A 57671-nucleotide genomic window follows, 5' to 3' on the forward strand; every position below is an offset into this window, starting at 1 on the left:
ATTCCCGGCCTCAGTAAGCTGCCAAAGTTGGATAGGCCGCCCTACGCCTTTGGCCTGCGCCACGGCGACAACCAGCCCGTCTTTGGCTAATTTTACAAATTGTTGTCGTGCTGCTTCCCCCGTGGTGCCGAGGATCTTGCCCGCATCTGTGGCTTGCAAGGGGCCACGAGTCTTCAGCAACATCAACAGACGCTCAGCAACAGACTGTGGTTGACTGGTAGAATGGTCGATATTCATATCTTCCCCGCTATCATGGGTGCGCTTTCTATTTTAACGAATGATTGCCAGTATAACATTTTACAAGCTTATGCTTGACTTATTATCAGTGCCCAGCCTAAATTATTCCAAGAATTTACTTGTTTAACTTTATCGTAACAACACTTTGTCGTAACAACAACAGCAACTCAACAACCAGATTTCTGGCAGGATGGAAAACGTGATAATGAATGATGCAAGCCGTTGGAGTGATTTGTTCTCCGGCAAGAACGCGGCTTTTGCCATAGCCCTGTCAGGCGGCGTAGTGTTACACGCGATCAATATTTATATCGCCACCACTATTTTACCGTCCGTGGTTCTGGAGATTAATGGCCTGAGTCTCTATGCCTGGAATACAACTCTGTTCGTCACCGCTTCAATCCTCGGCTCAGCGCTTTCAGCCCGATTGCTCAGTGGCTACGGCCCGCGCAGTGCATATCTGTTCGCTTCATTGACCTTTATGTTAGGCAGTGCTTTGTGTGCTATGGCACCCAATATGCCACTGATGCTGGTTGGCCGAACCGTGCAGGGTTTGGGCGGGGGTTTTCTGTTCGCACTCTCTTACGCCATGATTAATCTGGTATTTCCACAATCATTGTGGCCGCGAGCCATGGCGCTGATTTCAGGGATGTGGGGCGTCGCAACCCTGATTGGCCCCGCCATTGGCGGGATATTCGCGGAAATGAACGCCTGGCGCTTTGCTTTCTGGACGTTGCTGCCCGTGACCCTGATTTATGCCATTTTCACCTGGCGCATCCTGCCGAAAGGGAGATCCAGCACCGCCGTCACCTCGACATTACCAGTAACCCAGCTGGTGCTATTAACCGCAATTGTCCTGACGATTTCCGCCAGCAGTATTGCTAGCAGCGGCCTGACGAATCTGCTGGGAATCGGATTGGCGGTTTTACTGTTAGTGCTGTTATTGCGCATTGAATCCCGCGCCACTTCGCGCTTACTGCCAAAAGGTGCATTGCGCCTAAATTCCCCCTTGGCGGCGCTCTATATCACCATTTCTTTACTGGCGATCGGCATTACCTGCGAGATTTTTGTCCCTTATTTCTTACAAACCTTGCACGGCCAATCACCGCTGATTTCTGGCTATATCGCCGCCACGATGGCAGCGGGCTGGACAATTTCTGAAGTCATGAGTGCTGGCTGGAAGAAATCAGGTGTTCGTTGGGCGATTATCAGCGGCCCAGTTATTGTGCTGGTAGGGATAATTGCGCTCGCCATTCTGATGCCGGTCAGCTCATTGGGCGGGTGGGCGCAGATGGGCCCTATCGCCATCGCGCTGACATTAGTGGGCTTTGGTATTGGTTTTGGCTGGCCGCACCTGCTGACCCGCATTCTGCAAGTGGCTGCTGAAGAAGATAAAGATATTGCCGGGGCCTCGATTACCACGGTACAGATGTTTGCCACCGCAGTGGGGGCGGCAATAGCCGGAATGGTAGCCAACCTTTCGGGGCTTAATTTCCCCGGCGGGGTCGCGGGTGCCGAAAACACCGCCCATTGGTTATTTACGCTGTATGCCATTGCCCCTGCACTGGCGATTATCACCGCGCTACGCTGCGCCGCCATTCGCTTGCCCGGCTTTGCTGTTAAAAGCACCGCCAGTCACGAAGCATAATAAATGATGAGAGCCAACCTGCTCAAACAGGTTGGTTTTTTCATTGCTCGTAACATTATAAGGGCGATTAGCGCTTGATCCCGCACCACTCTTTGCTGTTATTCTGGCTTTAAATCTTAATATTAATCCTATTGACCCAAAGTCATTGGAGGTTGCGATGAAGCCGTCTATTGTGCTGTACAAAAGTATTCCCGCTGATCTACATCAGCGTTTAGAGCAACATTTTACCGTAAACAGTTTTGAGGGTTTATCTTCAGATAATCAGCCTGAGCTATTGGCTGCGCTGCAACAGGCGGAAGGACTTATCGGTTCCGGCGGTAAAATTGATCAGACTTTCTTGCAATTAGCACCTCGGCTGCGCGCTGCTTCAACCATTTCTGTCGGTTATGACAATTTTGATGTCGATGCGCTGAACCAGCGCGGAATTGTATTAATGCACACGCCGACCGTTTTGACTGAAACAGTGGCCGACACCATGATGACGCTGGTGCTTTCCACTGCTCGTCGGGTTGTCGAGTTGGCTGAGCGCGTGAAAGCCGGTGAGTGGCAAGACAGCATTGGTGATGATTGGTTTGGCGTCGATGTTCATCATAAAACTATTGGCATTCTCGGCATGGGCCGGATTGGCATGGCGCTAGCCCAACGGGCACATTTTGGTTTCAGCATGCCGGTGCTGTACACCACCCGTCGCCCACATGAAGAAGCGGAAAAGCGCTTTGGTGCTCGCCGCTGCTCACTCGATACATTGCTGGCTGAGGTCGATTTCCTCTGCATTACCCTGCCGATGACCGAGCAGACTTATCATATGATTGGCCGTGAACAACTGGCTAAAATGAAATCCAGCGCCATTTTGATCAATGCAGGCCGTGGGCCAGTCGTGGATGAAAAAGCACTGATTGCGGCCCTACAAGATGGCACTATTCATGGCGCGGGCTTGGATGTATTTGAACAAGAACCTCTGCCGGTGGATTCGCCATTACTCACATTACGCAATGTGGTGGCCGTGCCGCATATTGGTTCCGCCACCCACGAAACTCGCTACAACATGGCCGCCTGCGCGGTGGATAACCTGATTGCCGCACTGACCGGCACTGTCACAGAAAACTGCGTCAATCCGCAGGTATTGCAGAAAATATAAGCGACTCGATTGGTCTGCTTGCAGGCCAAATCCCCCTCCTCCATCGCCCTCCTCCCTACAATAATCCCTAGAGGATGAGGCTATTTCTTCGCCGTCTGGCACTCTGATATTCATAAAGATTTATACGTTTCTCAGACCCAAGGAAGACGCGCGATGAAATATCTTACTTTCCCTCTGCTTCTGGTTTTGTCACCGGCAGTGATGGCGAACTGGTCACTGCCCCATTTCCCGGCTTTTACTGAACAAGACAGTGGCGTTTTCCTGAGTAGCAGCGCCCTAACAAAAGGGGAATACACCCTTAAATTTCATCAAGATAAACAGTGCTGGCAGCCCACCGGCCCAGTAAAATTGAATCAGACATTTTCGCTGCAGCCTTGCCAAAATCAGGCCGATATCCACTGGAAGCTGTTCCGCGATGGCCAATATCAGGTGCGGATTGATACCCGCAGCGGCACCCCCACACTCACTTTGAGCATCAAAGAGCCGGTGGCGGAAACCGTCAAAGTCGTAACACACAGTTGTCAGCGCTGGGACGGCAAACCGGTGACAATTGATGTCAGCAAAACCTTCGCTGAGGGGGAAATGGTGCGGGATTTCTACTCCGGGCAAACGACGAAAGTCTCCCTCGGTAAAATCACGCTGCAACCCACTCCCGAGAGCGGGGGCTTATTGTTATTGGAATCAGCCCAAACCCAGCAAGCCGCGCCATTTAGTTGGCAAAATGCCACCGTCTATTTTGCCCTGACTGACCGCTTTAAAAACGGCAACCCCGACAATGACCATAGCTATGGCCGCCATGGCGATGGCATGGAGGAAATCGGCACTTTCCACGGCGGAGATTTGGCCGGATTAACAGAAAAACTTGATTATCTTCAACAGATTGGAGTCAACGCACTGTGGATAACCTCCCCGCTAGAGCAAATCCACGGCTGGGTCGGCGGCGGTACCAAAGGTGATTTCCCACATTATGCTTATCATGGTTATTACGGCCTGGATTGGTCACGTTTAGATGCCAATATGGGTACCGAACAAGATTTGCATAAACTGGTTGAGCAAGCCCATAAACGCGGCATTCGTATTCTATTTGATGTGGTAATGAACCATATGGGATATGCCACTCTGGCAGATATGCAAAGCTACCAATTCGGCTCGCTGTATCTGCAAGGCGATTCGTTAGAAAAAACACTGGGCAAAAACTGGACTGACTGGACTCCTGGCAAAGGGCAAAACTGGCATAGTTTTAACGATTATATTAATTTCAGTGATAAATCCGCCTGGGATAACTGGTGGGGCAAGAAGTGGATCCGCACTGATATTGGCGATTATGACTCCCCCGGTTATGACGATCTGACCATGTCGCTGGCTTTTCTGCCGGACATCAAAACAGAATCCACTCAAGCGAGTGGCTTGCCGGTGTTTTACCGCCATAAACCGGATACTGCCGCGCGGGAAATTGCTGGTGCCACTCCACGTGATTATCTAACTCATTGGTTGAGCCAATGGGTTCGCGATTATGGTATCGACGGTTTTCGTGTAGACACCGCCAAGCATGTCGAGAAACCCGCCTGGCAACAACTAAAGCTGCAAAGCGCGGCGGCTCTGGCCGAGTGGAAAGCGGCTCACCCTGACCAAGCACTGGATGACTTGCCATTCTGGATGACGGGAGAAGCTTGGGGCCACGGGGTGATGAAAAGTGATTATTACCAAAATGGCTTCGATGCCATGATTAACTTTGATTTTCAGGATCAAGCTAAACAAGCGCTGGCGTGCTTCTCATCGATTGACGGCACCTATCAGCAAATGGCTGATAAACTGCAAGGTTTCAATGTGTTGAGTTATATTTCATCCCATGATACCCGGCTATTTTTTAAAGATGACGCGCAACAGTCATTGGTGAAACAGCAACGCGCGGGCGACCTGCTGCTACTGGCTCCAGGGGCGGTGCAAATTTTCTATGGTGATGAAAGCGGGCGAGAATTTGGCCCAACCGGCTCAGACCCATTGCAGGGAACCCGATCAGATATGAACTGGGATGAACTGACGGGTGAAAAAGGTGCGCTGTTGGCGCATTGGCAAAAAGTCAGTCAGTTCCGCGCTCGCCATCCGGCCATTGGTGCTGGTGTGCAGCAATCGCAACAAACTGCTGATTACTATGCTTTTAGCCGCCAACATCAAGGTGATAAAGTCTTGGTCGTTTGGGTTGGCGACAAAAAAGAGTAATTAAGTATATTATTTCGAAATAACACTTCCTACCGATATTTTCGCGCGGTAGGAAGAAACCTTTCCGCATTGCGTCCGTTTTTATCTGCGAGTATGGTAGTTGTTCACTTACGGATAACAATAAATTTTCATTTATGAAGTTTTCACTTTTCGGCGACAAATTCACCCGCTACGCGGGCATTACCAGATTGATGGACGACCTCAACGACGGCCTGAGAACCCCAGGTTCTATCATGCTTGGCGGCGGTAATCCGGCACATATTCCTGAAATGGATGCTTACTTTCAGCAACTTTGTCAGGACATGCTGGAAAGCGGGAAGCTGACCGAGGCGTTGTGCAATTACGATGGGCCACAAGGCAAAGATTTACTGCTGAAAGCATTGGCAACAATGCTGCAAGATGAGCTGGGTTGGCAAATTGAGCCACAGAACATTGCACTGACAAATGGCAGTCAAAGCGCGTTTTTCTACTTATTTAATCTCTTCGCTGGCCGCTATGCCGATGGCACCCGTCGGCGGGTATTATTCCCACTGGCACCAGAGTATCTCGGATATGCCGACGCGGGCCTCGACGAAGATTTATTCGTCTCCGCCAAGCCCAATATTGAGCTACTGCCCGAAGGGCAATTCAAATATCACGTCGATTTTGAGCATCTCAATATTACTGATGATATTGGCCTGATATGCGTCTCGCGGCCCACCAACCCGACCGGGAATGTGATTACTGACGATGAGTTAATCGGCCTTGATGTTATTGCTCAGCAACGTGGTATTCCGTTATTGATTGATAACGCTTATGGCGTGCCATTCCCCGGCATTATCTTTACCGATGCGACCCCACTGTGGAACCCGAATATCATTCTGTGCATGAGCTTGTCGAAGCTGGGCCTGCCGGGTTCGCGCTGCGGGATTGTGATTGCCGATGAGAAAGTCATTTCGGCGCTCACCAATATGAATGGCATTATCAGTCTGTCACCGGGCAGCATGGGGCCAGCTATTGCTGCCGAAATGATTGCGCGCGGGGATTTGCTGCGTTTATCCAAAGAGGTCATCCGGCCATTCTATTTTGAGCGGGTACAGCAAACTATTGCTATCCTGCGCAAATACTTACCGCCGGAGCGCTGCTTGATCCACAAACCGGAAGGGGCGATATTCCTCTGGCTGTGGTTTAAAGATTTGCCGATCAGCACTGAACTGCTGTATCAGCGCCTGAAAAAGCGCGGTGTGTTGATGGTGCCGGGCCACTATTTCTTCCCCGGTCTGGAATATGATTGGCCGCATACCCATCAATGCATGCGGATGAATTATGTTCCAGCACCGGAAGATATCGAAAAGGGTGTGGCAATTCTGGCCGAAGAGGTTGAGCGGGCGTTTCAGGAAGCAAAGTGATTGGCTGAGAATAAATAGCTAAGGGCCGCTTATTCGGCGGCCCTCAGTTTTATTTTAAAACCATCTCAAAGTTATTATCTAACCCAACGTCACTATCTAACCCAAGGTCATTAGCGTCACATAGTTGTCCAAAACAATACGGCCAATATCTGCGGCGACATGATTCGTAAGAACATCGCCAGCGGGTAAACTGTTGCATAAGACAGTGCCGCTGCACCACTGGTCGGATGCAGACCATTGGCAAAAGCCAGCGCCGGTGGATCGGTCATTGAACCGGCTAACATGCCGCACAATGTCAGGTAGTTCATCTTAGCCAACATACGCGCTAAAATCCCCACTGTTAGCAATGGAATTCCGGTAATCATCGCCCCGTAGCCAATCCACGCCAGCCCATCACCATTCACCAAAGTATTGATAAAATCACCGCCTGACTTCAGCCCGACCACTGACAAGAACAATACAATTCCCAGTTCACGCAGTGCCAGGTTGGCACTCGGCGGCATAAACCAATACAGTTTTCCGATGCTGCCAATACGCCCCAGAATAAGTGCGACAACCAGCGGGCCACCCGCCAAACCCAGACGTAAAGCCGCAGGGAACCCCGGAATAAAGAGCGGAATTGACCCTAACAACACCCCCAGACCGACACCGATAAATACCGGAAGCATCTGAACTTGCTGTAGTTTCTGTTGCGCATTACCGACAACAGCAGATACCGCCTCAATAGATTCCGGGCGGCCGACCAGATTAAGAATGTCACCAAATTGCAGGCTGGCACTATTACTGGCAACCAGTTCAATGCCCGCACGGTTTAAGCGGGTAATGGCCACGTCATACTTCTGCTTCAGATTAAGGTCGCGGATTTTTTTACCCAGCACCGCCTCATTGGTCACCACCACTCGGGCAGTTTGCAATGCCGTACCGGCGGTAGATAAGGTGACATCCACCTCTTCCCCGACCACCAGCCGTACTTTCTCCAAAGCTTCGCGCTGCCCGACCAAATGTAGATAATCGCCCAGTTCAATCACTGTGGCCGACAACGGCACCATCAGTAAGTCACCGCGTTTCAAGCGGGAACAGACCACTTCATCACTGTTGAGCAGCGGCACATCTTGTACGGATAGCCCATGCAGATTAGGGTTACGAACCGCCACATTCATAGTTTGCAGCAACTCGCGGTTCTGCCCGTGGCTACTATCAAACTCTTTCGCTTCGCGATCGATATTGATTTTAAAGAATAAACGAATCAGCCACATCACCAGCAAAATACCGCAAATGCCGAATGGATAGGCCATGGCATAACCCATCCCCATTTGGCTGACCAATTGCGGTGGCGAGCCTAAATCAGTGAGGATTTGCTGCGCCGCCCCGAGAGCCGGGGTGTTGGTGACTGCACCTGAAAATATGCCCAAAATGATAGGCAGCGGCACAGCAAACAACTTATGGATAATTGCGGTCACTAACCCGCCGACAATCACCATCAGAATAGCAAAGCTGTTAAGCCGCAACCCCGAGACCCGCAGTGAGGAGAAGAACCCCGGCCCCACCTGAATGCCGATGGTATAAACAAACAGAATCAGGCCAAATTCCTGAATGAAGTGCAGCATGTCCCCATTGAGAACTAATTGATAAGTTTGTGCAAAATGGCCCACGATAATGCCGCCAAATAACACCCCGCCGATACCTAACCCCACACCATAGATTTTCCAATTACCGATCCATAACCCCAATACGGCGACCAGCGCCAACATACTGACGGTAAGGGCGATAGCACTCATAAATCACTTCCTTGCCTAAGTTTAAAAACTGGCGGCCATGTGGAATCTCATTTGGGTCAGTCATGGCCTTAAATTCCTACAATTAGTAAGGATTCTGTCAGAAGGGGAAATGATTGACTGTGGGATACACCACAAAATGCACCGGAGAGTGGGGAAACTCTCCGGTGAAAAAACAAACACGGAAACTTATACCCAAATTAATTGGCGTTGCAGCGAGGCAGCAAGTGAACGAGTCCCGATGAGCTTACTCCAGTAAGTGATTCGGGTGAGGAAATGCCGCGAACAAAGCTGCGGCGTCAAGTAAGAAGGGTATATCGGTACCCCAGTGTGGGGTACCGAACATCATAACTACTGCTGTTCAGATTGCTCAGTTGCCGCCGGATTATCTAATACCTGGTGCTCTTGTGGAGCAGCACTGCCAATGCTAATACGCTGTGGTTGCAGCGCTTCTGGCACTTGGCGCAACAGATCAATATGCAGCAGACCGTTTTCGAATTGAGCATTATCAACATTCAGATGCTCTGCCAGCGTAAAGGTCAATGAGAACTCTTTATGAACCAAGCCTTGATGCAGGTATTCAACCTGTTTTTCAGCTGGTGCAGGCTTACCGCGAACAGTCAAACGCGGGCCTTCAACTTCAATATCCAGCTCACTCTGTTTAAAACCGGCTAATGCCAGTGAGATGCGATAATGGTTATCGTCAGTTTTCTCAATATTGTATGGCGGGAATCCCTGAGAATCCTGACCGCCCTGCATTGAGTTGGCTAATTTATCAAAACCAATCCACTGACGAAGCAAAGGTGACAAATCATAATTACGCATAGATATAACTCCTTCTGAGAAGCGAGATAAGATAATAAACAGTCACGAATTAGCGATATAAAAAACCTGAACGCAAGATACTGGCGTTATATTATTTCTCGCTATCAATCCGTGACTGGTCAGCCCCCGATTACGGCAGGCTAAACTCCGTTAAATAATGTAAATAACTTACACTGTTAAGTAGATTACTTAATTTCAATACGGCGTGGTTTTAAACTTTCCGGTACCAAACGCTCAAGGTCGATATACAGCAAGCCATTCACTAAATTGGCACCTTTAATTTTAATATGCTCCGCCAACTGGAATTTACGCTCGAAGTTACGCTCAGCGATACCCTGATACAAATAGGTGCGCTGCGCTGGCTCATTGGCATGAGAACCACGTATAATCAACAGGTTATCTTGTGTAACAATCTCCAATTCCTGCTCAGCAAAACCTGCCACCGCGATCGCGATGCGGTAGTTATTTTCGTCGACTAACTCGACGTTATAAGGAGGATAACCGCCATTACTTTGGTTCTGGCCGGATTCTAAAAGATTGAACAACCGGTCGAAACCGATAGCTGAACGATACAGTGGTGCAAGCTCGGAATTACGCATAAAAACTGCCTCCTAAATATATTAGCAAGGGTGTTATCATATTTTGTATTAAGCCTTCCACTATGGACAGGCTTATGGCCCGAATACCCTGTCGGCGTATTCTCTCTGGCCTGATAATAAAGTGGGACCGGTATTTTTCTTTTCAAGAGCAAAACAAAAAATTTTTTCGTGGAAAATATCCCAATAAGACGTTTATGACTCTAATTATTCGATAAATGCGCTGTTATAACTTACACTTAGCTCAAGTTACCCACAAGATTGAATTTTTGACCATAGGAACTGTCTGTAAGGTAGTGTAAAAATCATGTCAAAACCTGACACTGTTTGCTGGCTTATCGCGGTAACTTGTTACTCCCCGGTAGAATGAGAGCTGAATAAAATAATGAAAAATACAGTTATCCCTTTTGTTATCGGCTGTTCGCTGCTGTTGTCCGGCGGTTGTTCCAGTATTATGACGCACACCAGCAGCAGCCAGGGCTATTACTCCGGCACGGCTGCCAATGTGGCGATGCTCAAAGATGATAATACCGGTTGGGCGCTGCGCCCCTTATTGGCAGTGGACCTGCCTTTCTCTGCGGTGATGGACACCCTGCTCCTGCCATATGATTATTTACGTTCTGACAACGAAGATAAAATGGCCAACTCCCCACGCGAGCGTATCCGTCAGTCAGAAGCGCAGAATCCGCCAACCGTGCCTCCTGCTGCTACCCCGCTACCATGATCTAGCCAACATCCACGGTAACTATATTCAGGGTAACTATATCCACAGTAAATAGTTGCGCCAACCCGTCGATTTCCCGCATAAACGCGACTTTGGTGCCATCAGGTGAAAACACCACGGCATCCGCCAGTGGTGCAATTGCGCTCCGGGTGGTCAATCGCTGTAACCGACCGGTGGCACTATCACACTGCATCACACTGTTATCACACACAAATGCCAAACTGTGCCCTTGTGGATGCCAACTAAACGCCGACTGAATCCCCTGCTCCGTGAAGGTCAGTTGCCGTGGTTCGCCACCATTCGGTGAAACCAACCACAACTGCACCACACCCTGATCATCTTTCATTAAACAAGCAATGGCACTGCCGTCAGGTGAAGTGCGCAGCCAATGCCGTGGACTGGTCGCCAACCCAGGAAAACGCTTGTCGGCCGTGAAGGTTATCCGCCGCTGGCTGACACCTGCTGGTGGCGCGGGCAAGGTAGTTGGCGTTCCCTCAAGTGGCGCAGTTCCGGCGCGGGCGTAATCCCTGTCATGCGGCGGTAAATCAACAATAAAGACTTCCGGGATTTTTTCTCCCTGCGCCGAAAGTGTGTCGCCAATAAATGCCAATGCCCAACGCTGGCGAGTGCCATCCGCTTTCAGATAGCCCTGAACGCCCACCCAGCCCTCTTCATAAGCGCGGTTTATTTGGTCACTGCCCGCCAGGGGCTTGGGAGTGGTTCGAGTCACTAACACACAGAAATGGCTGCCATCATATTCACGCGGATGTTGCTTGGGCGGATTAACCCCCTGCAAAGGCAGGGCAACGCCGACATTGCGGCAATCCAGCGCGGGATCCCATTCATGCAGCACATGGTCGTTATAAGTAAAACTCAGACGGCTGCCGTCAGGACTGAAAACATGCACATGGCTGCCACCGCGCAATGCGCCGGGAGTATATGGCGCGGTGATGTCCATCGCATCCAATGTTACCGCCAGTTCTCTGTCCGGCTCAGTGACAATCACCCCTCGCCGGTGATGGAAATCATAATGCCAGTGATTATCTGGGTGCTCCGGGCCATGGATAAAGACATAGCGGGCGGGTTTATCAGGGCTTACCGTCACCACCCCGACATGCGCACCATGCTGAGCACGATAAATGACTTCAATATCACCGGTTATACAATTTACCCGCTCAATGGTTAAACCACTAAACGTACTGCCGTTAGGCCGCACATCATATGCCAGCCATTGGCTATCCGGCGTCCAAACATTGATATTAGTGAGTTGATGACCTCTGGGATCAAAAGTGAGTTGCTGTTCCTGCAAGGCCATGCTGGCTCCGGACGCGATTACGCTGATAATGATTCATTATGCTGAATTATATCATCCTCATATCTTATTACTGTAAGCCCAGTCAGCAATAAACTGTCGCGATTTAGAAGAAATAGTCTAATATAGATTTTTTATTCTAAACAAAAGTTCTCTATGCTTAGCCGATACCAGCCCATTGCCGATGCGATAGCCACACTTTTCTCTCCTTATGCGGAAGTTGCCCTCCACGACTTAGCCAGCCAAACACTGGTTTATATCGCGAATAACTATTCACAGCGGGAATTGGGGGAAGACTCCAACCTCAGCGACCTGCAATTTGATCAACACTCGCAGGTGATTGGCCCTTACCAAAAGCGCAACTGGGATGGCCGCCAACTGCGCTCCATCAGCACTGTGCTGCGGGATGACCATGGGCAACCTATCGGGCTGCTGTGCATCAATCTGGACATTACTGTCTTTGAAAGTGCCAAAGCGGCACTGGATATATTCCTGTCGGGCCATCAAATGCAACCGCAGCCTGATGTGCTGTTCCAGGATGACTGGCAGGAGCGCATCAATACTTACATACACCACTGGCTGCAACAGCAAAAACTCACTCTGGCGACATTGAACAATGTTAACCGCCGAAAGTTGATTGAGGCACTTTACCAACAGGGAGCATTTAACGGCAAAAATGCTGCTGGCTATGTCGCAAAAATCCTTAACATCGCCCGTGCCACTGTTTATAACCAACTAAAAAATATAAAAAATACATAAACTTAAAGGAATTAACATGAACACATTATTTGATGCTATTAAAGAGGCCCATCAGGTATTACGCCCTCAAGTGAGAGTGACGCCGCTGGAATATAGCCCATTGCTGTCCCAGCACAGTGGTTGTGAAATCTATCTCAAATGTGAGCATCTACAGCACACCGGTTCCTTTAAATTTCGCGGAGCCAGTAACAAATTGCGTTTATTAACTGACGAACAGCGCCAACAAGGTGTTATCACCGCGTCGACCGGTAATCACGGGCAAGCCATGGCACTGGCCGGGAAACTGGCGGGGGTTAAGGCCACTATTTATGCACCGGAGCAGGCGGCGGCCATCAAATTAGAGGCTATCCGCGCACTGGGTGGAGAGGTTGAACTGATTCCAGGGGATGCATTAAATGCCGAGCTGGCGGCTGATAGCGCCGCACAACAGCAAGGCAAAATCTATATCTCACCTTATAACGATGAACAAATTATCGCCGGACAAGGGACTTGCGGCATGGAGATGGTTGAACAGCAGCCGAATCTTGATGCTGTCTTTGTGGCGGTCGGTGGCGGTGGGCTGATTTCCGGCATTGCAACCGTACTAAAGAAACTCTCTGATAAAACTCAAATTATTGGGTGCTGGCCCGCCAATGCCACCAGTATGTATACCAGTTTGGAAAATGGCCAAATTCAGGAAGTGGCGGAGCAAGAAACCCTGTCTGATGGCACGGCCGGAGGGGTTGAACCGGGGGCGATAACTTTCGCCCTTTGCCAGCAATTAATTGATCAGAAAGTGCTGGTGAGTGAGCAAGAAATCAAAGATGCGATGCGCTTGATCGCCCGCACTGACCGCTGGATGATTGAAGGCGCTGCTGGGGTGGCGTTAGCGGCAGCGCTGAAACTGGCACCGCATTGGCAAGGCAAGAAAGTTGCGGTGGTATTGTGCGGGAAGAATATCGTGCTAGAAAAATACCTGGGAGCGGTCAGCGAATGATTATTCTGAGTAAGCAGCAGATTCTCGACAAGTTCAATGCTGATGCCATCACGTTACTGCTCAAACAAGGCTTTATTGCTTTTAGTCAAAAACAGGTGCAAATGCCCCCAGTGCAGCACTTGCTGTTTGAACAGACCAATGGCGATTGCTGTATTAAAAGTGGCTATTTGCAGGGCGATAGACAATTCGTCGTGAAAGTTTCGGGCGGTTTTTATGATAATCCCGCTAAAGAGCTAGCGAGTAACCAAGGGTTGATGATGGCGTTTTCTGCCCAAACCGGCGAGCCGCAAGCCCTATTACTGGATGAGGGCTGGTTGACCGCGCTGCGCACAGCATTGGCTGGGCGAATTGTTGCCGAGCTATGTGCACCAAAACATATCAGTGCCATAGGTATCGTCGGCACCGGCATGCAAGCACGACTGCATCTGACGTACCTGAAAAGTGTCATTCCATGCCGCCAGCTATGGGTCTGGGGCCGCAGTGAGACAGCATTAGAGGAATACCGTCAATATGCTCAGGCGGAGGGTTTTGAAGTCAATATCACCTTGGATGCCGCGGTGTTAGGCCGTCATTGCCAGTTTATTGTGACCACCACACCCAGCCGAGAAGCTATTTTACAAGCTGTAGATATTCAGCCAGGAACTCACATTACAGCAGTCGGTGCTGATGGTGCAGGTAAGCACGAACTGGCCCCTGAACTGGTCGCCAAAGCCGATAAAATCTTGGTGGATTCATGGGAGCAATGCACTGAATTTGGTGAAATCTCATCAGCATTTCAACAGCGACTATTAGCGCATCACACCTTAACCGAGATGGGTACAGTTTTAGCTCAGGGCGTACCTTTCAGAGACAATGAACAGCAGATTACCTTAGCGGATTTAACCGGATTAGGGATTCAGGATGTGCAAATAGTGAAAGGGATTCTGGGGCGATAAAAGAGAGGGTAGGCTTTTATATTCTCTCTGTTGACTCTAAAAGCACATTTGAGCTGCCGAGTGAAGAATGCAGCCAGGGAAATCCGGCAGGACGCCGGATTTAGGCGTGCTTGAGCAAAAGATTGCAAATCACGCCGTCCCGCCAGTGTAGTGATGAGCCGAGTGGCACCCACGAAGTGGGCAAACGATACGTGCAAAAGCGCAGGGGTTCCAAGAGGGTTACGCGCTTGTAACCCCTTTGGCGGCTGAGGCATCGGAAGTAAGCTGAGCGCCGATCTCATATCAACCGAACCAAGCACCTAATTTGTAATAGAGCAGACCCAATCAAAACTCAGAGCACATATTTCTCAATGGCCAGCGCGACACCATCTTCAATATTAGTGCCTGTCACAAACTGCGCTATCTCTTTCAGTTCGGGAATAGCATTTCCCATTGCAACACCCACGCCGGCATAATTCACCATCGCAATATCATTACCTTGATCACCCAGTGCCATTACATTTTCCTGCGCAATGCCTAAATGATCAGCCAGCATTTTCACCCCCGTCCCCTTATCGACTCGTTTACTCAGAATCTCCAGGTAAAAAGGCGCACTTTTCATAATAGTGAAACGCTCAAAAGCTTCAGCGGGCATCATTTTCAATGCACGGTCCAGTTTTTCTGGCTCATCAATCATCATCACTTTCGGGAAGCGTAACTTGGGATCCATTTCCTCTACCGCCCGATATTTCAATGGGATACCGGTTATGAAAACTTCATGTAGGGTATATTTGCTGATGTCTTTGTTGGCGGTATATAAAGTCTCAAAATCAAAAGCCTGGAAACTGACCCCCATTTCGCGCGACAAAGCTTCGAAATAGAGATAATCCTCGAAATTAAGGGTTTCCTGTAAAATACACTCACCCGTGGCCGCTTTTTGTACTAATGCGCCGTTATTGCTGATGCAATAATCGCCACTATTTTCCATATTCAGTTCGCGTAAATAACGTCGGATTCCGATATAAGGCCGCCCCGTCGCCAGTACCACACAGACCCCTTTTGCCCGAGCGGCATCAATAACCTGCTTTACTCGTGGAGTGATTTCATGTTGTGTGTTCAACAACGTGCCGTCCATATCGATAGCAATTAATTCAATAGCCATAGGCCCTCACATTTTCTTGGCGAATACTCCATGCTAACGCGATTCAGCGCTGAAATGCTAGTAAGTCCGCGTCCGTATACAGCACAAATACTAGCAAGATAAGAATTCGCAAGATTACGATTATCAAGTAAAAAAAAGCCCAGAAACAGTTTCCTGTTCTGGGCATTTCTATCTGACCTATAAATTATCAGGTCAATAACTTATCTGATTAGATATCGATATTCGCTGCGCGCAACGCATTCTCTTCGATAAAGGCACGGCGAGGTTCAACCGCATCCCCCATCAGCGTGGTGAATAACTGATCGGCAGCAATGGCATCTTTCACCATAACCTGCAGCATACGGCGGCTGGTTGGGTCCATGGTAGTTTCCCACAACTGCTCTGGGTTCATTTCACCCAAACCTTTATAGCGCTGGATGGCCAAACCACGACGAGACTCTTTCACTAACCAGTCCAGTGCATCTTCAAAGCTTGAAACCGGCACACGGCGCTCGCCACGTTCAACAAAAGCACCTTCCTCGACTAAGCCACGGAGTTTATCGCCCAACAGGCAGATTTTGCGATACTCACCACCGTGGATGAAATCAAAGTCCAGATCATAATCGGTATCAACCCCGTGGGTACGAATACGCAGCACCGGCTCGAACAGTTGACGCTCACGGTTTTCGCGCACCACTGAACTGTAGCTGCTGCCGTGCTGTTCTTTCTCGTTCAGCAACACCACCAGCGAATCAATCCATTGCGTCACAACCTCTTTATCGGTCAAATCCTCTTCTTGCAAGGTTGGCTGATAAATCAGGTTATTCAGCAAAGCACGCGGATAACGACGTTCCATACGGCCAATAGTCTTCTGGACGCTGTAGTGCTCGGCAACCAGTTTCTCAAGATGTTCGCCCACCAGCGGTGGGGCATCAGCATTGATATGCAAAGCCGCGCCATCCAGTGCCAGAGTCATCTGGTACTGCTCCATCGCGTCATCATCTTTGATGTATTGCTCTTGCTTACCTTTCTTCACTTTATACAGTGGCGGCTGAGCGATAAACACATGACCACGCTCAATAATTTCCGGCATCTGACGATAGAAGAAGGTCAACAACAACGTACGGATGTGCGAACCATCCACGTCGGCATCGGTCATGATAATGATATTGTGATAGCGCAATTTGTCCGGATTATATTCATCCCGGCCAATACCACAACCCAGCGCGGTAATCAGCGTTGCCACTTCTTGTGAAGAAAGCATTTTGTCAAAGCGCGCTTTCTCGACGTTCAGGATTTTACCTTTTAGCGGCAAAATGGCCTGATTTTTACGGTTACGGCCCTGTTTAGCTGAGCCGCCCGCAGAGTCCCCTTCCACTAAGTAGAGTTCGGACAATGCCGGGTCGCGTTCCTGACAGTCAGCCAGTTTGCCTGGCAAACCAGCCAAGTCCAACGCCCCTTTACGACGCGTCATTTCACGCGCTTTACGTGCCGCTTCACGAGCACGGGCAGCATCAATAATCTTGCCCACGACAATTTTGGCGTCAGTTGGGTTTTCCAGCAAATACTCAACCAGCTTCTCGTTCATCAGCGTTTCGACCGCCGTTTTCACCTCAGAGGAGACCAGTTTATCTTTGGTCTGTGAGGAGAATTTAGGGTCTGGTACTTTCACGGAAACCACGGCAATCAAGCCTTCACGGGCATCATCACCGGTGGCACTGATTTTCGCTTTTTTACTGTAGCCTTCTTTATCCATGTAGCTGTTCAGGGTACGGGTCATCGCCGTACGGAACCCCACTAAGTGAGTCCCCCCATCGCGCTGTGGAATGTTGTTGGTGAAGCAGTAAATGTTTTCCTGGAAACCGTCGTTCCACTGCAATGCCACTTCCACACCGATATCGTCTTTCACGGTAGAGAAATAGAACACTTTCGGATGGATCGGGTTTTTGTTTTTGCTTAAATATTCAACAAACGCCCGAATACCACCTTCATAATGGAAATGGTCTTCTCTATCGTTACGTTTGTCTTTCAGTTTAATTGAAACCCCAGAGTTCAGGAATGACAACTCGCGCAGGCGTTTAGCCAGGATTTCATACTGGAATTCGGTGTTATTGGTGAAGGTCTGGAAACTCGGCCAGAAACGCACGGTTGTCCCGGTCTGATCGGTTTCACCCACCACTTTCAGTGGTGCCTGCGGCACACCCATTTTGTAAGTCTGCTCGTGAACTTTACCTTCACGGCGAATCACCAGCTCCAGTTTTTCAGACAAGGCGTTAACAACTGAGACACCCACGCCGTGCAAACCGCCGGAAACTTTATACGAGTTATCGTCAAATTTACCGCCAGCATGCAACACGGTCATGATGACCTCAGCTGCCGATACCCCTTCCTCGTCATGCATACCGGTTGGAATACCGCGGCCATCATCCTGTACAGAAACCGAGTTATCCGAATGGATGGTGACAATAATTTCTTTACAGTGACCAGCGAGGGCTTCGTCGATAGCGTTATCCACAACCTCGAATACCATGTGGTGCAGACCGGTACCGTCATCAGTATCACCGATATACATGCCCGGACGCTTACGAACTGCATCCAGCCCTTTTAATACCTTGATACTTGAGGAGTCATAAGTATTCGACATCAACGTTTCTCGCTCATTTTTAATCCTGTGGTTGAACCTCTATTTTGCCATGTTCCACGCGGAACATCTTGCCCTTTTCGCCTACCATGTCGGCCACTTGCTCAGCACTCACTGCGCTGACAAAAACCTGTGCCTGGGTAGCTTTTAAACGCTCGGCCAATAAACGACGACGGCCGGTGTCTAGTTCGGAAGCAAAATCGTCAAGCAGATACAGGCAACGCCGCCCGCTCTGTCGGGTGAGAAACTCACCCTGCGCTAACCGCAATGCGCACATCAGCAATTTAAGCTGACCACGCGATAGCAAATCTTCTACCGGCGTACCATCGGCCCGAATGCGAAAATCCGCTTTATGTGGCCCGACGGCGGTATAGGTTAGCGCTCTGTCACGCTCAAACTGCCGTTCCAGCAACTCACCATAGTCACTCTCTTTATCCCAACCGCGCTGGAAAGAGAAACTCAGGGCGAACTCTGGCAGGAACAGCGCGCATGTGGCTGAAATATCTGCCGCAATGGCGTCACTGTATGCCGCCCGCCACTCACTAATACGCTCAGCCAGCGGGATAATTTCCTGATCCCAGGCCCGGATTTGCGCATAGCGACTCACCTGGCGCAGCGCGGCGTTGCGCTGCTTAAGTAATCTTTTCAGATTGCTCCAGGCCATAAAAAAACCGGGTTCATTATGAAAGCAACCCCAGTCTAAAAAGGCACGCCGAAATTTTGGCCCGCCATTCAATAAAGTAAACCCTTCAGGAGTAATCAGTTGCATTGGCAACAATTGCGCCAATTCAGCCACTTTATGACCATCAGTGCCATCAATGCGCACCTTGGTATCACCTTGTCGGCTTTTGCTCAGCCCCACGGACGACTCACGCTCATTAGCATCAACCCGACCGTGCAATATAAACCCGGCACATTCGTGACGAATCACGCGGCCCGCCTGCAAACTACGAAAAGCGCGGCCATGACCTAAGGTATAAATCGCCTCCAGCACACTGGTTTTACCACTGCCATTGGGGCCCACTAAAAAATTAAACCCCGACGCCAGTGCCAAGTCTGCCGATTCGATATTACGAAAATCTTTAATTAATAAACGCGTCAGAGCCATGCTTTACAAACGCATTGGCATGACAACGTACGCCGCAGCCTGACTGGCGCCATCTTCAATCTGCACGCTGGAGACCGAGTCGGTCAGTAACAGACTAACATCTTCGCACTTGAGCGCATTCAGCACATCGAGTACATAGCTGACGTTGAAGCCGATCTCCATTTCTGCCCCATCGTAGCTAACATCGAGGATCTCTTCCGCTTCTTCCTGTTCAGGGTTATTCGCGGTGATTTTAAGCTGATTTTGACTGACATAGAGCCGAACGCCACGAAACTTCTCGTTGGACAAAATCGCCGCGCGAGCAAAGGCTTGTTTCAGCAAATCACAGCTCGCTTTCAGTGTTTTGTCCGGGTTTTTCGGCAATACACGGCGATAATCAGGGAAACGGCCATCAACCAGCTTGGAGGTGAAAATGAAATCACCCACATGGGCGCGGATATTGTTACTGCCAATTTGCAAACGTAATGGCGTGTCGCCACCATCCAGCAACCTGACCAACTCCATCACGCCTTTACGCGGCACGATAACCGAATGTGACGGTAATGTCTGGCCAATGGGCATCGCACAAACCGCTAACCGGTGACCGTCAGTTGCGACAGTGCGCAGTTCTTCACCCTCAGTCTCAAACAACATGCCGTTCAAGTAATAACGCACATCCTGATGGGCCATTGAGAACTGAGTGGACTCAATCAGACGCTTTAAAGTTGCCTGCGGTAAAGTGAATTCAACTTCACTCTGCCAGTCATCCAAATTCGGGAAGTCTGCGGCTGGTAAGGTAGACAGTGAGAAGCGGCTACGGCCAGAGCGCACCAATAGGCGGTCACCATCAAGTGCGACTGTAATCTCCGCGCCTTCCGGCAAACCACGCCAGATATCAAAAAACTTCCGTGCGGGCACAGTGGTTGCACCCTGCTCATGAGGCTGAGACAGCGCCACGCGCGCCACCATCTCCATTTCAAGATCGGTACCGGTCAGCAGCAAAGAGCCTTCGGTGACTTGCAGCAACAAGTTACCTAAGATTGGCAACGTAGGACGTCCACCCAGCGGGCTACTGACCTGTTGCAGCGGTTTTAGCAGATGCTCACGTTCAATGATAAATTTCATAGCGCTAGGAGGATAATGTTCTGATTAAGTTAGAGAAATCTTCTTTGATGTCGTGACTTTCTTCACGCAATTGTTCAATCTTGCGGCAAGCATGCAACACCGTGGTATGGTCGCGGCCACCAAACGCATCGCCGATTTCAGGCAGGCTGTGGTTGGTTAACTCTTTCGCCAACGCCATCGCCATTTGGCGCGGGCGAGCTACCGAACGGGAACGCCGTTTGGAGAGTAGGTCTGCGACCTTAATTTTATAATATTCTGCGACAGTTTTTTGAATATTATCAATAGTGACCAGTTTTTCCTGCAATGCCAGTAAGTCACGTAGAGCTTCACGAACAAAATCAATGGTGATTGCTCGGCCAGTAAAATTGGCATTGGCGATCACACGATTCAATGCCCCTTCCAGCTCACGCACGTTGGAACGCAGACGCTTGGCAATAAAGAACGCGACCTCACCGGGCAAGCGAATATTATTTTCATCCGCTTTTTTCATCAGAATCGCGACCCGGGTTTCCAGTTCCGGCGGCTCAATCGCCACCGTTAGGCCCCAGCCAAAACGCGATTTCAAACGATCTTCTACCCCATTGATCTCTTTTGGATAGCGATCTGAGGTCAGAATGATCTGCTGATTACCTTCCAGCAAAGCATTAAAGGTGTGGAAAAACTCTTCCTGGGAACGCTCTTTATTGGCAAAGAACTGAATATCATCGATTAATAACGCATCAACCGAACGATAATAGCGCTTAAACTCTTCTATTGCGTTGTTCTGCAAGGCTTTTACCATATCTTGCACAAAACGCTCTGAATGCATATAAACCACTTTGGCATTCGCTTTACGGGCGATAATGCCATTCCCCACGGCATGTAACAGGTGGGTTTTACCCAAACCTGTGCCACCATAGAGGAATAGCGGGTTGTACGCGCCACCCGGATTATCCGCAACCTGACGTGCTGCTGCGCGGGCCAGTTGGTTAGATTTACCTTCAACGAAGTTATCAAATGTGTGTTTCGGGTTCACATTCGAACGGTAAGAATGTTCAGGTTGAGCGGGCGAACTGTCCCAACTCGGGCGTACAGGTGCGCTGCGGGTAACCGGAGCAACAGGCGCGCTAACGTTGGCTGTAACTGGATGACTGTGTGCTGCTCTTACCGCGGGTTTACTCCCGACTTCAAAACGCAGTAAAGGAACCTCGCTGCCACAGAAATCATTAAGCAAGCCATTGATATTGTTTAAGTACTTATCACGGACCCAGTCCAGTACAAAACGATTAGGTGCGTAAAGCGCCAGAGTATTGTCACTCAGTTCCGCCTGTAGGGGGCGTATCCACATACTAAATTCTGTGGCAGGTAACTCATCCTGCAATCGGGCAAGACACTGCTGCCAAAGCGAAAGTGACACGGCGGACTCCACTCGAACAAGATCAATAAAAGAAAGAAATCAGGATTTTTTGTAACTCATCGTTTTTGACACACGCCTATATGGCCTGTAGCAAGCCAAAGTGACATGCGAACCGTTTTTCGGTTGTTTTACGACTAACATCCCCCCAAGATCCTGGAGTAGTGATCCCAGAGTAGTGGATGTGATCGGAATGGCGGATCATAGCGCAAAAGGAGCAATAGATCCTCCCCTTCCTCACAGATTAGATCCTTTTTATCCACAGGCGATAACTTCTGTTGGGAGTGTAACCTAGCGCACAGCTTTTCCTGCCCTTATCGTCCGCGCTCCCGACGCTTTTCGGAATATACTGGAATAACTTTCCCCTTATCCCAACCCTGATCCTCATTAATCTACAAAGGATCTCACCGCGATCCTTGCGATTTATCAGGGAGTCCGTATAATCCTCAGCCCTACGTGTGATGCCTGTTTCTCTTGATGGCCTTGGCCAAAAAGAAACCAGCGGTGAACACGGACAGGCTCTTGGTAAACTCCCATACAGAAAACTTCTGTGCGGGCGTGCGCAATGTCAATTGACTCAGGACTGTACAATTATTACAATCCCGCTTCTTTATATGTTGCGATTGAGGCGTCGGTGTCTTCACTCCGAGCAGCCAAACGCGTTTACTGAATCAGTAATTATTTTAAGTTTAGGTAGAAATCGCTATGAAACGCACTTTCCAACCGTCCGTATTGAAGCGCAACCGTAGCCACGGTTTCCGTGCTCGTATGGCCACCAAAAATGGTCGTCAAGTTCTGGCTCGCCGTCGTGCGAAAAGCCGTACTCGTCTGACTGTTTCTAAGTAATAAAAGCTAACCATCTCAATGGTTAAGCTAGCATTTCCTAGGGAGTTACGTTTGTTAACTCCCAGTCATTTTACGTTCGTCTTCCAGCAGCCACAACGGGCTGGCACGCCGCAAATCACCATCCTCGGCCGCCAGAACGAGCTGGGGCATCCCCGCATCGGTCTTACCGTCGCCAAAAAACATGTCAAACGTGCTCATGAACGTAATCGGATAAAGCGCCTAACCCGCGAAAGCTTCCGGCTGCATCAGCATACGTTACCGTCTATGGATTTTGTCGTTTTGGTGAAAAAAGGTGTGGCTGACCTCGATAACCGTGCGTTGACAGAAGCTTTGGAAAAATTATGGCGTCGCCACTGTCGCCAGGCTCCCGCATCCTGATCGGGCTAATCAGGGGCTATCAGCTCGTGATAAGTCCGTTGCTGGGGCCGCGTTGTCGTTTCCATCCGACATGTTCTCATTACGGAATTGAGGCATTGCGCCGGTTTGGGATGATAAAAGGCAGTTGGTTAACACTGAAACGCGTATTAAAATGCCACCCTTTGAACCCAGGTGGCGATGATCCCGTGCCGCCGAAACCCGACGATAACAGAGAACACTAACGATGGATTCGCAACGCAATCTTCTACTCATCGCTCTGCTGTTCGTGTCTTTCATGATCTGGCAAGCCTGGCAAGTGGACAACAATCCACAACCAGCCGCTCAGACCACGCAACAGACTGCGAATACTGCTACCGGTGATAAAGCAAGCCAGGCTGTGCCAGGCAGTGGTCAGGGCCAACTGATTACTGTAAAAACTGATGTGCTGTCTCTGACCATTAATACCCGTGGTGGTGACATCGAGCAGGCTAACCTGCTGGCTTACCCGGATGCTCTGGGTTCAGATAAAACTTTCGAATTACTGGAAACTACTCCGGCGTTCATTTATCAGGCACAAAGTGGCCTGACAGGTAAAAACGGCCCGGACAATCCAGCTAACGGTGAACGCCCACTATTCGAAGCGCCTCAAACCAGCTTTGTATTAGCTGATGGCCAAGACGAACTGCGTATTCCATTGACCTTCACAGGCAAAGATGGCTCCGTCTTCACCAAGACGTTTGTGCTGAAACGTAACGATTACGCCATTGGCGTGGATTATCACGTTAAAAACGCCTCTGCTGCCCCGCTGGAGCTGACGCTGTTTGGCCAATTAAAGCAAAGCATCAACTTACCTAAACACCGTGATACCGGCAGCAATAACTTCGCGCTGCATACTTATCGTGGTGCGGCTTACTCTTCTGATGAAACTAAATATAAAAAATATAGCTTTAGTGATATCGAAGATAAGAGCCTGGACATCACCACCAAAGGCGGTTGGGTTGCTATGTTGCAGCAGTATTTTGCAACAGCGTGGATTCCAGCAGCTAACGAAACCAACACTTTCTACTCCGCTGACTTGGGTAACGGTCTGGCTGCTATCGGCTTTAAAGGTGCACCAATAGTCATTCAGCCGGGTGAGCAGAAACAACTGGGTGCTACCTTGTGGGTTGGCCCGGAAATTCAGGACAAAATGGCGGCCATCGCGCCACATCTGGACCTGACTGTTGATTATGGTTGGTTATGGTTTATTTCTCAGCCACTGTTCAAACTGTTGAAATTCATCCACAGCTTTGTCGGTAACTGGGGCTTCTCCATCATTGTTATTACCTTTATCGTGCGCGGTATCATGTACCCGCTGACTAAAGCGCAATATACCTCGATGGCGAAAATGCGTTTGCTACAGCCTAAACTGGCTGCCATGCGTGAGCGTATCGGCGACGATAAGCAGCGTATGAGTCAGGAAATGATGGCGCTGTACAAAGCTGAGAAAGTTAACCCACTGGGTGGCTGCTTACCGCTGGTCATTCAGATGCCAATCTTCCTGGCGTTGTACTACATGTTGATGAGTTCCGTTGAGTTGCGCCATGCGCCATTCATCTTGTGGATTCATGACTTGTCAGCACAAGACCCGTACTACATTCTGCCAATTCTGATGGGTATCACCATGTACTTCATTCAGAAGATGTCACCGACTACCGTGACTGACCCGATGCAGCAGAAGATCATGACCTTCATGCCGGTTATCTTCACTGTATTCTTCCTGTGGTTCCCGGCTGGTCTGGTACTGTACTATATTGTCAGTAACCTGGTGACCATCCTGCAGCAACAGTTGATTTATCGTGGTCTGGAAAAACGCGGCTTACACAGCCGTGACAAGAAAAAATAATCCACAGCGATAGTCATAAGTATTAAAGGGCGGTCAATATGACCGCCTTATTCTTTTTATAGAAGCCTGAACACTTTCAGGCTTGTGCAAAAATAATAAGTTAAAGAGAGATATAACCATGAGCACCACTGATACTATCGTGGCACAAGCAACCCCCCCAGGCCGTGGTGGCGTTGGTATTTTACGTGTTTCAGGTCGTGCTGCTACAGTGGTCGCACAGGCGGTTTTAGGTAAATTACCCAAGCCACGCTATGCCGACTATCTGCCATTTAAAGATGTCGATGGCAGCACGCTGGATCAAGGTATCGCTCTTTACTTCCCCGGCCCGAATTCTTTCACTGGCGAGGACGTGCTGGAACTACAAGGTCACGGTGGTCCGGTTATACTGGATTTACTGTTAAAACGTATTCTAGCTCTGTCAGGGATGCGCATTGCCCGCCCGGGTGAGTTCTCTGAGCGCGCATTCTTAAATGACAAGTTGGATTTAGCCCAAGCAGAAGCGATTGCCGACTTGATCGACGCCAGTTCAGAACAAGCTGCGCGTTCGGCGGTAAACTCATTACAAGGCGCATTTTCAGTGCGGATCCACAAATTGGTGGAAGCACTTACTCACTTGCGAATCTATGTCGAAGCTGCGATTGACTTTCCTGATGAGGAAATTGATTTCCTGTCTGATGGAAAAATTGAAGGCCAGTTAAACGGCGTAATGGCAGATCTGGAGCAAGTACGCACTGAAGCCCGGCAAGGCAGTTTATTGCGTGAAGGGATGAAAGTGGTTATTGCTGGCCGCCCAAACGCCGGTAAATCCAGTCTACTCAATGCGTTAGCAGGCCGAGAGGCCGCAATTGTCACTGATATCGCAGGTACCACCCGCGATGTATTGCGGGAACATATTCATATCGATGGGATGCCATTGCATATCATTGATACCGCAGGCCTACGTGAAGCCAGTGACGAAGTTGAACGCATTGGCATCGAACGTGCGTGGAATGAGATAGAACAGGCTGACCGCGTGCTGTTTATGGTGGATGGAACCACCACGGATGCCACTGAACCGGCTGCTATCTGGCCAGAGTTTATGGCGCGGTTACCTGCTACGCTCCCCATCACCGTGGTGCGTAACAAAGCTGACATTACCGGTGAAACCTTGGGTTTAACCGAAGTAAATGGTCACTCACTTATTCGCTTATCAGCGCGTACCGGTGAAGGTATTGATCTGCTGCGCAGCCATCTCAAGCAGAGTATGGGCTTTACCAGCAACACTGAAGGTGGTTTCTTGGCGCGCCGCCGCCATTTACAAGCGCTGGAAACTGCTGCACAGCATTTGGTACAGGGCCATGAACAGTTAGTAAGCGCTTACGCCGGTGAACTACTGGCGGAGGAACTGCGTTTAGCGCAACAGTCATTGAGTGAAATTACCGGCGAATTTAGCTCAGATGACTTACTGGGGCGAATTTTCTCCAGTTTTTGTATCGGAAAATGAGTGTGATGCCATAGAGCTGCAGCAGATTATCGCTAATTTTGATAATCTGGCTCTATGAGTCTGAATCGCCCATCAATCTGAACTGAATATGGCTCGAACACTTAACTTTATTCATAAACTGAGGTATCCATGATTATAAAACCACGTGTACGCGGCTTTATCTGTGTGACTGCACATCCGACGGGCTGCGAAGCCAACGTCAAAAAGCAAATTGACTATGTCACAGCAGAAGGCACAATCGCTAACGGCCCAAAACGAGTATTAGTGATTGGTGCGTCAACTGGATACGGGCTGGCAGCCCGCATTACAGCAGCATTTGGTTGTGGTGCCGATACACTGGGCATTTTCTTTGAGCGTCCGGGCGAAGAAGGCAAACCGGGAACCTCTGGTTGGTACAACAGCGCCGCATTCCACAAATTCGCTGAACAAAAAGGCCTGTACGCAAAGAGTATCAATGGCGATGCTTTCTCTGATGAGATTAAGCGCCTGACCATTGAAACCATCAAACAAGACTTAGGTCAGGTTGATCAGGTTATCTACAGTTTGGCCTCGCCACGTCGTACTCACCCGAAAACCGGTCAAGTGTTTAACTCCACACTGAAACCTATCGGGCATGAAGTTAAATTCCGTAGCCTTGATACTGATAAAGAAGTTATCAAAGAAGCCGTGTTGCAACCGGCCACTCAAGAAGAAATCGACAACACGGTCGCCGTCATGGGCGGCGAAGACTGGCAGATGTGGATTGATGCACTGCTGGAAGCGGGTGTGTTGGCTGAAGGCGCACAAACGACCGCGTTCACCTATCTGGGTGAAAAAATCACTCATGATATCTATTGGAATGGCTCTATTGGCGCGGCCAAGAAGGACTTGGACCAAAAAGTTCTGGCGATCCGCGATAGCTTGTCTGCCCACGGCGGCGGTGATGCCCGTGTTTCTGTGCTGAAAGCAGTTGTGACTCAGGCCAGCTCTGCGATTCCAATGATGCCACTGTATTTATCGCTATTATTCAAAGTGATGAAAGAGAAAGGCACTCATGAGGGCTGTATCGAGCAGGTTTATGCGCTGTATAAAGACAGCTTGTGTGGCAACACGCCGCACTTGGACCAAGATGGCCGCCTACGTGCTGATTACAAAGAACTGGCTCCTGAAGTGCAAAGTCAGGTTAAGCAGTTGTGGGATCAAGTCACCAACGACAATATTGACCAATTGACTGATTTTATCGGCTATAAGACCGAGTTCTTAAATCTGTTTGGTTTCGCGGTTGACGGTGTTGACTATGAAGCCGATGTTAATCCTGATGTGAAAATCCCTAATCTGATTCAGGGCTAATCCAGACAACCCGCTGTGCGCCGTACAGCGGGTTGATTATTCACTCATTAACATCTCCTCTCATGATATTCTCCTGATAGACCCAGATTATTATCCTATATATCGATAATAGATAAGTTAAGTTTATATTCTTCGTTTACGGATCACTCAATAGCCTGCAACCTTGTGAATAAATTCCTCTTTAGAGTCTGAATTAATATTTATTCCACAGGGAAATGATGATGAGAATGCGTTCGCTGGCAATATCCTTATTTAGTTTAATTATTTTAACCTCACTGAATGCCCATAGTGAGGAGAAGAAAATCATTAAGTTAGGATTTAATCCTGGCCCTTATAAAGAGCAATTTGAGAAAGGCGTAGCGCCTTATCTAATAAGTAAAGGCTACAAGATTGAATATAAAGATTTCAATGATGGAATCCAGGTCAATAATGCAGTCAGCACCGGTGAAATTGATGGCAACATCATGCAACACCCGGTTTATCTGCAAGCTATAAATGACCGATTACGCATTGATAACACAGGAATTGTACAAGTCCCTACGCCCCCGATGGGCCTCTATTCTAATAAGCACAATACAGAAGACAAACCCAAAGATGGTGCATGGATTTCAGTCCCGAATCAGCCCTCAAATGAATACCGAGCCGCGCTTTTACTGCAATCTATTGGCTGGATAAAGCTGAAAGAAAAAATTGATCCAGCCACTTTCTCGCAAAAAGACATTGCAGAAAATCCGTATCATTTGGTGATTAAAGAAATGGATAACGCACAGCAAGTCAGAGCATTGCCTGATGTTGACTATGGTGCTATCCAAGGTAACTTTGCTGTTTCTAATGGCATAAAACTCACTTCAGCCCTGCAACTTGAAAAACCTACCGCTCAGTTTGTCAATGTGGTGACCGTTGCCGGTAAGAATAAAGACGCCGAGTTTGCCAAAGATATTATTGCGGGATATCACTCCCCTGAATTTAAAAAATACATTCTGAGTAACGAAAAATACACCGGTTATATGCTGCCTGATTATCTAAACTAATGGAATAACAGATGATTGAGCTTCAGCATATTTCCAAGACGTTTGAGCGTAAAGGTATCAAACTACAGGCTCTTAATGATGTCAATTTAACCGTCGAGGATGGTGATATATTCGGCATCATCGGCTACAGTGGCGCGGGGAAAAGCACCCTATTACGCATGGTTAATTCACTGGAATGCCCAACTGTCGGAAATGTCATTATTGACGGCAAGAACTTGCATGATTTTAGCCATGAGCAACTCCGGTTACTGAAAAAAGATATTGGTATGATATTCCAAAACTTTAATTTATTGGAATCAAAAACCGTTTTTAAAAATGTAGCCATGCCACTTATTTTATTGGGGAAAAATAAGAAATTCATTCAGGAACGTGTTGCGGAGCTGCTAGCTTTTGTCGGGCTGGGAGATAAAAGTCACAGTTTTCCGAATGAGTTATCCGGCGGACAAAAACAGCGGGTGGGAATTGCAAGGGCGCTGGCAACCAACCCCTCTATTTTGCTGTGTGATGAAGCGACATCATCACTCGACCCGCAAACCACGGCTCAAATTTTATTATTACTGAAGAAAATTAATCAGCAATACAATATTACGGTGTTGCTGATTACCCATGAAATGTCAGTCATTCAAAAGATCTGTAATAAAGTGGCGGTCATGGAAAACGGCCAAATTATTGAACAAGGTTCAGTATTAACTGTTTTTGGTCATCCAACCCACCCCACGACGATTAACTTTGTTCGTACCGTCATCAAAGACAGCTTGCCCGAGAGTGTGAAAAAGCTATTGGATAACAGCCATGCAGGTCGTCAATTCCGTCTGGCGTTTATCGGGGCAATAGCCACACAGCCGGTGATTAACCAACTTATCAGGCAATATGATATTGGCGTCAATATTCTGTTTGCCAACATGTCAGAGATACAAGACACCACATTGGGCCATATGGTGCTGCTATTAACCGGCGAGAATCACACCATTGATAGCGCCGTTAATTATCTGGCGGGAACAGGGATTGATATACAGGAAATAAATTGATGATCGAAACCGCAATTACATTAGACCAATTTACCCAGGCGCTACACGACACTCTGGTTATGGTCAGTATTTCATTGGTGATCGGTTCTCTTATTGGTATTCCTTTGGGGATTTTACTGGTGGTGACCCGGCCAGGTGGATTAATTAAGAATAGAACTTTTTATAATATTCTAAATCCTGTTATCAATATCATCCGATCATTGCCATTTATTATTCTGATGGTCGCGATTATCCCGCTCACCCGCCTCATTGTGAACACCACCATAGGAACTCCGGGGGCTATTGTGCCGCTGATTATTTTTATCGCGCCCTATATTGGCCGCTTGGTGGAGAACTCCCTGCTGGACGTTAATCCCGGAATTTTGGAAGCAGCGAAATCGATGGGAGCAACACCGCTACAAGCCATTTGGTATTTCTTACTGCCCGAGGCCCTGTCATCTTTAATATTGGCGCTGACCACCGCTACCATTGGTTTGATTGGCGCGACTGCCATGGCGGGTACCGTCGGCGGCGGCGGGATTGGTGATTTAGCCATTACTTATGGCTACCAGCGCTTTGATACTTTTGTCACAGTCACTACCGCGATTGTATTAATTATCACCGTACAGTTAATCCAATCACTGGGTAATTTATTTGCCAGTAAAATTCGCCGTGAGTGATAAAAAACCCCTTTCGGCTAGCAAAAGGGGTTAATTTTTTTGGCATAACAGCGATATATACCCTAAATAATTCGGGATGAATGAGCGTAGCCAACACACATGCAGCTTGAAGTATGACGGGTATAAAATTAAACCTTAAAGCCGCTAATCACACTTTCCAACTGCACGGTTTGATCCTGCATAGCTTGAGCCGCTGCCGCCACTTGTTCCACCAGCGCCGCATTTTGCTGCGTTGAGTTATCTAGCTGATTAATCGCGAGATTAACCTGCTCAATACCCAAGCTTTGCTCTTGGCTGGATGACATTATTTCATTCATTAATGACGCCACATTGGAAACCCCGCTCATCAGGTCATCCATTGTCGTGCCCGCATCCGCCACCAGGCGAGTACCAATCGTAATATCAGACACCGAGTCTTCAATCAGCTTTTTAATTTCGCGTGCAGAAGTGGCCGAACGCTGCGCCAGATTACGCACTTCAGAGGCCACTACAGCAAAGCCACGCCCCTGCTCACCGGCTCTCGCGGCTTCTACCGCCGCATTCAATGCCAAAATATTAGTTTGGAAAGCAATGCTGTCAATCACACTGATAATATCGACGATTTTCTTCGACGAATGGTTGATTGACCCCATGGTATCCACCACTTTCTTCACCACGGTGCCGCCTTTCACCGCCACTGTGGAAGCATCCATTGCCAATTTGTTGGCATGGCTAGCGTTATCCGCATTTTGTTTCACGGTACTGGTCAGTTCATCCATTGAAGCCGCAGTCTCTTCAATGGAGCTGGCTTGATCTTCAGTACGAGCGGATAAATCCAGATTGCCGCTGGCAATTTGGCGCGATGCCGACGCGATAGCCAAACTGCTTTCGCCGACTTTGCGCATCATTTGCTGCAAATAGTCGATAAAATCGTTGAAACTCTGGTTAATAGCATTGAATTCCGGGCTACTGCTTTGTGGTAAACGCTGGGTTAAATCAGCGCCACCCGCGGATAATGCCGTGATATTCTGCTTCAACACCGCCAGCCGTTTCATAAAGACGCGGATAGAAAACACCAGGAACAACAGCAATAACAACATGATAGGAATCTGTACTAACCCCAGATGCAGTAAAATGCTGTGGCTCTGCTTGACCAATAAACTGGTGGGCAGGTCAGTGACCAAGTACCACGGGCTATTGGCGATGGGGCGGATAAACAGAGTGTGAGAGGTGCCATCGACGTCAAATTCATTTTCCAGTAATTTCTGGTCTTTCATTTGCGGCAATAATCGCAGAGTTTCTGCCGCCATCGGCGAACTGCTGGCAAAATCTGACAGATTTTTTAATTCTGCTTTACCATCCGTCAGGGCGCTGCTCCCCACAATCTTGCCATCAGCTTCGACAATCAGAATGGTGCCATTGACCTTCTGTTCCATCTCTTTAACCAGGCGGTTAAAGAAACCTAAAGTGACGTCAATGGTAGAAACACCATAGATCTCGTCACCTTTATAAATCGCCATTGCGCAGTTGGTTCTTGGTTGCGGGCTGGCATCGTCCTGATAGGCTTTAGCCCAAGCGCAGAAGCCTTTCGGGGCATTTAAGCCATCTTTGTACCAGGGTTGTTCAAAATAATTTTGTGACTCTGGCGAATTCCAGTGGGTATTCACCGTTAATTTATTTTCCCCATTACGGGCAAAGAAAGTGCTGAATTTAATCACCCCTTGCTCGCGTTTATTGGGTAATGGCCAAATCCCACCACCAAAGACATTGCTGTCACCGTATTGATCCACTAACCCCGGCAATAATGAGTCAATGGTATTACTGTCCATGATGGCAACGGCCTGCGTAATACTGCGGGCTTGTGCTTCCACTTTATTCATTTGCGCCGTTATTGCCGTGGCGATTTGGTTAACACTGTTGCCAACAATGGTGCTTTCAGATTGTTTGAGTTGTGGTGTTATAAAAAGCTGAATAACCACCACAGTGATTATCAGTAAAAAAATGAAAAACGCACTAACGAGTAAGGTAAATCGGGCTTGAGTGGTTTTTAGCATTATCGTGTCGCTCAATGTAAGAGAGCTGGATAGCTCCAGATCTATTAACGGCATTTCACGTATAGACTTGATAACAACCAGAAACTATTTTTTCATTTTCTTCCATCGGTCGCAATTTCAATGAAACAAATCCGCAGATGACACTCATTTAAGTTAAATTTTAATGGGTAGCACGTCACTCAAATTTGTCCTACTCTGGAGATGGAACAGCATCATTTATTCACTTATCGGGAGTATGTCATGTCACAGCAACCCCTTAAAATTGTTACCCTATTGGGAAGTCTGCGTAGCGGTTCATACAATGCCATGGTGGCGCGTGCGCTACCTATATTAGCGCCAGCCGGTGTGAGCATCGAAGCATTGCCTGCTATTCGCGACATTCCACTTTATGATGCCGATGTACAACAGGAAGAGGGGTTCCCGACCACGATTGAGGCCATTGCTGAGCAGATTCGTCAGGCCGATGGGGTGATTATCGTGACACCGGAATATAACTACTCAGTCCCAGGTGGGTTGAAAAATGCCATCGACTGGCTATCCCGTTTACCTAACCAACCGCTGGCTAACAAACCAGTGGCGATTCAGACCAGCTCCATGGGGCCAATTGGTGGCGCGCGCTGCCAGTATCATTTGCGCCAAATTTTGGTCTTCCTTGATGCGATGGTAATGAATAAGCCTGAATTTATGGGCGGTGTGATTCAAAGCAAAGTCGATGAACAAACCAAAGAGCTGACGGATCAGGGAACACTGGATTTTCTGGCCAAACAGCTTGCTGCATTTGCCACTTACATTGAGCGTGTTCGGGTGAAATAACCCTCTATGGTTACAGAACCCCCATAGCCTGCGGTATTGGGGGGTTTCTCCGTATCGCGCCCCATGTTATCAATAGCCACTTTATCTTTGCGGATGCTACTCACCCATGGCCGTTAAAATCACTGTCTGGCTTCTCCTGACCCTGATATCCACTCTCTGGCTAGGCTGGTATGGGCTGAATACGCAACAAACCGAGCGAGAAGCCGAGTTTCGCACCATTCATCGCGAACTAAGCCAACAATTGGCCCAGCAGCAGGCAATTTTATTTTTGGCTCTGGAGCCGGCTCAATTGGTGCAATTACAACGCCATTTCCCACAGTTAGTCGCAATCAATCAAACACCGGCAGACCCATCTCAACCCGGTCAACTTACCTTGCATATTCAGGAAGGAGATTACCGGCTGGATAACTCATACAACGGCAGTAGTTTGCAGGTTAATGCCCAGAAATTACTGCAAATAGTGGGCTTACCACCTCATTTTGACAGTTTAGTATTGCGCTATCAGCAGCATCAACTCGCGATTTTGGGCCATTCGGCACCTGAAAGCTTCTGGCAGTGGCAAAAACCGGTGGGCGAAGGGGCGCAATCTTTCACTTTAATAGGCCATTCCACCCCAGTTTGGCGTGATTTACCCTGGTTCACTGCCCTACTGCTTGCGCTGATAACAGCCGCCGCCTTATACAGTTGGCACCGCTGGCAGCAATTGGCTCAGCACCGTTTACATGCTGACCAGCGCGCCAAATTTGCTGACCAAGCCAGGCTCAATGCCATGGGGGAAATCGCCACCGGCATCGCCCATGAATTAAACCAGCCGCTTACCGCGACATTGACCTATAACCAAACCGCCCTACGGCTGTTACCGCCGCAAGATGAGAAAGTCGCTCCATTGCTGGTGGCCTCTGTCGAGCAAATCAAGCGCATTGCTGCTTTGCTCGATCGGCTGAGAACCTTACTCAGCCGTGGGCAGATAAATTTACAGCCGGTCGTGGTGGCTGATATCTGGCGGCGAGTTAATGTGTTATTGAGCCAAGAAATAACTGCGGCGAATGTGAAAATCATCAATATTATTCCCGCCAATCTGCCCACACTCCAAAGTGACCCTTTATGGCTGGAACAGGTTTTTCATAATTTGCTCAGTAATGCCATTCAGGCTATCCAACAAATGCCGGCCCCAACAATCACTTTCACCATAAAATTTACGCCAAAACAATACATTATTCAGATTGAGGATAATGGCCCAGGGCTAAATCATCAGCAATTAGACAACTTATTTAGCCCCTTCTATACCACCCGAGAGAGCGGGCTGGGATTAGGGCTAACCCTGTGTGAAACATTGGTACAGCGTATGGGTGGCGACATAAAAGCGAGAAACAATGAACATGGCGGCGCTTGCTTTATCTTGATTTTTCCTCTGATGACCGGGAGTACACATGACAAAACACATTTATCTGATTGATGATGATGAGGGTGTTCGTGCTGCGTTGTCCGCGTTACTCTCGACCATGGGTTGGGAGGTTAAGGCGTTCAGTAACGGCCAGATATTCCTCGATAATCTGACGGTTACCCAGCCGAGTTGCGTGCTGTTGGATATTCGCATGCCGGGTAAAAGTGGCATGACAATCTTAGAAACCATTCAAGAGCGTGATAGCTCCCTCCCGGTCATCATTATGACGGGGCATGGCAATGTTGAATTGTGTCGCCGGGCCTTTAAAGGCGGGGCGCTGGAATTTTTGACCAAACCAATTGATGCCGATGTATTGATCGAAACCATCAGCATGGCGCTGGATCAACATGAACAGGCACTGATAGCTTATAAGCAGCAGGCAAGCTATCAACAGTTATTCAACCAACTCTCTGCTCGAGAGCGGGAAGTCGCCACCCTGATTATTCAAGGGGAAACCAGTAAACAGGTCGCCCATATCTTGTCGATATCTCCGCGAACCGTCGAGGCCCACCGCGCCAATATCATTACCAAATTAGAGGTCAACTCGCTGGCATCACTTATTCATCACTACTCATATATCCTACCAATAATATACCCAAAGTAATTGGTGTTGCAGGTAGGCAGCAAGTGAGAGACAAATCGGTCGGGAACCGATTTGAACAGCATTTATGCTAGCCCTTAGGGTGAGCCTCAAGAATGAGGCTCATTAATCCCGATGAGCTTACTTATATAAGGTCAACGACAAGTAAGTGATTCGGGTACGCGAACGCAGCTAACACCCCTGCGGCGTCAAGTGCGCCAATAATCCCCAAAGCAATTGGTGTTGCAGGTAGGCAGCCAGTGAACTCATCCCGATGAGCTTACATAAGTAAGTGATTCGGGTACGCGAACGCAGCTAACACCCCTGCGGCGTCAAGTGCGCAGGGGATAGGTAGAAGTACCTAGTAAAACGGGTAGTTAGCCGAATGTTTTTTCACCACTTTTCGCCGTAGGATAGCTTTACTGTGAGGAATTCACTTCGCTAACAATAAGGATTTTATATGATCAAGCCTATTGCCCTGACTTCTGCCTTATTCATCGGCCTGATAACTCAAGCCTCTGCTGCGGGTCTGAATACTGAACGTAATATTTCTTTGGCACTGGCCACTGATGTAGCCAACCGTACCCTCGCCGTTTGCCAAGCTGATGGCTATAACGTCGCGGTCACCGTCGTGGATCGCGCTGGCATCATCAAGACTGTGTTGCGTGCTGATAATGCTGGCCCACATACTGTAAAAGCCAGTGAACAAAAAGCCTTTACCGCGCTGTCGACCAAAACCCCAAGTGGGACAGTTATGGAAAACAGTCAGAAAACACCCGCGGCCAATAACCTGAAAGATATTCCCGGTTTCTTACTCTTAGGTGGCGGTGTACCGGTGAAAGCTGGGGATGAAGTGGTTGGTGCGATTGGTGTTGCTGGTGCGCCCGGCGGGCATCTGGATGCGCAATGTGCCACAAAAGCACTGGAGCAAATTAGCGCTCAATTGAAGTCATAAGATTATAAATACTACGCCCCCACCCTCGGTGTCGAATATGGGGGCGTGTTCAAAATCAGTAACTAATCATAAATTATCAGTGATCAACAAACGCAATTTTCAGCACAAACAGTAGCGCAACCACTACCACGCATGGGCTGATCTCACGCCAGCGACCGGTACCTAACTTCATCAGGCAGTAAGAAATAAAGCCCAGCGCAATCCCTTCAGTAATTGAGAAGCTAAACGGCATCATCACTGCGGTGACAAATGCTGGAACCGCTTCGGTCAAGTCATCCCATTTCACACGGGACAAGCTGGATGTCATCAGCACGCCCACATAAATCAATGCGCCCGCCGCTGCATAGGCAGGTACCATTCCAGCCAGTGGAGAAATAAATATCACCAACAGGAAGAGGATCCCGACCACCACGGCGGTTAAGCCGGTACGGCCACCGACAGAAACCCCGGAGGAGCTTTCAATATAAGCCGTCACTGACGACGTACCAATAAACGCACCGGCAACAGAACTGATACTGTCCACATACAGCGCTTGTTTCATGCGCGGGAACTTCCCTTTATGATCAGTTAAACCGGCTTTATCCGTCACACCAATCAATGTACCGGATGAATCAAACAGGTTAACCAGCATGAAGGAGAATATGATCCCCGCCATACCAATATTCAGCGCACCGGCTAAATCGACCTGCCCAACCACGGAAGTCACACTGGGCGGCATGGAGAAAATGCCAGAGTAATGCACATCACCCAGCGCCCAGCCGATTAACGTCGTCACGACAATCGACACCAGCACCGCAGCATGAATATTGCGTGATGCCAGAATTGCAATGATAAAGAAGCCCAATGCTCCCAACAGGACGCTGTGAGAGGTCAGATTCCCGACCGCGACTAAAGTATCCGGATTGGCGACCACGATGCCGGCATTTTTCAGCCCCATCATGGCAATAAACAGGCCGATACCACTGGTTATCCCCACCCGCAGACTCAGAGGAATGTTAGCTATCATCCAGTAACGGATGCGGAAAATAGTGAGCAAAAGGAAACCGATTGCTCCCCAGAAAATAGCACCCATGCCGACTTGCCATGAAATACCCATCGCGCCAACCACCACAAAAGCGAAGAAAGCATTAAGCCCCATCGCCGGTGCCAGAGCGACCGGTAAGTTAGCCAATAGGCCCATAAAGATACTGCCGAAAGCAGCAATCAGACAGGTGGTGACAAACACAGCCTGCACATCCATCCCCGCAACCCCTAAAATCTGTGGGTTAACGAACACGATATAGACCATGGTCAGGAAGGTGGTGATACCCGCAATCAGCTCAGTACGGGCGGTGGTACCGTGTTGCTTTAGTTTAAAAACACGTTCGAGCAGCCCCTGCTCAGTATCAAGGTTTGGTTTACTCATTTGAGGAGTTCCGCAAAAGGGAGTGACAGTTGTGGATATCCTATAACAAAAAAACAGTTGTTTAGAGCGAGATCACACTCTATTTGGCTATTTTTTATCTGCCGTGTTGCGCAACAAGTGGCTTAACTTTAACCACCCACTATTCAACTTATTGAATTTTATTCAGTTGATATGCGTAATATTGCTAGCAGGGTAATTATGTATCGCATTCTGGGGCAGGATGGTTAAAGTGGAATGAACTTAAAACGGCATAATAAAGGATGGATTGAGTGAACCAGATTGAATGTGTCATGTTCGATTGTGATGGAACCTTGGTCGACAGTGAAGTTCTGTGTTGTCAGGCCTATGTTGTGATGTTTGCCCATTATGATATTCACTTGTCGCTGGAAGAGGTGATTAAGCGTTTTAAGGGCGTGAAACTCAATGAAATCGTCGCGTTGGTGAGTAAAGAAAACGGCCTGGATGAGCCAATAGAAAAGCTGGAGAAACTCTATCGCGATGAAGTTGCTCGCTTATTTGATGCTGAGTTACAACCTATCGCCGGCGTAAAAACATTGCTAGAGCAAATAACATTGCCGATTTGCGTGGTGTCCAATGGGCCGGTGAGTAAAATGCAGCACTCTCTGGGCTTGACCGACTTACTGCCTTTCTTTGAAGAAAGGCTCTATAGCGGCTACGACATCCAACGTTGGAAGCCTGATCCCGCGTTGATTTATCATGCCGCAGAAGAGATGAAGGTCGCGGCCGAGCGCTGTATTTTGATTGAAGACTCAGCAGCCGGTACCCATGCCGGAATAGCGGCCGGGATACCGGTATATTATTACTGCGCCGATCCACATAATCAGCCGATTCACCACCCATTAGTCACCATGTTTGATGATATGCGGCAACTACCCGATTTATGGCGCGCCAGAGGCTGGCAGATAACCCGCACTTAACTTACTGGTAATACAGATTTATTTCGCCACCAGCGCCATGAACGGTTAATGGCGCTTTGCTTATTAATGGCATGTTGGGAGCTAAAACGGCGGTTAAGGCCATTTGCCAGTAAGTCCAGTGCCAAACATAAAACGAAATAGACCAATGCCACGAACAGGAATACTTCCATCGGGTAAACCATACTGCGGTTATTAACTTGAGTGGCCAAAAACGTCAGTTCATTGACCCCGACGATATAAGCCAGCGAGGTATCCTTAATCAAAGAAATCCATTGATTAATAAATGATGGCACCATCATGCGCAAGGCTTGCGGCAAAACCACAAACCACAAAACTTGCCAACGATTGAAGCCCAATGACAAACCCGCTTGCCACTGCCCCGCCCCGATCGCCACAATTCCCGCTTTCACCGCATGAGCCAGATAGGCTGAAGCAATCAGTGCCAACGCGCATACCACAGTAGTGATTTCGGGGATATCCACACCAAATACGATCGGCAGTAGAAAATACGTCCAAAAAATCAACATAATCACGGGAATAGCGCGGAAAAAACCTAAAAATGCAGCTAATATTCCCGCCCAGGCACCGCGGGACATCGCCAGCACCACACCCAACACGGTGCCTAAAATAGCCGAAGCCACGCCAGCTAACAGGCTGATCAACAAGGTTAATGCAGCTCCGCCTAACGGCCCATCAGGAAATGTTCCCCATAACAGATAAGTCCAGTTATCGGCAATAATCGTAAAATCCATCTCAGTGCCCCTTAACGATGGTTCGCTGCTGACGCCACATGCCCCAGGCCTCAATCAACGCAATAATCGCGATATACAACACCGTTGCCACACCAAAAGCCTGGAATGTCCGCAAAGTTTCCGTTTCAACCTGGCGGGAAGCATAAGAAAGCTCGGCCACACCAATAGCCATCGCTAATGATGAGTTTTTAATAATATTCATATATTGGCCGAGTAACGGCGGCATAGCGATTTTCAACGCCTGCGGCAACACAACATGGCGCATAGACTGCCAACCCGTCAGCCCCAATGCATGGGCAGCATATTTTTGTCCCTTGGCAACCCCGCTGATCCCCGAGCGCAACTCTTCCGCAATAAATGCCGTGGAATAGAAGGTCAAGCCGATGAAACCGGCCAAAAACTCAAAAGAAGGCCAGCCGAGAGTGAGTCCAAAAACCGTGATTTCATGGGGAGTATTAAGCCAAGGTATCCAGGATGCGGGCAGAAATTGACTGGCAGCAAAATACCAAAAGAACAACTGGATAAGCAGCGGCGTATTACGAAATAGCATGCTGTAACCAATCGCAAACCATTGCAACGCTTTGAGTTCGCTGTCTCTGGCGGCGGCCAGTAAAAAACCCAATAGCGTAGAAGCCACCACTGTGCAGGCAGAAATCCACAACGTCAGCAGAAAACCATTCCATAACCAGCCGAGATATTGCGGAGCCAGCAACCAGTCAGTGAGGTGATGTAGATTCATATTTCCTTAAACCCGTATCTGCATGAAAGCAAATAGCCCTGCATCACAACAATGCAGGGCTTTTGGTGTTCTCAATTGACTATTGAATCATGCTTTAGGCTGTTGATCCAATGGTGCAAATTTGAAATCGCCACGGGGTTGAGCTGCTTTGGTTTCAGGCCCGAACCAGCGGTCATAAATTTTCGCTGCTTCGCCATCTTTTTCCAGTTTAACCAGTGTCTCGTTCACTTGAGTAGTTAAGCGATCTTCCCCTTTAGGAATACCAACGCCTTGATATTCTTTAGTAATACTGAATGGTGAGATTTCAAAATCTGCTTTTTGTGCCACAGAAAGGTTGCCCAACAACCCAACTAATTTTGCATCATCCTGAGTGATAGCTTGAACATTACCATTGCGCAGAGCGGTAAATGCCACCGGAGTATCATCATAGGAAATGACTTTCGCCGTTGGATAACGGTCACGTAAGGTTATTTCCTGTACCGTGCCTTTATCCGCACCGATACGCAACCCAGCGATGTCTTCTGGCGTTTTCAGCACACCTTTATGGGCAATAAATTTCTGACCCGTCGCAAAGTACGGCAAGCTGAAGTTCACTTCTTTGGCGCGGTCATCCGTAATAGTGAAGTTGGCAGCAATCAAATCCACTTTTTTAGAGGCCAGTAACGGAATACGGTTAGCTGGGTTAGTTGCCCGCAGTTCAACTTTTACACCTAAATCTTTCGCGATTGCATTCGCCACATCGACATCATATCCCACCAGTTTTTTAGTCTGTGGGTCGATATAACCAAATGGTGGGTTGCTATCGAAAACAGCAATCCGCACCACACCAGCCTGTTTAATATCATCCAGCTTATCTGCGTGAGCAGCACCAGAAAGTGTGGCCAGACCGGCTAACAGCGTGAGTGCCAGAACGCTTTTTTTGGTGGTTAGAGATTGCTTCATTGAAAGCTCCTAAGATGATTGAGATGTTGCGATACACGTAAGCTATCAAGTCCGCGTTAGGTCAGGAAATAATATAAAACGATATATTTATAACTAAATCATCTCAGTGGATAAGTTTGCTTATATTGAAAGAAAAAGTGAAATCATGGGCGGGGAAAACGGGCGATTATGGCCGTGAATCCCCGGCCAAACCGCATTTCTAGCGTGTATGAGTAACAACAACCTCAACAGAGTTATATACCGAGTTATAGTATTTAACTGGGTATTTCTTCCGACTTTACCTTTTCATGATGATTCGAAGTAGTGGATTTAACTTTAGTCTTTGTCAGGCTTTCAGACTCTTCGCTAATCTCTGACTGACCAATGAAAACACCGCCTTTCTTGATAGAGAAATTACTGCCTTTTACAATGCCGTTTAGCCGACCATTCTCCAAAATTTCCAAATGATCGGAAACACAAACACCCTCGATCCGCCCATCAACCGTAATGTGAGGGGCAGTTAAATTCCCTTCAATATGACCACTGCGCATCAATCTTAGTGTGCCTTCATTGACAACAATATCACCGATGACAACACCATAAATTTGAATGTCACCATCAAGATTAATATTACCTTTTAATTTTGTCCCCACCGCTATAATCGTATTTGTCTTCACTGAGTCTGATGGCGAACCCGATAATGGGGCTGAAGATGGTAGAGAAGAGTTGGCCATAATAGACACCTTGTCATGACTGCTTGCTTTCTTTTTAAACATAATATTTATCAGAATAAAAATGAGGAATAAAGTAGGAGCAAGAAGAAGATAAAAAAATAAATTGTAGACTATATAGCTAACTAAACATGCTCCCCAAACAACCCACAGCAGGCTAAGAGCGACATTCTTTGGCATATACAGACGTATGTTCACTTATCCCGCCCAATGTAAACGCATATTAAAAATCATATATTCTTATGCAGATAAATATTAAAATCGCCATTATATTATAATAGGGGAAATATACTTTCCCCATGAGGGAAGTTATATTTCCCCTAAACAATAAAACCATTTAAATATACATCCACAAAGCAACAAAACACACTTTCATTATGTCAATCAATGGGGGATTAAATATAAACAGAGATAAAACGAGAGTGAATTAGCTTAATAAATTAATAATAAGGTAGCAAAGGCGGGAAAAAATAATTTATAAAAATAACCCCCAATCAAGCAGAAATGCTTAATCTAATTGGGGGAAACAGGTTACTTTTCAGCTTTATTAGAAAGCAGTTTTTCTAAATCATCGCCACCTAAGTGACGGAAATCCTGACCTTTAACAAAGTAGAAGATAAATTCGCAGATATTCTGGCAGCGGTCGCCAATGCGTTCAATCGAACGGGCGCAAAACAATGCTGTCAGCACACTTGGGATAGTTCGCGGATCTTCCATCATATACGTCATCAACTGGCGCACAATGCCTTCATATTCCTGATCAACTTTCTTATCTTCGCGATAGATTCGGATAGCTTCATCCAAATCCATCCGGGCAAAGGCATCCAGAACATCATGCAGCATCTGTACCGTATGACGCCCCAAAGACTCCAAACTGACCAGTAAAGGCTGGTGTTGATGAGAGAATTTTTCCAGCGCAGTGCGGCAGATTTTATCCGCCACATCACCGATGCGCTCTAGCTCAGAAATCGTCTTGATGATGGCCATCACCAGACGCAAATCACTCGCCGTCGGCTGACGTTTGGCAATGATGCGCACACAGGCTTCATCAATGGCCACTTCCATCATATTGACCTTTTTATCACCAGCAATGACCTGTTTTGCCAACTCGCCGTCCTGATTGTGCATGGCGGTGATCGCGTCAGATAATTGTTGTTCCACCAGCCCGCCCATGGTCAATACTTGGGTGCGGATATGTTCAAGTTCTGCATTGAACTGGCCGGAAATATGTTTATTAAGATTCAAGTTATCCATGATACTTCCCGTACATGTAAATAGGCGAAATTGATGTATACCCTATGAGTAAAATCAGCCATAGCGACCGGTGATATAATCTTCCGTCTGTTTCTGCTGTGGCGCGGTAAACAGCGTATCTGTATCACTGAATTCAATTAACTCGCCCAGATACATAAATGCCGTGTGATCTGAGCAGCGAGCCGCTTGCTGCATGTTGTGTGTCACTATCACCACCGTATAGTCAGACTTCAACTCGCTGATCAGCTCTTCAATACGGCCAGTCGAGATAGGGTCAAGTGCTGAGCAAGGCTCATCAAGCAACAACACATCTGGGCGAATCGCGATACCACGGGCGATGCATAGGCGCTGCTGCTGGCCTCCCGACAAACTGTATCCGCTCTGGTGCAACTTATCTTTGGTTTCATTCCACAAAGCCGCTTTGGTCAGCGCCCATTGCACGCGCTCATCCATATCGGTGCGAGATAGGTTCTCAAACAGTTTCACACCAAAGGCGATGTTATCGTAAATCGACATTGGGAATGGGGTTGGCTTTTGGAAAACCATGCCAACTTTTGCCCGCAACAATGCAATATCTTGTTTATCGGTCAGGATATTCTGCCCATCCAGCAAAATGTCGCCTTCAGCGCGCTGATCCGGATACAACTGATACATTTTATTGAATGTACGCAGCAGTGTTGATTTACCGCAGCCTGATGGGCCGATGAATGCTGTGACCTGGTTTTTGGCAATATCCAGCGAAATATTCTTCAGCGCATGAAATTTGCCGTAGTAGAAGTTCAGATCGCGAACCTGAATTTTGCTGTTGTTGATGTCAGTAGCCATACTCATCAAGACTTCTCTCTTTTAGCCAATGCCGCCGTAGCTGCATTTTGGAATTTATTGGCGAATCGGGTTTTTCTTTGCTAATTAAGGGCTTTTCTCAGCCGATTAATACTTTTTCTTAGCAAAAATAACGCGAGCCACAATATTCAGTAACAGCACACACAGGGTTATCAAAAGCACCCCAGCCCATGCCAGTTGTTGCCATTCAGCAAATGGGCTCATGGCAAACTTAAAGATAGTGACCGGTAAGTTAGCAATTGGCTGACTCAGATCGGTACTCCAGAACTGGTTGGAGAGCGAGGTGAACAGCAAAGGCGCGGTTTCACCGGCAATACGCGCGACCGCTAACAAGATACCCGTCAAAATACCGGAGATAGATGCTTTCAAGGTAATGGCCGATATCATGCGCCATTTTGGTGTTCCCAATGCATAAGCCGCTTCGCGCAAGCTATCCGGTACCAACTTCAGCATGTTTTCAGTGGTGCGAATGACAATAGGGATTTGTAACAGCGCCAGCGCAATCACCCCAGCCCAACCGGAGAAGTGCTCCATCTTGGCAACCACTATGGTGTAAACAAACAGGCCGACAACAATGGAAGGGGCTGATAATAAAATGTCATTTATAAAGCGGGTAATTTCCGCCAACCAGGATTTACGGCCATATTCCGCCAGATAAATCCCCGCCATAATCCCCAGTGGGGTGCCAATGACGGTTGCCCACAGAATTAATAATCCGCTCCCCGCAATGGCGTTTGCCAACCCCCCACCGGCCGTATTGGGCGGCGGTGTCATCTCGGTAAACAAGGCCAAAGACATACCGTCGATACCTTTGGTCACCGTGGAGAACAAAATCCACACCAACCAGAACAGGCCAAATGCCATGGTGGCCATTGAAAGCAATAAAGCAATACGGTTTTTTTGACGACGCCATGCCTGCTTTTTACGGCGGGTTTCCATCAGCGTCGCATCACTTTGCATATCCATCGTCGCCATCTTAGCGCCCCTCTTTCTTAGCCAGACGCAAAACCATTAACTTAGATAAAGCCAGTACGATAAAGGTAATGACGAATAAGATCAGACCCAGTTCCATCAACGCGGCGGTATGTAAGCCAGATTCAGCTTCGGCAAACTCATTCGCCAACGCGGAGGTAATACTGTTGCCCGGCATAAACAGCGAGAAACTGTCGAGCTGGTAGGTGTTGCCGATAATAAAGGTTACCGCCATGGTTTCACCCAGCGCACGGCCCAGCCCCAACATCACGCCACCAATAACACCATTTTTGGTATAAGGCAGCACAATGCGCCAAATCACTTCCCAGGTGGTGCAGCCAATACCATAGGCCGACTCTTTCATCATCACCGGGGTTTGTTCGAAGACATCGCGCATGACAGCTGCAATGTAAGGAATAATCATGATGGCCAAGATGATACCGGCGGCCAGAATGCCGATACCAAAAGCCGGGCCAGAGAACAATACGCCCACAATCGGGATGCCGGACATCACATTGCCGACTGGCTCTTGGAAATAGCGGGCAAATAACGGGGCGAAGACAAACAAACCCCACATCCCGTAAACAATGCTGGGGATCGCGGCTAACAATTCAATCGCCACACCCAGTGGGCGTTTTAACCAGTTTGGGGCTAATTCAGTTAAAAACAGAGCAATACCAAAACTGACCGGAACCGCGATGAGTAGGGCAATAACCGAGGTCACAACCGTGCCGTAAATCGGCACTAATGCACCAAACTGTTCAGCCGGCGCATCCCACTCTTTGGTCCACAGGAAAGCCCAACCAAATTTCTCAATGCTTGGCCAGGAAGCAATAATCAATGAAACGATAATGCCGCCTAACAGAAATAGCGTAATCAGCGCAGCCAGTTTAACTAGCGCACTGAAAATGATGTCACCATATTGACTCGGTGCTTTGATTGTCGGCTTGTCAGCCATAGACTCTCTTCTCATCTGAGTGTTATACCCCCTTGTACTTGAAGCCGCAGGCGTGTTGGCGGCGTTCACTAACCCGAATCACTGACTGGTCTTGACCTTAAAATAAGTCAGCTCATCGGGATTAGCTCAATTGCCGCCTACCTGCAACTCCAATTACTTTGGGTATAAGGTGATGTTATAAATAACTTATTACAGGTAAAACGAACTTCAATCAGAAGATTGGCTTACCGCTGCTATCTTTAATCTGAGTTTTCCAAGCAGCACGGACTTGCTCAACAACTTCAGCTGGCAATGTTGCATAATCCAGCTCGTTGGCTTGTTTAGCGCCGTCTGTGTAACCCCAGTCAAAGAACTTCAATACTTCAACGCCGTTAGCCGCATTTTTCTGCTCTTTATGTACCAAGATGAAAGTTGTTGATGTTATTGGCCAAACATCATCACCTTTTTGATTGGTTAAGTCTTGAGCAAATGTTTTGCTCCAGTCCACACCTTTCGCCGCAGAGCTAAAGCTGTGTTCTGTTGGGCTAACAGGTTTACCATCCGCAGAAATCAGTTTGGTGTAAGCCAGGCTATTTTGTTTGGCGTAAGCATATTCTACATAGCCAATAGAGCCAGGTAAGCGCTGTACAAAGGCGGCGATACCATCGTTACCTTTGCCACCCAAACCAGTCGGCCAGTTAACCGTCGAACCTGCGCCTACTTTTTCTTTCCATTCTGCGTTCACTTTAGCCAGGTAGCTGGTGAACACGAATGAAGTGCCGGAGCCGTCAGCACGACGCACCACAGCAATATTTTGATCTGGCAATTTAACGCCTGGGTTCAGCTTAACAATAGCCGGATCATTCCACTTTTTCACATTACCCAGATAAATATCACCCAGTGTTTTACCGTCTAATGTCAGTTCACCGGATTTAATACCAGGGATATTCACGGCCAATACTACGCCGCCGATCACTGTTGGAAATTGGAACAAACCTTCAGCCGCCAGTTTGTCATCTGTTAATGGCGCATCAGACGCACCGAAATCAACAGTATTGGCAATAATTTGTTTTACGCCGCCCGAAGAACCGATCCCCTGATAGTTAACTTTGTTACCTGTTTCTTTCTGATAAGAATCTGCCCACTTGGCATACACCGGTGCGGGGAATGTCGCACCTGCACCCGTCAGGCTTGCAGCAGCGAACGCGGACACGGTGGTCATAGATAAAGTCGCTGCCACAATGCTGGCTACGGTGGTACGCATCAGTTTCATAATCCCTCCTAATGGGATATTAGAATTAACTCTATACCAAAGAACTTGGTGCTGCTGGTAGGCGGCAAGCGAACCCCGATGAACTTACTCGTGTAAGTGATTCGGGTGAGTGAACGTAGCTAACAAACCTGCAACTTCAAGTACAAAGTGTATAAAATTTTTTCATCAGATTAAGTATGGTGCAGGAGGGAAAATAGGACAGTTTAATGACAGAAAAATGTATGAAATATTACAGTTATATGACAGCAAACAAGAATCAATACAAGACGTTGATTTTATTTGTTTTAATGTTTTTTTAGTTTAAATATAAAACTCAGAAAGTAAGGGTTTTAGTTAAAAAGGGGATAATTGGCACTCATATTTATGACATTAGAAATTGGTGTTCGCGGCTAGCCTCCTATCGTATCATTGCTCACTAAAGCCCCCTTATAATTACCACGAGTCACTAAAGTCATCATGAATCTTACGCCACCTTGAGTTATTCCCCATCGCACTGAACGACTCTGAGCGGGTACTGTTAAAGCATTCATGCTTTTCGCATTATCTATTCATGCCCATTTAGGCCAATATTTTATCGGTTTTTTGCTGTGATGCTTAGGATCTTGGCGTTTAGCTATTTTGCCAACACCCGGTAAGTTTTACCTAAGAAATAATAATGAAAAGAGACAGAAGAAATGAGTAACAGTAATCACATTAACACCGCTGAAGCGTTAGGCGATCAACTGCGTGTAGCCCAGGTTCTCACATCACCAAAGTTAATGGCACGTGAATGTTTAGCCGGAGTGATGACAGCATTGGCGCTCATTCCTGAAGTTATCTCATTTTCTGTCATTGCTGGCGTCGATCCGAAAGTAAGTTTGGTCGCATCTATTGTTCTGTGTTTGACGCTATCTATTCTCGGAGGGCGACCCGCAATGGTCACCGCCGCTGCAGGTTCAGTGGCATTAGTCATCGGCCCAATGGTTCATATACATGGCGTCGAATACATACTGCCAGCGGTCGTGTTGGGAGGGATAGTTCAAATCCTGTTCGGCATGACAGGTTTATCTCGCATGATGCGTTATATCCCGCGCTCTGTGATGATCGGTTTTGTTAATGCATTGGGTATCTTGATATTTTTCGCTCAGGTACCCCATGTTTGGGGGCAATCGAACCTGGTATGGGGGATGCTTGTCATTACCCTGCTCATTGTCTTGCTGCTCCCGCGTATACTTAAAAGCGTACCCTCACCACTTATTGCCATCGTGGTCGTCACTGTAGTGGCTTTGTTGATGGGCTACCGACTACCTAATGTCGGCGATGAAGGGCCGATGGGTGGCGGCTTGCCAGGGTTCACCCAGCTTCTGGTTCCTCTGAATTGGCAAACACTCCACATTGTATGGCCTACAGCGTTAAGTATCGCTTTTGTCGGGTTAATGGAGTCGCTGTTAACAGCAAAACTGGTAGATGACATTACAGATACCCCATCAAGCAAGCGCCGTGAGTCATGGGGCCTTGGTGTTGGTAATATTCTCGCCGGTTTTTATGGTGGCATCGCGGGTTGTGCCATGATTGGCCAGACTATCGTCAATGTTGAGTTAGGCAAAGCCCGGAGCCGAGTTTCAACTTTCGCGGCAGCCGTGGTTCTGCTGTTACTGGTGACAGGTCTGAGCAAAATTTTGGCACAAATCCCTATGGTGGTACTCGCGGGCATAATGATGGTTGTCGCAGTAAAAACGGTTAACTGGCATAGCTTGCAAACATCAACCCTTAAACGTATGCCCTGGTCAGAAACACTGGTGATGGTGCTAACTGTAGTGATTACTGTCTGGACGAGTAATCTCGCGCTCGGTGTATTGGCCGGAGTTATTGTTGCCATGGCGCTATTTGCACGCCGCATAGCCCATGTTATTCATGCAGAACGTACATTAAGTGATGATGGTGAAAGTGTTCGCTATACCGTACGCGGCCCACTATTTTTTGCCAGTAGTAACGACCTGTTCGAGCATTTCGAGTATGCCAATGACCCCAAACGAGTCATCATCGACCTGACGCATGCACAGATTTGGGATGCTTCCACCGTAGCGGCTCTGGATGGTATCGAGTATCGCTATAAACGTTACGGTGCTGAAGTGACTATTGAAGGGCTGGATATGCGCAGCAGCGATTTTCATCGTCGCCTAACAGGAAATTTAAGCTAATCATAAAAAAGTCCGGTGATGCTATTTAAACAGCACAACCGGACTTTTAGATTTATCGCGATTTTATCATCCGCAGGGATTATTCAACCGTCACTGATTTTGCCAGGTTACGAGGCTGATCCACATCGGTGCCTTTAATCAGCGCGACATGGTAAGCCAGCAATTGTAGTGGCACGGTGTAGAAGATAGGAGCAATAATTTCTTCTACATGCGGTAACTGAATGATTTTCATGCCTTCGCTATCAGTAAAGCCAGCATCTTGATCGGCAAATACATACAGCAAACCGCCACGGGCGCGCACTTCTTCAATGTTAGATTTCAGTTTTTCCAACAATTCATTATTTGGCGCGACCACGATGACCGGCATATCTGCATCAATCAATGCCAATGGGCCGTGCTTCAATTCACCCGCTGCATAAGCTTCAGCATGAATATAAGAAATCTCTTTCAGTTTCAGCGCACCTTCCATCGCAATCGGATACTGATCGCCACGGCCAAGGAACAGTGCATTGTGCTTATCAGAGAAACCTTCAGCCAGCGCTTCGATGGTTTTATCCAGAGACAGCATCTGCTCAATACGCGCTGGCAAAGCCTGTAGTGCATGAACAATGTCGTGCTCTAAACTGGCATTAGCGCCTTTCAGCTTGCCGATACGCCCCACCAGCATCAATAACACGGTCAACTGAGTGGTAAAGGCTTTGGTTGAGGCCACGCCAATCTCGGTACCGGCTTTAGTCATCAAGGCTAAATCAGATTCGCGCACCAGCGAAGAACCGGCGACATTACAAATTGCCAGAGAACCTAAATATCCTAACTCTTTGGATAAACGCAGAGCGGCCAGTGTATCGGCGGTTTCACCTGATTGTGACAAGGTAATAAGCAAGCTATTCGGGCGCACAGCGGATTTACGGTAGCGGAACTCGGATGCAATTTCTACATCGCAAGGTACACCGGCTAATGATTCAAACCAATAACGCGAAACCATACCTGAGTTGTAAGAAGTACCGCAGGCGATGATTTGGATATGTTGGACGTCAGCCAGCAAAGCATCAGCCTTAGGGCCAAGCTCAGATAAATCAATCGCCCCGTGGTTTAAACGGCCTTCCAGCGTGTTCTTAATCGCCATTGGCTGTTCATAAATTTCTTTCTGCATGTAATGGCGGTAAACACCTTTATCGCCGGCATCATATTGCACCTGAGATTCGATCTCAGGGCGCTCAATAGCATTACCCTGCTTATCAAAAATAGCGATGCTACGGCGAGTCACTTCAACCACATCACCCTCTTCCAGGAAGATAAAGCGACGGGTGACTGGCAATAAAGCCAGTTGGTCGGAGGCGATAAAGTTTTCACCCACACCACAGCCAATAACCAATGGGCTACCTGAACGTGCTGCTATCAAGCGGCTTGGGTCACGGCTATCCATCACAACAGTGCCGTAAGCGCCTCGCAATTGCGGGATCACGCGCTGAACGACTTCCAGCAATGAACCGCCCTGTTGTAGCTCCCAATGCACCAGATGAGCAATAACTTCAGTATCAGTTTCAGAACTGAAACGGTAGCCACGGCTAATCAGCAATTCACGTAAAGGTTCGTGATTTTCAATAATGCCGTTATGAACGACGGAGATGTAGTCCGAAACATGAGGATGCGCATTGGCCTCTGATGGCTCACCATGAGTGGCCCAACGAGTATGTGCAATCCCGGTTCCGCCATGTAAATCTTGGCTTTCGGCCGCATCAGATAGCGCCTGAACTTTACCCACCCGACGTAAACGAGTCAGATTACTGTCAGCATCCACTACAGCCAAACCAGCTGAGTCATAGCCACGATATTCAAGACGACGTAAACCTTCGATCAGAATCTCAGCGATATCACGTTGCGCTACTGCGCCAACAATTCCACACATCTGTTTTATTCCTATTTAAGATTCTTTTAGAACCTTGTCGATGTCAGTGACCTGAATTTCCGGATTTTCCGGGGTTCCCCGAGCCTGTAGAGTTGGGGATTATTATGTTTTGTTCTGTATTCTCGGCACAAATAGATAAGCAAAAAACACAGGGCAAAACATCCCTTCAATGCAGAATAACGAACGTTGAAGGGACTGTTTTAATAGATTATTTTTTCTTAACCGGACGCTGCCAACCCTGCACATGAACCTGTTTAACTCGGCTAAGAACTAACTCATTTTCGGCAATATCACCGGTGACGGTAGTACCGGCAGCAATAGTCGCGCCGTTTGCAACAGTCACTGGCGCGACGAGCTGAGTATCAGATCCAACAAAGACATCATCACCAATAATAGTTTTAAACTTATTAGCTCCATCATAGTTGCAGGTGATTGTCCCTGCGCCGATATTTACGCCTGAGCCAATCTCAGCATCGCCTAAATAAGAAAGGTGTCCGGCTTTAGAACCTTTACCTAAGCGGGCTTTTTTGATTTCAACAAAGTTACCGACATGTGCGCCCTCAGCTAACTCAGCACCCGGCCGCAAGCGGGCAAATGGCCCAACGGTACAACCAGCATCTAAACGAGAGTCTTCCAACACACTGTATGGGCTGATTTCTGAATCATCGCCAATAACACAGTTTTTAAGTACACACCCGGTACCAATACGCACCCGGTCACCTAAAACCACATGGCCTTCAATAATGACATTGGTATCAATTGTGATATCACGGCCATGTGTTAATTCTCCCCGCAAATCAAAGCGCGCGGGATCCAGTAACATCACCCCGGCTAACAACAACTTTTCAGCTTGCTCTGACTGATAGACGCGCTCAAGAGTGGCTAACTGCAGGCGGTTATTGATTCCTTCCACTTCACTCAAACGAGCTGGATGCACCGCAACTATCTTCTGACCATCAGCATGGGCCAAAGCAATAATATCGGTGATATAAAATTCACCCTGAGCATTATTGTTGTCCAACAATGATAGCCAGCGTTTTAGATCACGGCCATTGGCAACCAATATCCCAGTGTTGATTTCATTAATCTCGCGTTGTGCATCGCTGGCATCTTTATGTTCAACAATACCCACCACATCGCCATTCTCACGCACAATGCGCCCGTAACCGCTAGGGTTATCCAGCTTCACCGTCAACAAGCCAATACCCCCCTTTGGCTTAGCTGCCAATAGGCGCTCGAGAGTATCAACAGAGATCAACGGCACATCGCCGTACAACATCAGGATATCTTCATCATCAGAAAAATAGGGTGCAGCTTGTTGCATCGCATGCCCGGTACCCAACTGCTCAGCTTGCAGTACCCAGTTAAGCGCCGGATCAGTCAGTGTTTTTTTCAATAACTCACCGCCGTGCCCATAAACCAGATGAACATGTTGAGCACCCAACTTCATGGCAGCATCAATAACATGCTGAACCATCGGCTTACCTGCCAGTGGGTGTAACACCTTAGGAAGGTCGGAATACATACGTGTCCCCTTACCTGCGGCAAGGATGACTACACTCATTGAGCTGTTAGACATAAGCAACCTGATAACTCCAAATTAATAGACGGAAGTAAACCTGTTTAGAGAAATAATTACTACATATTTCTCAGCGAAAAACGTATCCAACCCGCATGGTTAAAGGGCTGTAGCAATTGAGCTGGTAATAAAAAAATGTAGCAGAAAGTGTCTGCGATCAGCGACGTTTTCTGACCTGTTTTTATCAAAACCCCCTCACCGACTCAGATAATTAACCACTTATTTTACGTCAAGAAACAAGAGTTTTCAGAAAGAAACGCTTTCAGTTTAGCGTAGGCTTAATTAAATACGGGAGAGGTAGGTCAAATGACAGCGCCCAAAGGAGAAAGGGGACAGAAAGTCAGCTTTATTGCACGTAAAAGTAAAAAAAAATGCCAATCAGTTTTACTGACTGGCATTCTATCGTTCTTTATATTCTTCGTATTTGAAGTCGCGGGAAGTTAGCTATTTTCGCTGACTACCGACAACCCCAATAACTTTGAATATTTAATAATTTTACATATCAGTGGGTTACTAAAAACCCACCACTGTAAAATTACATCGCTTTCCTGGTCAGCTCGATTACACGTAGTTTTGCAATCGCCTTCGCCAATTCAGCGGATGCCTGAGCATAGTCGACATCACCGTGGGAATTATTGATATGGTCTTCAGCTTTGCGCTTAGATTCCAGCGCCTTAGCTTCGTCCAAATCAGTTCCGCGAATAGCAGTGTCAGCCAATACGATCACAACACTCGGTTGCACCTCAAGGATGCCGCCAGAAAGATAAATAAACTCTTCCTCACCGAACTGCTTAACGATTCGTATCATGCCAGGCTTAATGGCAGTGAGCAGTGGGGCGTGACCCGGGAATATACCCAGTTCACCTTCACTACCCGTCACCTGAATTTTTTGCACCACGCCCGAGAACATTTTCTTCTCTGCGCTTACAACATCCAGATGGTAAGTCATTGCAGCCATGTCACCCTCCAGTCAACAGCGTTACAGTTTCTTGGCTTTTTCCACTGCTTCTTCAATGGTGCCAACCATGTAGAACGCCTGCTCCGGCAGGTGGTCATAGTCGCCGTTCATGATGCCTTTGAAACCACGAATGGTGTCTTTCAGCGATACGAACTTGCCCGGTGAACCGGTAAAGACTTCTGCCACGAAGAACGGTTGAGACAGGAAGCGCTGGATTTTACGCGCACGGGATACAACCAATTTGTCATCTTCTGACAATTCGTCCATACCCAAAATCGCGATGATATCTTTCAGTTCCTGGTAACGTTGCAGAATAGACTGCACGCCACGCGCTACATCGTAGTGCTCCTGACCAACAACCAGCGGATCAAGCTGACGGCTGGTGGAGTCAAGCGGGTCAACCGCCGGGTAAATACCCAGAGAGGCGATTTGACGGCTCAGAACGACGGTTGCATCCAAGTGAGCAAAGGTGGTTGCTGGAGAGGGGTCAGTCAAGTCATCCGCTGGCACGTAAACGGCCTGAACAGAGGTGATTGAACCCGTCTTGGTGGAAGTAATACGTTCCTGCAACACGCCCATCTCTTCTGCCAGTGTTGGCTGATAGCCTACCGCAGATGGCATACGACCCAGCAGTGCGGATACTTCCGTACCAGCCAAGGTATAGCGATAGATGTTATCGATGAACAGCAATACGTCGCGACCTTCATCACGGAATTTCTCCGCCATAGTCAGGCCGGTCAGTGCAACGCGTAGACGGTTACCTGGTGGCTCATTCATCTGGCCATAAACCAAGGATACTTTGTCCAAAACGTTGGAGTCAGTCATCTCGTGGTAGAAGTCGTTACCCTCACGAGTACGCTCACCCACACCAGCAAATACAGAATAACCTGAGTGCTCAATCGCAATGTTACGAATCAGCTCCATCATGTTTACTGTTTTACCTACACCCGCACCACCGAACAGACCAACTTTACCGCCCTTAGCGAACGGACAAATCAAGTCCATAACCTTGATACCGGTTTCTAACAAGTCTTGCGAGCTGGCAAGCTCTTCGTAAGAAGGCGCTTCACGATGGATTGCCCAACGCTCTTCTTCACCGATAGGACCTTTCATGTCGATTGGGTCACCCAATACGTTCATGATACGGCCCAGAGTTGATTTACCCACCGGCACTTCAATTGGGTGTTCCAGGTTGATAACTTTCAACCCGCGGCTCAGACCATCGGAAGAGCCCATCGCGATACAACGAACAACACCACCGCCCAGCTGTTGCTGAACTTCCAGCACGAGCTTCTCAGCTGCGCCTTCAACCTCAAGGGCGTTGTACACTTTTGGTACAGCGTCTTGGGGGAATTCGACGTCCACTACGGCGCCGATTACCTGGATAATCTTTCCAGTAGCCATCTTGAATCCTCTACGTAATACGTTTACCCGTCATATTCCAAATTGCTGGGGCGTTGACTGCTTTCTCTCACCCAAGTTGCTTACTTAAGTAAGCGCCTGGGGATTTGCTCAATTGTCGCCTTTCTGCAATCTGAACTATTTTGGGTAATAACCTGGTTAAACCGCGGAGGCTCCCCCGACGATCTCGGTGAGTTCCTGAGTGATGCTGGCCTGACGAGCTTTGTTGTAAACCAACTGCAGCTCTTTGATCAGACTACCGCCGTTATCGGTGGCGGCTTTCATCGCTACCATTCGCGCGGCCTGTTCGCTAGCCAGGTTTTCAACGACGCCCTGATAAACTTGCGATTCCACATAGCGACGCAGGAGGGTATCCAACAGCGCTTTTGGATCAGGTTCATACAGGTAATCCCAGGATTTCCTCTTCAGCTCACCGTCTTCCGCTGGCGGAAGAGGTAACAGCTGCATGATCCGTGGTTCCTGAGACATCGTATTGATAAACTTGTTATTAACGATATACAGTTTATCCAAACGACCTTCATCATAGGCTTGCAACATCACTTTCACTGGCCCGATAAGTTCTGACAGAGAAGGGTTATCCCCCATGCCAGTAACCTGAGCAACAATCTTGCCGCCCACGGAACCAAAGAAAGAAGCTGCTTTTGACCCGATTAGCGCTAAATCACATTCAACGCCTTTTTCAGACCAACCTTTCATCTCAGACAACAGTCTTTTGAACAGGTTAATGTTCAAACCACCGCACAAGCCACGGTCTGTAGAAACCACCAGATACCCAACACGCTTAACATCGCGCTCTTCCAGGTATGGATGTTTATATTCCAGATTACCTAACGCGAGGTGACCAATCACACTACGCATTGTTTCTGCATAAGGACGGCTAGCCGCCATGCGTTCCTGCGATTTACGCATTTTGGAGGCGGCGACCATCTCCATGGCTTTGGTGATCTTTTGCGTGTTTTGCACGCTGGCGATCTTGGAACGTATCTCTTTTGCGCCGGCCATTTCTGCTTCTCCTCATTGCCAGACGGCCTGCTTTCCTAACGAAAAGCAGGGCCGTATAGCGTTACCAGGACTGGGTTGCCTTAAATGTATCAAGGATGCCTTTCAGCTTAGCCTCGATTTCATCGTTATACGCGCCAGTTTGGTTGATTTGTTGCAGAAGCTCGGCGTGCTCGCGGTCAGCAAATGCCAACAGCGCAGCTTCAAAGCTACCTACCTTCGCCAACTCGATATCACCCAGATAACCACGTTCAGCTGCGAACAGAACCAGAGACTGCTGTGCAACAGACATCGGTGCATATTGTTTCTGTTTCAGAAGCTCGGTCACTTTCTGACCATGGCTCAGCTGTTTACGTGTTGCATCATCCAAATCGGATGCGAACTGGGAGAACGCAGCAAGTTCACGATACTGTGCCAGAGCGGTACGAATACCACCGGACAGTTTTTTCATGATCTTGGTCTGCGCTGCACCACCCACACGGGATACGGAGATACCTGGGTTAACCGCAGGACGAATACCGGCGTTAAACAGGCTGGATTCCAGGAAGATCTGACCATCGGTAATAGAAATTACGTTGGTCGGAACGAACGCGGAAACGTCCCCTGCTTGAGTTTCAATGATTGGCAATGCGGTCAAAGAACCCGTTTTACCTTTCACTTCACCCTTGGTAAAGGCTTCAACGTAATCGGCGTTAACACGCGCAGCACGCTCCAACAAACGGGAGTGGAGGTAGAATACGTCGCCAGGATAAGCTTCACGGCCTGGTGGACGACGGAGCAGCAAGGAGATTTGACGATATGCAACAGCCTGTTTAGACAGGTCATCATAAATAATCAGAGCATCTTCACCGCGGTCGCGGAAATATTCACCCATGGCACAACCGGAGTAAGGTGCCAGGTATTGTAATGCCGCAGATTCTGATGCTGTAGCTACCACCACAATGGTGTTAGCCAACGCGCCATGTTCTTCCAGTTTACGCACTACGTTTGCAACAGTAGAGGCTTTCTGGCCGATAGCAACATACACACATTTAATGCCTGAATCGCGCTGGTTAATAATCGCATCAATCGCCAGAGCAGTTTTACCTGTCTGACGGTCGCCGATGATCAATTCACGCTGACCACGACCGATTGGAATCATGGCATCGACTGACTTATAGCCAGTCTGAACAGGTTCATCAACGGATTGACGTTCGATAACGCCAGGTGCGATAGCTTCAACAGCTGAGAAGCCGTCGTTTTCTACCGGACCTTTACCATCAACAGGTTCACCCAGAGTATTGACGACGCGGCCCAACAGGCCACGACCGACTGGAACTTCCAGGATACGGCCAGTACATTTAACCTTCATGCCTTCGGCAAGATCGGCGTACGGGCCCATAACTACAGCACCTACGGAGTCGCGCTCCAGGTTCAGTGCGATTGCGTAACGGTTGCCTGGCAGTGCGATCATCTCGCCTTGCATAACTTCGGCCAAACCGTGTACACGAATGATCCCGTCACTGACGGAAACAATAGTA

The 57671-nt window shown here is 48.2% G+C and carries 50 protein-coding genes (2 of these 50 running past the window's edge); 23 read left to right on the top strand and 27 right to left on the bottom strand.

Going from position 1 to position 57671, the window contains the following annotated elements; all coding sequences use genetic code 11:
- Positions 1 to 237, bottom strand: partial view of a helix-turn-helix transcriptional regulator gene (locus DXZ79_RS20265; RefSeq protein WP_120011586.1) — the 5' end (the start) only. 408 nt of this gene lie to the left of the window's left edge; the window shows 237 of its 645 coding nt (coding positions 1–237); it begins with the start codon at positions 235 to 237; the stop codon falls past the left edge of the window.
- A 205-nt stretch (positions 238 to 442) separates the two neighbouring features.
- Here DXZ79_RS20265 and DXZ79_RS20270 point away from each other — a divergent pair, with 205 nt between their 5' ends.
- The 4 genes from DXZ79_RS20270 to DXZ79_RS20285 all read left to right on the top strand — a co-directional run bounded on the left by DXZ79_RS20270 (position 443) and on the right by DXZ79_RS20285 (position 6628).
- Positions 443 to 1882 (top strand): MFS transporter, encoded by a 1440-nt coding sequence (locus DXZ79_RS20270; protein ID WP_162928765.1) that lies wholly within the window; start codon positions 443 to 445, stop codon positions 1880 to 1882.
- 157 nt (positions 1883 to 2039) lie between these two features.
- Positions 2040 to 3020, top strand: a complete 981-nt coding sequence (gene ghrB / locus DXZ79_RS20275; RefSeq protein WP_120011588.1) for a glyoxylate/hydroxypyruvate reductase GhrB — start codon at positions 2040 to 2042, stop codon at positions 3018 to 3020.
- 153 nt (positions 3021 to 3173) lie between these two features.
- Positions 3174 to 5240, top strand: coding sequence for an alpha-amylase (locus DXZ79_RS20280; protein ID WP_050291895.1), 2067 nt, complete (start codon positions 3174 to 3176; stop codon positions 5238 to 5240).
- 134 nt (positions 5241 to 5374) lie between these two features.
- The gene (locus tag DXZ79_RS20285) at positions 5375 to 6628 is read left to right on the top strand and encodes a valine--pyruvate transaminase (RefSeq protein WP_038637633.1); all 1254 of its coding nucleotides are present in this window, start codon (positions 5375 to 5377) and stop codon (positions 6626 to 6628) included.
- Positions 6629 to 6744: 116 nt separating this feature from the next.
- Here DXZ79_RS20285 and DXZ79_RS20290 read toward each other — a convergent pair whose 3' ends face one another.
- The 3 genes from DXZ79_RS20290 to ibpA form a co-directional block, all read right to left on the bottom strand.
- The gene (locus DXZ79_RS20290; protein ID WP_050291897.1) at positions 6745 to 8406 is read right to left on the bottom strand and encodes a putative transporter; all 1662 of its coding nucleotides are present in this window, start codon (positions 8404 to 8406) and stop codon (positions 6745 to 6747) included.
- Positions 8407 to 8754: 348 nt separating this feature from the next.
- The gene (gene ibpB, locus DXZ79_RS20295) at positions 8755 to 9228 is read right to left on the bottom strand and encodes a small heat shock chaperone IbpB (protein WP_038637641.1); all 474 of its coding nucleotides are present in this window, start codon (positions 9226 to 9228) and stop codon (positions 8755 to 8757) included.
- A gap of 185 nt (positions 9229 to 9413) precedes the next feature.
- Positions 9414 to 9827, bottom strand: coding sequence for a small heat shock chaperone IbpA (ibpA, locus tag DXZ79_RS20300; RefSeq protein WP_038637644.1), 414 nt, complete (start codon positions 9825 to 9827; stop codon positions 9414 to 9416).
- A 382-nt stretch (positions 9828 to 10209) separates the two neighbouring features.
- Here ibpA and DXZ79_RS20305 point away from each other — a divergent pair, with 382 nt between their 5' ends.
- Positions 10210 to 10548 (top strand): YceK/YidQ family lipoprotein, encoded by a 339-nt coding sequence (locus tag DXZ79_RS20305; protein ID WP_038637647.1) that lies wholly within the window; start codon positions 10210 to 10212, stop codon positions 10546 to 10548.
- Between the two features lies 1 nt (position 10549).
- Here DXZ79_RS20305 and DXZ79_RS20310 read toward each other — a convergent pair whose 3' ends face one another.
- Entirely contained in the window at positions 10550 to 11863 is a 1314-nt protein-coding gene (locus tag DXZ79_RS20310; protein ID WP_042562526.1) for a YidR family protein, read from the bottom strand.
- Positions 11864 to 12016: 153 nt separating this feature from the next.
- Here DXZ79_RS20310 and DXZ79_RS20315 point away from each other — a divergent pair, with 153 nt between their 5' ends.
- Genes DXZ79_RS20315 through DXZ79_RS20325 form a run of 3 tightly spaced genes read left to right on the top strand, consistent with a single transcriptional unit; the run spans position 12017 to position 14530 of the window.
- Entirely contained in the window at positions 12017 to 12619 is a 603-nt protein-coding gene (locus DXZ79_RS20315; RefSeq protein WP_038637650.1) for a helix-turn-helix transcriptional regulator, read from the top strand.
- 16 nt (positions 12620 to 12635) lie between these two features.
- On the top strand, positions 12636 to 13595 hold the full coding sequence (locus tag DXZ79_RS20320; RefSeq protein ID WP_038637653.1) for a threonine/serine dehydratase: 960 nt from the start codon (positions 12636 to 12638) through the stop codon (positions 13593 to 13595).
- A complete protein-coding gene (locus tag DXZ79_RS20325; protein ID WP_050291901.1) occupies positions 13592 to 14530 on the top strand; it encodes an ornithine cyclodeaminase family protein in 939 nt (312 codons plus the stop codon). The genes DXZ79_RS20320 and DXZ79_RS20325 overlap by 4 nt, the downstream gene beginning before the upstream one ends.
- Before the next feature lie 331 nt (positions 14531 to 14861).
- On the opposite strand, the gene yidA is transcribed toward DXZ79_RS20325, so the two are convergent.
- The 5 genes from yidA to dnaA all read right to left on the bottom strand — a co-directional run bounded on the left by yidA (position 14862) and on the right by dnaA (position 21899).
- Positions 14862 to 15671, bottom strand: a complete 810-nt coding sequence (gene yidA, locus DXZ79_RS20330) for a sugar-phosphatase (RefSeq protein ID WP_120011589.1) — start codon at positions 15669 to 15671, stop codon at positions 14862 to 14864.
- Positions 15672 to 15879: 208 nt separating this feature from the next.
- On the bottom strand, positions 15880 to 18294 hold the full coding sequence (gyrB, locus tag DXZ79_RS20335; RefSeq protein WP_038637662.1) for a DNA topoisomerase (ATP-hydrolyzing) subunit B: 2415 nt from the start codon (positions 18292 to 18294) through the stop codon (positions 15880 to 15882).
- Positions 18295 to 18313: 19 nt separating this feature from the next.
- Positions 18314 to 19399, bottom strand: a complete 1086-nt coding sequence (recF, locus tag DXZ79_RS20340) for a DNA replication/repair protein RecF (protein ID WP_038637665.1) — start codon at positions 19397 to 19399, stop codon at positions 18314 to 18316.
- A 3-nt stretch (positions 19400 to 19402) separates the two neighbouring features.
- Positions 19403 to 20503: a DNA polymerase III subunit beta gene (gene dnaN / locus DXZ79_RS20345; protein ID WP_038637668.1), complete on the bottom strand. Its 1101-nt coding sequence runs from the start codon at positions 20501 to 20503 to the stop codon at positions 19403 to 19405.
- A gap of 4 nt (positions 20504 to 20507) precedes the next feature.
- The gene (gene dnaA / locus DXZ79_RS20350) at positions 20508 to 21899 is read right to left on the bottom strand and encodes a chromosomal replication initiator protein DnaA (RefSeq protein WP_038637671.1); all 1392 of its coding nucleotides are present in this window, start codon (positions 21897 to 21899) and stop codon (positions 20508 to 20510) included.
- Between the two features lie 702 nt (positions 21900 to 22601).
- On the opposite strand from dnaA, the gene rpmH reads away from it, so the two are divergent.
- The 9 genes from rpmH to DXZ79_RS20400 all read left to right on the top strand — a co-directional run bounded on the left by rpmH (position 22602) and on the right by DXZ79_RS20400 (position 30514).
- Positions 22602 to 22742: a 50S ribosomal protein L34 gene (gene rpmH, locus DXZ79_RS20360; RefSeq protein WP_004393543.1), complete on the top strand. Its 141-nt coding sequence runs from the start codon at positions 22602 to 22604 to the stop codon at positions 22740 to 22742.
- 18 nt (positions 22743 to 22760) lie between these two features.
- Entirely contained in the window at positions 22761 to 23120 is a 360-nt protein-coding gene (rnpA, locus tag DXZ79_RS20365; protein WP_038637673.1) for a ribonuclease P protein component, read from the top strand.
- On the top strand, positions 23084 to 23341 hold the full coding sequence (yidD, locus tag DXZ79_RS20370) for a membrane protein insertion efficiency factor YidD (protein WP_032906726.1): 258 nt from the start codon (positions 23084 to 23086) through the stop codon (positions 23339 to 23341). Before rnpA ends, yidD begins: the two co-directional genes overlap by 37 nt.
- Before the next feature lie 2 nt (positions 23342 to 23343).
- On the top strand, positions 23344 to 24984 hold the full coding sequence (gene yidC, locus DXZ79_RS20375) for a membrane protein insertase YidC (protein WP_038637676.1): 1641 nt from the start codon (positions 23344 to 23346) through the stop codon (positions 24982 to 24984).
- 118 nt (positions 24985 to 25102) lie between these two features.
- Positions 25103 to 26467 carry a tRNA uridine-5-carboxymethylaminomethyl(34) synthesis GTPase MnmE gene (gene mnmE / locus DXZ79_RS20380; RefSeq protein WP_050291903.1) on the top strand — a complete coding sequence of 455 codons (1365 nt, stop codon included), beginning with the start codon at positions 25103 to 25105 and terminating at the stop codon, positions 26465 to 26467.
- Between the two features lie 129 nt (positions 26468 to 26596).
- Positions 26597 to 27796, top strand: coding sequence for an enoyl-ACP reductase FabV (gene fabV / locus DXZ79_RS20385; protein ID WP_038637685.1), 1200 nt, complete (start codon positions 26597 to 26599; stop codon positions 27794 to 27796).
- 221 nt (positions 27797 to 28017) lie between these two features.
- Entirely contained in the window at positions 28018 to 28827 is an 810-nt protein-coding gene (locus DXZ79_RS20390) for a MetQ/NlpA family ABC transporter substrate-binding protein (RefSeq protein WP_038637688.1), read from the top strand.
- An 11-nt stretch (positions 28828 to 28838) separates the two neighbouring features.
- Positions 28839 to 29855: a methionine ABC transporter ATP-binding protein gene (locus DXZ79_RS20395; protein ID WP_038637691.1), complete on the top strand. Its 1017-nt coding sequence runs from the start codon at positions 28839 to 28841 to the stop codon at positions 29853 to 29855.
- Positions 29855 to 30514, top strand: coding sequence for a methionine ABC transporter permease (locus tag DXZ79_RS20400; protein ID WP_038637694.1), 660 nt, complete (start codon positions 29855 to 29857; stop codon positions 30512 to 30514). The genes DXZ79_RS20395 and DXZ79_RS20400 overlap by 1 nt, the downstream gene beginning before the upstream one ends.
- Positions 30515 to 30642: 128 nt before the next feature.
- Here the strand turns inward: DXZ79_RS20400 and DXZ79_RS20405 are convergent, their stop codons facing one another.
- Entirely contained in the window at positions 30643 to 32547 is a 1905-nt protein-coding gene (locus DXZ79_RS20405; protein ID WP_038637696.1) for a methyl-accepting chemotaxis protein, read from the bottom strand.
- Positions 32548 to 32787: 240 nt separating this feature from the next.
- Between DXZ79_RS20405 and DXZ79_RS20410 the strand changes: the two genes are divergently transcribed.
- From DXZ79_RS20410 to DXZ79_RS20425, 4 genes are all read left to right on the top strand, one after another.
- On the top strand, positions 32788 to 33360 hold the full coding sequence (locus DXZ79_RS20410) for an NADPH-dependent FMN reductase (RefSeq protein ID WP_038639953.1): 573 nt from the start codon (positions 32788 to 32790) through the stop codon (positions 33358 to 33360).
- Between the two features lie 106 nt (positions 33361 to 33466).
- Positions 33467 to 34816: a sensor histidine kinase gene (locus tag DXZ79_RS20415; RefSeq protein ID WP_038637700.1), complete on the top strand. Its 1350-nt coding sequence runs from the start codon at positions 33467 to 33469 to the stop codon at positions 34814 to 34816.
- Positions 34791 to 35408 carry a response regulator transcription factor gene (locus tag DXZ79_RS20420; RefSeq protein WP_038637703.1) on the top strand — a complete coding sequence of 206 codons (618 nt, stop codon included), beginning with the start codon at positions 34791 to 34793 and terminating at the stop codon, positions 35406 to 35408. The genes DXZ79_RS20415 and DXZ79_RS20420 overlap by 26 nt, the downstream gene beginning before the upstream one ends.
- A 436-nt stretch (positions 35409 to 35844) precedes the next feature.
- Positions 35845 to 36339 (top strand): GlcG/HbpS family heme-binding protein, encoded by a 495-nt coding sequence (locus DXZ79_RS20425; RefSeq protein WP_038637706.1) that lies wholly within the window; start codon positions 35845 to 35847, stop codon positions 36337 to 36339.
- 76 nt (positions 36340 to 36415) lie between these two features.
- On the opposite strand, the gene DXZ79_RS20430 is transcribed toward DXZ79_RS20425, so the two are convergent.
- Entirely contained in the window at positions 36416 to 37744 is a 1329-nt protein-coding gene (locus DXZ79_RS20430) for an NCS2 family permease (protein WP_038637709.1), read from the bottom strand.
- A 269-nt stretch (positions 37745 to 38013) separates the two neighbouring features.
- Here DXZ79_RS20430 and yieH point away from each other — a divergent pair, with 269 nt between their 5' ends.
- Complete coding sequence (gene yieH / locus DXZ79_RS20435; protein WP_038637711.1) at positions 38014 to 38682, top strand: 6-phosphogluconate phosphatase; 669 nt, start codon at positions 38014 to 38016, stop codon at positions 38680 to 38682.
- Here the strand turns inward: yieH and DXZ79_RS20440 are convergent.
- From DXZ79_RS20440 to pstS, 9 genes are all read right to left on the bottom strand, one after another.
- Positions 38679 to 39434, bottom strand: coding sequence for an amino acid ABC transporter permease (locus DXZ79_RS20440; RefSeq protein WP_038637714.1), 756 nt, complete (start codon positions 39432 to 39434; stop codon positions 38679 to 38681). The genes yieH and DXZ79_RS20440 overlap by 4 nt on opposite strands.
- A gap of 1 nt (position 39435) precedes the next feature.
- A complete protein-coding gene (locus DXZ79_RS20445) occupies positions 39436 to 40173 on the bottom strand; it encodes an amino acid ABC transporter permease (RefSeq protein ID WP_038637717.1) in 738 nt (245 codons plus the stop codon).
- Between the two features lie 87 nt (positions 40174 to 40260).
- Entirely contained in the window at positions 40261 to 41115 is an 855-nt protein-coding gene (locus tag DXZ79_RS20450) for an ABC transporter substrate-binding protein (RefSeq protein ID WP_038637721.1), read from the bottom strand.
- A 254-nt stretch (positions 41116 to 41369) separates the two neighbouring features.
- Complete coding sequence (locus tag DXZ79_RS20455) at positions 41370 to 41978, bottom strand: bactofilin family protein (RefSeq protein WP_244942328.1); 609 nt, start codon at positions 41976 to 41978, stop codon at positions 41370 to 41372.
- 378 nt (positions 41979 to 42356) lie between these two features.
- Positions 42357 to 43079: a phosphate signaling complex protein PhoU gene (gene phoU / locus DXZ79_RS20460; protein WP_038637723.1), complete on the bottom strand. Its 723-nt coding sequence runs from the start codon at positions 43077 to 43079 to the stop codon at positions 42357 to 42359.
- Between the two features lie 54 nt (positions 43080 to 43133).
- On the bottom strand, positions 43134 to 43910 hold the full coding sequence (gene pstB, locus DXZ79_RS20465; RefSeq protein ID WP_038637726.1) for a phosphate ABC transporter ATP-binding protein PstB: 777 nt from the start codon (positions 43908 to 43910) through the stop codon (positions 43134 to 43136).
- A gap of 99 nt (positions 43911 to 44009) precedes the next feature.
- Positions 44010 to 44897: a phosphate ABC transporter permease PstA gene (pstA, locus tag DXZ79_RS20470; RefSeq protein ID WP_038637729.1), complete on the bottom strand. Its 888-nt coding sequence runs from the start codon at positions 44895 to 44897 to the stop codon at positions 44010 to 44012.
- A gap of 1 nt (position 44898) precedes the next feature.
- Complete coding sequence (gene pstC / locus DXZ79_RS20475) at positions 44899 to 45852, bottom strand: phosphate ABC transporter permease PstC (RefSeq protein WP_038637732.1); 954 nt, start codon at positions 45850 to 45852, stop codon at positions 44899 to 44901.
- 211 nt (positions 45853 to 46063) lie between these two features.
- Entirely contained in the window at positions 46064 to 47104 is a 1041-nt protein-coding gene (pstS, locus tag DXZ79_RS20480) for a phosphate ABC transporter substrate-binding protein PstS (RefSeq protein WP_038637735.1), read from the bottom strand.
- Between the two features lie 674 nt (positions 47105 to 47778).
- Between pstS and DXZ79_RS20485 the strand changes: the two genes are divergently transcribed.
- Positions 47779 to 49284, top strand: coding sequence for a SulP family inorganic anion transporter (locus DXZ79_RS20485; RefSeq protein WP_038637738.1), 1506 nt, complete (start codon positions 47779 to 47781; stop codon positions 49282 to 49284).
- A 79-nt stretch (positions 49285 to 49363) separates the two neighbouring features.
- Here DXZ79_RS20485 and glmS read toward each other — a convergent pair whose 3' ends face one another.
- The 6 genes from glmS to atpA all read right to left on the bottom strand — a co-directional run.
- Complete coding sequence (glmS, locus tag DXZ79_RS20490) at positions 49364 to 51193, bottom strand: glutamine--fructose-6-phosphate transaminase (isomerizing) (protein ID WP_038637741.1); 1830 nt, start codon at positions 51191 to 51193, stop codon at positions 49364 to 49366.
- Positions 51194 to 51401: 208 nt separating this feature from the next.
- Complete coding sequence (gene glmU / locus DXZ79_RS20495) at positions 51402 to 52772, bottom strand: bifunctional UDP-N-acetylglucosamine diphosphorylase/glucosamine-1-phosphate N-acetyltransferase GlmU (protein ID WP_038637742.1); 1371 nt, start codon at positions 52770 to 52772, stop codon at positions 51402 to 51404.
- 535 nt (positions 52773 to 53307) lie between these two features.
- Positions 53308 to 53730, bottom strand: coding sequence for a F0F1 ATP synthase subunit epsilon (locus tag DXZ79_RS20500; protein WP_004393020.1), 423 nt, complete (start codon positions 53728 to 53730; stop codon positions 53308 to 53310).
- Positions 53731 to 53751: 21 nt separating this feature from the next.
- The gene (atpD, locus tag DXZ79_RS20505; RefSeq protein WP_032816366.1) at positions 53752 to 55134 is read right to left on the bottom strand and encodes a F0F1 ATP synthase subunit beta; all 1383 of its coding nucleotides are present in this window, start codon (positions 55132 to 55134) and stop codon (positions 53752 to 53754) included.
- A gap of 156 nt (positions 55135 to 55290) precedes the next feature.
- Positions 55291 to 56154, bottom strand: coding sequence for a F0F1 ATP synthase subunit gamma (gene atpG, locus DXZ79_RS20510; protein WP_038637747.1), 864 nt, complete (start codon positions 56152 to 56154; stop codon positions 55291 to 55293).
- A 61-nt stretch (positions 56155 to 56215) separates the two neighbouring features.
- Positions 56216 to 57671, bottom strand: partial view of a F0F1 ATP synthase subunit alpha gene (gene atpA / locus DXZ79_RS20515; protein WP_120011592.1) — the 3' portion only. Its footprint extends 86 nt past the window's final position; 1456 of the gene's 1542 nt are visible here — the last part of the coding sequence; its start codon lies beyond the right edge, outside the window; it ends in the stop codon at positions 56216 to 56218.

The sequence above is a fragment of the Yersinia rochesterensis genome (assembly GCF_003600645.1).
GTDB lineage: Bacteria > Pseudomonadota > Gammaproteobacteria > Enterobacterales > Enterobacteriaceae > Yersinia > Yersinia rochesterensis.

Coding starts and splice junctions, on each gene's coding strand:
- DXZ79_RS20390 (WP_038637688.1), top strand. CDS start 28,018: ATGAGAATGCGTTCGCTGGCAATATCCTTATTTAGTTTAATTATTTTA.
- fabV (WP_038637685.1), top strand. CDS start 26,597: ATGATTATAAAACCACGTGTACGCGGCTTTATCTGTGTGACTGCACAT.
- rnpA (WP_038637673.1), top strand. CDS start 22,761: ATGGTTAAGCTAGCATTTCCTAGGGAGTTACGTTTGTTAACTCCCAGT.
- pstC (WP_038637732.1), bottom strand. CDS start 45,852: ATGGCTGACAAGCCGACAATCAAAGCACCGAGTCAATATGGTGACATC.
- DXZ79_RS20450 (WP_038637721.1), bottom strand. CDS start 41,115: ATGAAGCAATCTCTAACCACCAAAAAAAGCGTTCTGGCACTCACGCTG.
- DXZ79_RS20305 (WP_038637647.1), top strand. CDS start 10,210: ATGAAAAATACAGTTATCCCTTTTGTTATCGGCTGTTCGCTGCTGTTG.
- DXZ79_RS20285 (WP_038637633.1), top strand. CDS start 5,375: ATGAAGTTTTCACTTTTCGGCGACAAATTCACCCGCTACGCGGGCATT.
- yidD (WP_032906726.1), top strand. CDS start 23,084: ATGGCGTCGCCACTGTCGCCAGGCTCCCGCATCCTGATCGGGCTAATC.
- DXZ79_RS20315 (WP_038637650.1), top strand. CDS start 12,017: ATGCTTAGCCGATACCAGCCCATTGCCGATGCGATAGCCACACTTTTC.
- DXZ79_RS20415 (WP_038637700.1), top strand. CDS start 33,467: ATGGCCGTTAAAATCACTGTCTGGCTTCTCCTGACCCTGATATCCACT.
- DXZ79_RS20430 (WP_038637709.1), bottom strand. CDS start 37,744: ATGAGTAAACCAAACCTTGATACTGAGCAGGGGCTGCTCGAACGTGTT.
- DXZ79_RS20290 (WP_050291897.1), bottom strand. CDS start 8,406: ATGAGTGCTATCGCCCTTACCGTCAGTATGTTGGCGCTGGTCGCCGTA.
- DXZ79_RS20280 (WP_050291895.1), top strand. CDS start 3,174: ATGAAATATCTTACTTTCCCTCTGCTTCTGGTTTTGTCACCGGCAGTG.
- DXZ79_RS20320 (WP_038637653.1), top strand. CDS start 12,636: ATGAACACATTATTTGATGCTATTAAAGAGGCCCATCAGGTATTACGC.
- atpG (WP_038637747.1), bottom strand. CDS start 56,154: ATGGCCGGCGCAAAAGAGATACGTTCCAAGATCGCCAGCGTGCAAAAC.
- DXZ79_RS20400 (WP_038637694.1), top strand. CDS start 29,855: ATGATCGAAACCGCAATTACATTAGACCAATTTACCCAGGCGCTACAC.
- DXZ79_RS20395 (WP_038637691.1), top strand. CDS start 28,839: ATGATTGAGCTTCAGCATATTTCCAAGACGTTTGAGCGTAAAGGTATC.
- pstA (WP_038637729.1), bottom strand. CDS start 44,897: ATGGCGACGATGGATATGCAAAGTGATGCGACGCTGATGGAAACCCGC.
- atpD (WP_032816366.1), bottom strand. CDS start 55,134: ATGGCTACTGGAAAGATTATCCAGGTAATCGGCGCCGTAGTGGACGTC.
- glmU (WP_038637742.1), bottom strand. CDS start 52,772: ATGTCTAACAGCTCAATGAGTGTAGTCATCCTTGCCGCAGGTAAGGGG.
- ghrB (WP_120011588.1), top strand. CDS start 2,040: ATGAAGCCGTCTATTGTGCTGTACAAAAGTATTCCCGCTGATCTACAT.
- DXZ79_RS20485 (WP_038637738.1), top strand. CDS start 47,779: ATGAGTAACAGTAATCACATTAACACCGCTGAAGCGTTAGGCGATCAA.
- pstS (WP_038637735.1), bottom strand. CDS start 47,104: ATGAAACTGATGCGTACCACCGTAGCCAGCATTGTGGCAGCGACTTTA.
- DXZ79_RS20420 (WP_038637703.1), top strand. CDS start 34,791: ATGACAAAACACATTTATCTGATTGATGATGATGAGGGTGTTCGTGCT.
- DXZ79_RS20310 (WP_042562526.1), bottom strand. CDS start 11,863: ATGGCCTTGCAGGAACAGCAACTCACTTTTGATCCCAGAGGTCATCAA.
- recF (WP_038637665.1), bottom strand. CDS start 19,399: ATGGCTCTGACGCGTTTATTAATTAAAGATTTTCGTAATATCGAATCG.
- DXZ79_RS20500 (WP_004393020.1), bottom strand. CDS start 53,730: ATGGCTGCAATGACTTACCATCTGGATGTTGTAAGCGCAGAGAAGAAA.
- yidA (WP_120011589.1), bottom strand. CDS start 15,671: ATGGCTATTGAATTAATTGCTATCGATATGGACGGCACGTTGTTGAAC.
- ibpB (WP_038637641.1), bottom strand. CDS start 9,228: ATGCGTAATTATGATTTGTCACCTTTGCTTCGTCAGTGGATTGGTTTT.
- DXZ79_RS20425 (WP_038637706.1), top strand. CDS start 35,845: ATGATCAAGCCTATTGCCCTGACTTCTGCCTTATTCATCGGCCTGATA.
- dnaN (WP_038637668.1), bottom strand. CDS start 20,503: ATGAAATTTATCATTGAACGTGAGCATCTGCTAAAACCGCTGCAACAG.
- pstB (WP_038637726.1), bottom strand. CDS start 43,910: ATGAGTATGGCTACTGACATCAACAACAGCAAAATTCAGGTTCGCGAT.
- DXZ79_RS20410 (WP_038639953.1), top strand. CDS start 32,788: ATGTCACAGCAACCCCTTAAAATTGTTACCCTATTGGGAAGTCTGCGT.
- DXZ79_RS20440 (WP_038637714.1), bottom strand. CDS start 39,434: ATGGATTTTACGATTATTGCCGATAACTGGACTTATCTGTTATGGGGA.
- gyrB (WP_038637662.1), bottom strand. CDS start 18,294: ATGTCGAATACTTATGACTCCTCAAGTATCAAGGTATTAAAAGGGCTG.
- DXZ79_RS20325 (WP_050291901.1), top strand. CDS start 13,592: ATGATTATTCTGAGTAAGCAGCAGATTCTCGACAAGTTCAATGCTGAT.
- yidC (WP_038637676.1), top strand. CDS start 23,344: ATGGATTCGCAACGCAATCTTCTACTCATCGCTCTGCTGTTCGTGTCT.
- DXZ79_RS20445 (WP_038637717.1), bottom strand. CDS start 40,173: ATGAATCTACATCACCTCACTGACTGGTTGCTGGCTCCGCAATATCTC.
- ibpA (WP_038637644.1), bottom strand. CDS start 9,827: ATGCGTAATTCCGAGCTTGCACCACTGTATCGTTCAGCTATCGGTTTC.
- glmS (WP_038637741.1), bottom strand. CDS start 51,193: ATGTGTGGAATTGTTGGCGCAGTAGCGCAACGTGATATCGCTGAGATT.
- DXZ79_RS20270 (WP_162928765.1), top strand. CDS start 443: ATGAATGATGCAAGCCGTTGGAGTGATTTGTTCTCCGGCAAGAACGCG.
- rpmH (WP_004393543.1), top strand. CDS start 22,602: ATGAAACGCACTTTCCAACCGTCCGTATTGAAGCGCAACCGTAGCCAC.
- DXZ79_RS20405 (WP_038637696.1), bottom strand. CDS start 32,547: ATGCTAAAAACCACTCAAGCCCGATTTACCTTACTCGTTAGTGCGTTT.
- mnmE (WP_050291903.1), top strand. CDS start 25,103: ATGAGCACCACTGATACTATCGTGGCACAAGCAACCCCCCCAGGCCGT.
- phoU (WP_038637723.1), bottom strand. CDS start 43,079: ATGGATAACTTGAATCTTAATAAACATATTTCCGGCCAGTTCAATGCA.